The following is a 57,671-nucleotide window of genomic DNA, read 5'->3' as shown; positions in this document are numbered from 1 at the left end:
AAAATATCAAGTTGGGTAGTGCCGTTTCGGTATTGAGTTCGGCTGACCCTGTCAAATTGTTTCAGGATTTTGCAACAGTAGATCTGTTGTCCGACGGTCGGGCAGAGCTTATGGCCGGCAGAGGCTCGTTTATTGAGTCGTTTCCATTGTTTGGATATGATTTAAAGGATTATGCGGATTTGTTTGAGGAGAAACTGGAACTTCTACTTCGGCTGAATAAACAAAACCCGGTAACTTGGCGTGGAAATTTTAGGGCTCCTTTGATCAATCAGGAAATTTTTCCGCGACCAAAGAATGGATCTTTGCCAATCTGGATTGCAGTAGGAGGTACCACTTCATCAGTTATCCGTGCCGGAAAATTGGGTTTACCTGTCATGTTCGCGATTATTGGAGGGATGTATGAAAGTTTCGACCATTTGTTTGAAATGTATCGCCAAGCTTATGAAGACAATGGTCACGATATGTCAAAATTTCAAGTTGGTGTTCATATGCATGCCTTTTTTGGCGATAACAGTGCGCAGATTGCGGATTATTATTATCCGATCTACTCAGCACAGATGAATCGGATCGGAGCAAGCCGCGGATGGCCGCCCTATCAACGTACTCAATATGACTTTGGCAGATCGTCTCGGGGGCATCTTGTCGTTGGTGATGCTGAATATGCAGTTGACAAAATTTTAGAAATTCAGGAGAAATTTGGACTAACCCGTTTTTCAGCCCATATGGACGTCGGGGCACCCGGACATAAAGCAATGTTACGGTCCATTGAGATCTATGGCGAAAAAATTGCGCCTAAAATTAGAGCGGTACTTAATAAAGATAGCTAAAAGAGCGCATTATCATTTTTTTTAAGCAGAGATATTACCTACCTTTGTCAGGGAATTATTTTTGATAGTAAGATGCTTGGACTTAAGTTGTTGACAGATCCGCGATGGGCAAATATCGCTGAAGGAAATTTGGAAGAGATTTTGACAGATCATGCTTGGTGTGAACAGAAGGCCGCTTCAAATGCAATATCCTTGATCACCAATAACTCAGAGCATGAGGATTTGGTTCATGAATTGACAGCCATAGCCATCGAAGAAATGGAGCATTTTAAGATGGTTATCGACATCATCAAAGAGCGGGGCTATACATTGGGGCGTGAACGGAAAGATGACTATGTCGGTCAGCTGATGAAATTCTCCAAAAAAGATGGTAGCCGAAATATGGCTTTTATAGACAGACTATTATTTGCTGCAATGATCGAAGCACGTAGCTGTGAGCGATTTCGGGTTTTATCACAAAACATCAAGGACGAAGAACTAGCTAAGTTCTATTATGATCTGATGGTTTCCGAAGCGAATCATTATACGACATTTTTGAATTTTGCAAGGAAATATTCTGTAGATGTCGACGTAGAAAAACGTTGGAAAGAGTGGTTGGAATTTGAGGGCAAATTGATCCAGTCTTACGGAAATAAGGAAGCCATACATGGCTAAGGGATAGCGAATCTACCTATTTTAAAACACACATACATAACAGTTGTCCCGTTCTATTTTCTTTAGAACGGGATTTTTTGTCACTTAATTATTCTTATCTTTGTACCGTGATTGAAAAAAGTAAAATAATAGATATCAGGAGTTTGTCTTTGAGTCAGATTAAAGATCAACTGACCGCGTTGGGTGAGCAAGGCTTTCGTGCAAAGCAGATTTACGAATGGCTATGGGAGAAATCCTGTGTAGATTTTGATCAAATGAGTAATTTGAGCAAGCCCCTACGCGAAAAGCTGAAGGAAAATTTTACAATTAATGCTGTCAAAGTTAAGGAGTCGCAAATCAGTTCAGATAAGACGATAAAAAGCAGCTTTAGGCTTTATGATGGCAATATCATCGAAGGTGTACTTATACCTGCACCTGAACGTATGACAGCCTGTGTTAGCTCACAGGTTGGCTGTAGTCTGACCTGTAAATTTTGTGCGACGGGCTATATGGATCGAAAACGTAACCTCAATGCAGATGAAATTTATGATCAAGTGGTGCTAATCAGTAAACAGGCAGAGGAAAATTACAATCAGCCGCTAACGAATATTGTCTATATGGGCATGGGTGAACCATTGTTGAACTATGCCAATATGATGAAGTCTGTTGAACGTATTACAGCTCCAGATGGTCTTAATATGGCTGCCAAGCGAATTACCGTATCTACTGCTGGTATTGCGAAAATGATCAAAAAATTGGGTGATGATCAGGTACGTTTTAACCTTGCTCTTTCGTTGCATGCAGCCAATGATAAAAAGCGGAATGAGATTATGCCGATCAATGAGCAGAATTCCTTAGCCGCATTGGCGGAAGCGCTGAAATACTTTTATGCAAAGACAAAGAGCCCAATAACATTTGAATATATTGTGTTCAATAATTTCAATGATGAATTGGAGGATGCAAAGGAGCTTGCTAAATTTTGTAAGCATGTGCCTTGTAAAGTAAATTTGATTGAGTACAACCCAATTGCTCTTGCAGACTTCCTGAATGCGGAAGCTGATAAGATCGATGTATTTGCCAACTACCTCAAAAGCCAAGGAATCATTACCAATGTACGAAGAAGCCGGGGCAAAGATATTGATGCCGCTTGTGGACAATTGGCAATAAAAGATAAAGACAAGGAAACTTCGGAGGCCTAGTTTACAAGATTGTTGGTATCTTTAACTGAGGGAGTTACCTGCATGCAATTTGATCTACGAAATATTCTGGGCGATTTTGTAGCCATATTCTTTCCGAAGGAATGTGCGTGCTGCGGTTGTGCGCTTAAATATCCGGAAAAATATATCTGTATTGCCTGTGATTTCCATTTGCCTTACACCAATTTTCATACTTATCCGGATAACGATACTGCCAGGCAGCTTTGGGGGAAGGCTCCTATCGAAGAGGCTTGCTCTTTTATGCTCTTACAAAAGGGAAGCCGTGTGGAGCATTTAATTTATCAGATTAAATACAATAATCAACCCTTTTTGGCCGAATATTTTGGTTACCAGTATGGTCTCAAGCTGCTTGAATCGGAGCTATATCGGGGTTTATCAGCGATTGTTCCAATTCCCTTACACAGGAGTAAACTCAGGAAAAGAGGATATAACCAATCGGCTTATTTTGGACGAGGCTTGTCTCGGGCAATGCATATTCCTTTGCGGGAAGATGTTCTGAAACGTGAACGGGCGACCATGACTCAAACAGGTAAAGATCGCCTAGCACGCTATGAAAATGTGGAAGATGTATTTGTCTGTACACAGCTCTCACAACCGCTGGGGGAACATGTTTTACTTGTTGATGACGTGCTAACAACCGGTGCGACAATCGTTTCTGCTACACTTACGCTGCAGGAATCGTTAGGATGTAAGGTGTCGGTGGCAACTTTGGCTCGTGCCCAATAATTTGCCTTTGACAGCCCTTGATTAAGCGAGGGTCGATTCTAGGGCTATAAAAAGTAACCAATGATTCTTTGTACATGAAGAAAATCTTCTAAACTCTTCTGTTTACGTAGTTCAATAGATAAGCAAATCCCGCCATACCGATGCCCACGGAATCAGCGAATAAATCCCACCAATCACCACTACGGTAAGTAAAAATATAAAGCTGAAGTAATTCCGTTAAACCAGCAAATGAAAAGCCTAGGAAAGATACAACGAAAATCGGAATCCAACGTGTTGGTTTTCCTCTAAATTGTTGTATAACACCATTATATAGGAGTGTGCAGAAAACGAAAAACATACCTGCATGAACAAGTTTATCCATGCCGGGGTAACTAGGCACTGTATCAAAATTATTTCCGGGGAGCGTACATAAAATAATAACTATGATGGCCCAAATAAAACACCATTTATAGTCCAGTAGGATTTTAATCATGAGGATAAATATCCAAAAATTTCCTGACAGAAATGAAATTTAAATAATTTTAAAAAATTATTATACTGATTATCAGTGTGTTATTGCATTCGTCTTGTTTTGTATGGTACTATGTATTGCATGGTACCGTAAAATACATATATCTTTGTATTGTTATGATAGCTGAAAATACACAAATCCAAATGAGGAAGGGGATACTTGAATATTGTATCCTATCCATAATTTCTCGAGGAGAAATTTATGCCTCCGATATTATCAGCGAACTGAAGAAAGCTCAATTGTTGGTTGTGGAAGGAACCTTATATCCGCTTTTAACACGTCTAAAAAACAATGGCCTGTTAAGCTATATATGGAAGGAATCGACTTCAGGTCCGCCTAGAAAATATTACGAAATTACCCAAGAAGGGCTTGATGTCCTTTCCAAATTGGATGTTACCTGGAATGAATTGGTGTTTGCTGTAAACACGTCATTGGTAGGTAGAAACGATGATTCAACTAAACCAGTTAAAGACAATAGCGATGAATAAGACAATAATTATCAATATAAATAGCATCGTCTTCCATATTGAGGAGGATGCCTATGAGGTACTGCGGTCCTACATGATTGATATACAGAAGCATTTTGGTCAGTCGGAAGATAGCCGTGAGATTTTAGAAGATATTGAGAACCGTATTTCTGAGATGTTTACAGAGAAGATCCAGGCAGGAAGTAAAGAGGTTCTCAATATGGAAGATGTCAATGCCGTTATTGACCAGATGGGCAGGGTGAGTGACTTCGAATCGGAGGATCAGGACGATTATGCTTCTTTCCGCCGTGAGAGGAATTCTGATGGTTTTAAGGTCGGTAAAAAACTGATGCGTGATCCTGATGACCGGGTTTTTAGTGGAGTATGTAGCGGTTTGGGACATTTTTTTGGTATTGAGGCTAAATGGGTTAGACTGCTTTTTGCACTGTTTGTTATTATTGGTGGATCGGGCCTTTTGGTGTATGTGATCCTTTGGATTGTGATGCCGCCAGCGATTACTAGGGCAGATAAAATGGAAATGCGTGGTGAAGCACCGAACATTCAGAATTTTAAACGTTCTTTTGACGAGGAAATGAGTGGTGTGCGGGATACCTTTTCACGCGGACTGGATCGGACCGGTGATGGGGTGACCAAACTATTGCAAATAATCGTAAAAGCAATCGGTGTCTTTTTTGTTATCCTTGTTGGGGCAACGCTTATTGGATTGATTATCGGATTAATATTTTTTGCACTAGCAATTGTGAACGTGATTCCTGATGTAATGGATGACTCTGGTCCATTCTATTTAATGGAACCCAGTGATGTGCCATTTGCTTTGATTGCAGGCTTTTTGTCTATATTTATTCCTCTTGCAGGCTTATTTTACTTGCTTTTGCGTGTTCTCTTTGAAAAGAAGCCAATGAATAATTATCTGACAACAACGCTGTTCGTCGTATGGTTGGCGTCTATAGGAGCGATTATCTATTATTCGACTTCAGTGGTAAAAGAATTTAGAGAGTCGAGTACCATTGTCGAAGAAAAGCCTTTGCAAAAACAGGCTGTATACTTTTTAAGTGAAAATGACATCCGGGTAATCCGTTTAAAAAATGGTGTTAAAAGTGGATTAGGAATACAAAGCGATAACTTTTCGTCTTATCTGAAGCGCGATATCCGGATCCGTATCGAACGTATTGATTCCTTGCAGGAGCCTTATGTACGTTATGAATATTCCGCCAAAGGAAATACCTACAAAGCGGCCACAGACAGGGCCGCGAAAATCAATTACACGCTTAGACAGGATACAACTTCCCTAGTTTTTGATAACGCATTTCAGCTGAGTGAGGGAGAGCGCTATCGGGACCAAGAGGTAAATATTACATTGTTTTTGCCTGTAGGGACCAAACTGGTGATCAATGATAATCTGGAAGATAAGTTACGTGATATTTCATTTTACGATTGCCGCGATCGCTATAATAAGGATCTGAGTGACGTAAAGGATGTTGAATTTGTGGTGACTTCCCTCGGGGTGAAGTGCGCCTTGCCAGAAAAGAAATCCGCAGATGAAGATAGTGACGATTCAGATAGTAACCAGGTTGTGGTGGCTGATACATCTATTGTAATCCGTAGGGATACGATCATCAATGCGACAAAAGACGGTGTGACCGTTCAGATAAAAAAGAAATAAATCTTTAGAAGTCTTCCGCTCCGATAGAGCGGAAGACAAATTTTACAAGCCAAGACCATTATGAAATCTCATGAGCTTATTTCATCTGCAAAGTCAGATGAAAATTTGCCTCATAGGAGCTTCATTGCCATAAAAAATGATTATTCCAATGAAAAAGTGTTTTTACCTCTTACTGTTAAATTTCCTGATTGTTTCCTTTGTCCATGCACAGGTGAAGGTTACGGGGAAAGTGCAATCCGCGGATAATGTACCCTTGCCCTTGGCAACAGCCTATCTGATGAAAGTTAATTCCGCTGTTGTGCTAAAAGCTGCCGTGACGAATGAATCTGGAGAATACCAGTTTACGGGTGTGGGACCAGGAAGTTATCTCGTTGAGGCGAAGATGGTAGGGTATACCTCAAATCGAAGCGGCTCCTTTGATATTCATAATTCCGATCATTCGCTTGCGGTGATTCAGCTGAATGCTGATAACCGAAAATTGCAGGAAGTTACTGTGGAAGGCAAACGTCCTATGGTTGAAAGTAAACCAGGCAAGTTGATCCTAAATGTAGAGAACTCTCCCTTAGCGGCAGGTAACAACGCGTTGGATATTGTACAACGGGCGCCAGGAGTTAGTCTTGACAACAATAATAATTTACAACTGATGGGTCAATCGGGTGTAGCGGTCACCATTGATGGACGCCAGACCTACATGTCTGGTGAGCAATTGCTTAATTTTCTGAAAAGTACAGATGGGAATCAAATTAAGTCTGTCGAAGTCATTACAAGTAGATCCGCAAAAGATGATGCTGAAGGTGCTGTGGGAACGATCAATATTGTTCTCAAGAAGAATCGAATGGAGGGGTTTAATGGAACCTTTAACCTGACAGCTGGGCACGGTGAAAAATTCAGAGGAAATAGCTCCCTTTCGTTGAATTACAAAAAGAATAATACAACATTGTTTGGTTCGTATGCCTATTCAGATGAGAAAGCTTATCGAAAGCTTTTTATTGATCGTGTTATACAGAATGGTGGCAAGAAGAAATATTTCGAGCAAAAGTCAACATTGAATGAAGACGAACGCAATCATTCTTACCGGTTTGGTGTTGAACAAAAAACATCTTCAAGAAACACCATGACGCTACAATTCAATGGCTCGAATAATACGGAATATAATGATAATGATAGCAGGACTAATATAGGAAACGCTATATCGGTCTATGATACGATATTGATGTCATCTTCCTCTTTCAAAGAACTGTTTGACCGGTATTCGGCGAATCTGAACAATGAGTTTAGGATAGATTCAAATGGGCGAAAACTGACAGTTGATCTGGACTGGAGCAAATTTAGGAGCAGTAAACGTGTTACTTATCGCAATCAATATTTTGATCCATCTATGAAGCCAATTAGTCCATTGGAGAACGAACGTAGTGGAATGCCAATCGGAATTGACATCTATGTGGCTAAGTTTGATTATGAACATCCCTTGTCCAAGAAGTCAAAACTGGAGATGGGCGCTAAATATTCGAATGTAAAATCTGACAATGATCTGCTTTTCGAAAAGCTAGAAAAAGACTCCCAACAGAAAGACGCTTGGATAAATGATACAACCCGCACAAATCATTTTATTTATAAAGAGCAAATCGTGGCGGGCTATCTGGATTATAATACCAGTATCGGTAAGTGGAGCCTGAAAGCTGGTTTACGAGGGGAGTATACCATGTCGGACGGGAACTCTTTAACAAAGGGCAAGCGTGTGAAGCGTGACTATTTTCAACTTTTCCCCAACGCTAACCTGACCTATTCGCTCCACGAAAATCATATATTGTCATTAGGTTATGCTCGAAAAGTGACTCGTCCCAATTATCGACAGCTGAATCCATTTGATTATTATATTGACAAGTTGACTTTTGAACGTGGAAATCCTTATTTAAATCCGCAATTTTCCAATGAGTTCACTTTGAATTACACCCTATTGCAGCGTTATAACATAACACTTGGTGTCAATGATGTGAAAGATGCAATTGTAGAAAGTATGGGGCAGGATTCGGTTAAAGGTGAAACCTGGGTTATTCGGGAGAATTTAGGCCGAAATCTGACTTCTTATTTAAACCTTAATGTTCCTGTGACGGTATCGAAGATCTGGAGCATGAGCAATAACATCACTGGAATTTACTTTGATTTTGATGGTATGATTTCCGGTATTCCGGTCAAAAGGAAATCATTTCTTCTTCAGGCGAATTCTATGCACACCTTAAAGTTGAACAAGAGTCTGTCTGCCAATGTTAATCTGCGCTATTTTTCACCATTCAAGTATAGCGTGTATGATTTGGAAGGACGTTGGGATATGGAAGTGGGGGCGACCAAAACATTTAAGGACCAACGGAGTTCGTTGAAATTGGCTGTGAGCGACCTGTTCAATACCGGCAATCAAAATCTGGTTACTACTTTTGGTTCATTTGATTCCAAGATCAGGCAGTATCAAGATCGTAGAGTAGTACGATTAACTTATTCATACAAGTTTGGAAACCTTAAAAACAATTATCGTAAAAAAGACACGAGCAACGAAGAAAAAGACCGGGCTCAATAAAAATATATGTAAACAAAAAAGAGGGCAGTTCACTAAAATGACGCCCTCTTTTGGTTTATACTAACTACTAAAAAATATACTTTGTACTCAGGAAGTTTGATTCATTTTCGCTAACAATCTCATTTAAGAGTTTTTTATTTTCCTCGGTAAACTTAGCTGCCACCAAAGAGCGGATGGAGAATGAACGTAAAGCATCCACCACGGATAGTGTTCCTTCGGCGCTGTCTTTTCTTCCTGTGAATGGGAACGTATCTGGACCGCGCTGACATTGGCAATTGATGTTGACACGGCTTACCTGATTGACCAAAGGATCAATCAAGGAGGAGACTACAGCAGCGTTATTGCTGAAAATACTTACCTGTTGTCCATGTGATGAACCGATAAGGTATTCAATAGGCTCCTCTAGGTCATCAAAGGGCACGACCGGGATAACAGGTCCAAATTGTTCTTCTCTATAAAGCTTCATCTGCGAATTCACGGGATAGACAATAGCCGGATAAAAAAATGATTCGGCGACCTGTCCTCCGTTTTCGTTTATTACTTTTGCGCCATAGGCTTTCGCATCTTCGATACATTCCGTCAGATAAGCTGGCTTATTAACTTCTGGAAGTGGTGTTAAGGAAACTCCTTTTTCCCAAGGCATTCCATATTTAAGTTTGCCTACTTCGGCAGAGAGACGTTTTAAGAACTCTTGTGCTAGGCTGCGGTGTACATAGATTATTTTTAATGCTGTACAACGTTGCCCGTTGAAAGATAACGATCCTAATACAGTTTCGGAGACCGCCAGATTTAAATCGGCGTCTTTTGTAATAATTGCTGCATTTTTGGCATCTAAACCTAATATTGCACGCAATCTATTCACCTTTGGATGTAACTTTTTAAGTTCGTCAGCTACACGGCTGGAACCGATTAAGGTCAATACATTGATCTTGCCGGATTGCATCAAGCTAGGTACGATCTTGTTGCCTCGACCATAGATCGTATTAACTACACCTTTTGGAAAACTTGTTCTGAAAGCTTCTAATAAAGGGTAATGTAATAGCGTTCCATGTTTTGGTGGTTTGAACAGTAGCGTATTCCCCATGATCAATGCGGGGATCAATGTCGTAAACGTTTCGTTTAATGGGTAGTTGAATGGTCCCATACATAAGACAACACCTAAAGGTGATCTTCTGATCTGTGCAATGATACCTTGTTCAATTTGAAAACGTGATGAATCACGGTCGATATCTTTTAGTGCATCGATCGTTGCATAGATATATTCTACAGTACGGTCAAACTCCTTTACAGAGTCTGCATAAGATTTGCCGATTTCCCACATAATAAGCTTGACAACAATGTCCTTCTTGGCAATCATCTTTTGTGTGAAATTTTCAACACAGGTAATACGATCGGCAACACTCATTGTTGGCCACTCTCCACGTCCGTTGTCATATGCTTGTACAGCAGCGTCAAGGGCTTCGATGGACTCTTTTTCTGTACAAACAGGAAAGCTGCCGATGCGTTTGCGTTTCAAGCCATCCTTGGTCTTCACACAAATCGGTGAAAATACCTCGTTTACTTGACCCGTCCAAGAAATCATTTCTCCGTTGGAAAGGAACTCTCTTTGATCGACCTGTTCATCCAGTGTAAATTCTGCGGGAATGTCTTTCTCCTCGTAGAAGATACCTTCTAAGTTTAAGCTCATTGTTTTTTAAAAATGGTTTAGATTGATATTTGTAATGATATCGCTAATATACTATAAATTTTACAATATATGTTAATTTTTTATTAAAATAAGTTTAGGCACTAGCGTTTTCATTACAATCCATGCAATCAAGTAGGCGATCGCACAAAAAGAGAAGATGATGAAATATCCTGCTTCCTCGCCTTTAAAGCCCATAAAAATCATTTGTGTTTCCTTGGCATAATCGAATAACCATCCGGATGTTTTGTTGATAATAAAAGCGCCAACTCCACCCGCAAGTCCACCAATTCCGGTGACCGTTGCAATGGAACGTTTTGGAAAGGCATCTCCGATTGTCGAAAAAATATTAGCGGACCAAGATTGATGTGCTGCACCCGCAAAGCCGATCAGGATTACAGGTATCCAATAGGATATATGTCCTAACGGTTGTGCAAAAAGGACGACTAATGGGACAAAAGCGAATAAAAGCATGGCTTTCATGCGGCCTTCATAGGCATTCATGCCTTTCTTGTCGACAAAATAGGTCGGCAACCAGCCACCATAGATAGATAACATTGTGATCGCATATAGCACAAATATCGCCAACTGCCCTTCTGTATCGGACGATTTTATATCGTATACAGCAGAGAGGTAGGCCGGCATCCAAAATAGGAAAAACCACCAAACACCGTCTGTCATAAATTTCCCGAAGACAAAGGCCCAGGTTTGCTTGTATTTTAGGCATTCGGAAATTGTGGTTCTTGGTTGTTTTACTATTCCGGTTTGTTCTGTTTGATGTTCATGATCATCTTGATGAATGTAAGCCAATTCGGCTGCATTTACTTTCGGATTTTCGTGCGGCTTTTTATAGAGGAAGATCCAGAAACCCATCCAGACAAATCCTAGGGCGCCAATAATAATGAATGACATTTCCCAGCCCCAGTGAGCGGCGATGACAGGGATCGTCAAAGGAGCCGCTAAGGCGCCTATTGTTGCGCCTGAGTTGAAGATACTTGTCGCTAGGGCCCGATCTTTCTTTGGGAAGTATTCAGCGGTAGCTTTAATTGCCGCGGGAAAGTTTCCTGCCTCTCCAACAGCGAGTATAAAACGGGCAAAGATAAATAAGTTGACACTGACGCTAATGACAAGACCAGCATTGTTAACATGAGAAATCGCTTCTTTTGCGCCTTCAAAGCCTACAAACCATTCACCTGCGACAATGCCGGAGGTCGCGATGCCACAAAAGGCGTGCAATATGGCGCCGATAGACCAAACACCAATAGCCCATAAAAATCCCTTTTTTGTATCCATCCAATCTACAAAGCGACCTGCAAAAAGCATACTGATGGCATAAAAAATAGAAAATAAGGCGGTAATATTGCCGTAGTCTGTATTTGTCCAATGGAATTCGGGGCTAATAAAATCTTTCCAGGTCAAAGAGAGTACCTGACGGTCTAAATAATTGATCGTAGTAGCAAAAAATAGTAGGGAGCAGATTACCCAACGGTAGTTTCCCTTTTTCTCCGTATTCATCATAATAGGTTTATAATTTTTTTTAAAGTTTATCGTGCTTTCGACACAAACTCGAGCGCGAGTTTTGTGTTTTCAGCTAATTGACCGGTATTTTTTGGATCGATCAGTTTGCTGCCCATACCAACAGCACATACGCCGGATTTGAACCATGTTTTTAAATTTTCCATTTCGATTTCGACCCCACCTGTAGGCATGAACTTTTGGCCTTTAAAAAGATCACGTATAGCGGACATGAATGCTGGGCCCAAGATATTTGCCGGAAACAATTTGATAAGTGCAGCTTTTTGCTGTTGAGCCGTATAAATCTCCGTTGGTGTCATGCAACCTGGAATCCAAAGTTTATTTTGTTCATGTACGAGTGCTCCAACCGCAGGATTGACCAAGGGGGCAACAATAAAATCTGCACCGATTTGGAGAAATTGTTTTGCATCTTCGACGGATTTAATGGTACCTATACCCAGATATAGATCTGGCATCTCAAGATCCCTCACAGCGAGCAGGCCTTCGAAGACAGTTATTGCTTCAGGCCCACGGTTGGTAAATTCAAAGACGCGTATGCCCGCCTGATATAACGTACGGAGAATATGAATGCTCTCTTCTTTATCGTGATGGAAGAACAAAGGGAGCATCCCTTGTTCAATAATCTTTTCTAATACTTTCTCTTTCAAACTCATGCTATCATTCTATTTTTTATATCTTCAACAGTACTTGTTGTGGCATCGCTGGGAATAAATAGTTTGTCAAATGCTGCGAGCGTTGCAAACTCCAGTGTCTCTTTTGGCGAAAGGGTGGAATATAAGCCATAGATCAGGCCGGCCATAAAACAGTCTCCACTGCCCACTTTGTCCAAAATTTCTACCGCATTGTACTCCGTTGATTTAATTAAATTATGCTTATCAAATAAGGTTGTATAATATTTTATTCCTTTGGATTCATAGTCGAATCGGAAGGTATTGGCAACATACTGACACAACGGATTGTTCGCTATAATCTCCTTGCTCGTTTGCTCTGCTTGCCGTAATAACTCCTCTTTTTCGTATCCCGCTGACTGTGTGATGAACTTGCTGTCGAGCTGTGTACCAAGCATTTGATGTGCAGCCCAGATGTTGCCCATAATTAGATTGCAGTATTTTGCGATCTCTGGCATAATATCTTTGGGATCCTTACCATATTTCCAGAGTTTTGAACGGTAATTAAGGTCTAAAGACACAAAAATCTCTTTTTCTTGAGCCATTTTAACCGCTTCCAAGCAGAGGTCAGCGATGTTTGCACTGATTGCGGGGCAAATAGCAGAGAAATGAAACCATTTTACATCTGAAAACACCTCATTCCAGTCTATACTACCAACCTTGAGGCTGGTAAAAGAGGAGTTGGCACGGTCATAGATTACTCCAGCGTTTTTCAGGTCTTTCCCTTTAGGTAGGTAATAAATCCCTAGCCTATCTCCTGTCCACTGCATGGGAGAGGTGTCTATATTTTTTCGTTTTAAATAGCGATCAATCCCTTCACAAATTGCATTTTGGGGAATAGCTGATAGATAAGATGATGGCACACCCCAAAGTGCCAATGCCGTAGCCACATTTAATTCTGCACCTCCAATATAAAAAGGGAGTTGATGTTGTTCAATCCAATCCTGCTCGATGTCTGGACAGATTCGCAGCAGCAATTCTCCAAAGCTTAATACTTTACCTTGCATTTTCATTAAAATTCAAAATATTCTTTTGCGTTATTATAGCTGATATCCTGTACAATTTTTCCTACCCATTCGATATCATTCGGGATCTCACCATTTTCGATATCCTGCCCGAAGATGTTGCAGAGTAATCTTCTAAAATATTCATGCCGTGGAAAGGAAAGGAAGCTTCTAGAATCAGTCAACATACCAACAAATCGACTTAACAAGCCCATATTTGATAGCGCATTGATCTGCTTTGTCATGCCATCTTTTTGATCCAAAAACCACCAAGCCGATCCAAACTGCATTTTTCCTTTTATGGAACCATCATTGAAATTCCCGATCATTGTCGCAAAGAGTTCGTTGTCTGCTGGATTCAGATTATATAAAATTGTCTTGGTCAGCTTGTTTTCATTATCTAATTTATTCAAAAATTTTGACAAAGTGCGTCCTTGACTGAAATCACCTATCGAGTCCCAGCCTGTATCTGGGCCGATCAAACGGTGCATGCGGGCATTGTTGTTGCGCAGCGGACCAATATGATACTGTTGCACCCAGCCCTTCTCATAATCCCATTCGGCAAAATAGGTCAACATAGCCGATTTGAATTTGAGATTCTCGATAGGACTAATTTCTTTTTTACTTCTGATCTTATCGAATATATTTTTAATCTCCTGTTCCGTATAATCCTCTGCATAGATTTGCTCTAGCCCGTGGTCAGAAACCTTGCAGCCATTGGCAGCGAAGAAATCATGTCTCGATTTCAATGCATTTAGGTAGTCTTGAAAATCAATGATTTGCTGGTTGCTTACCCTTTCAAGTTCGTCAATATACTGATTGAGTGCTACGATGTGGTCAGCGTTCATCGCCTTATCTGGGCGGAATGCTGGAAGCATTTTGAATGATTCATTTTCTTGGGCAAACTGCTGGTGGTATTGGAGGCTATCAATAGGGTCATCGGTTGTGCAGACCACTTCTACATTCATCATTCGAAGCAGTCCCCGTACAGAATGGCTTTCCTGTTGTAGTTGTGTACTCGTGTCCGCATATATTCTGGCTGCGGTTTTAGGAGAAAGTAAATCTGTTATGCCGAAATAGCGCTGTAGCTCAAGGTGTGTCCAATGATGAAGCGGATTCCTTAATGTATAAGGAACAGTTTCTGCCCATTTGATAAATTTTTCCTCATCCGATGCCTCTCCCGTAATATAACGCTCATTGACACCATTTGCTCGCATGGCTCGCCACTTGTAATGGTCTCCGTGTAACCAGGCCTGGCTGATGTTGTCAAACTTAATATTATTGGCTATCTGCTCTGGAATCAGGTGGTTATGGTAATCAATAATGGGCAGGTTTTTTGAATAATTGTGGTACAGCTCTTCCGCTGTTTTGCTGTTCAATAAAAAATTCTTGTCTAAAAAAGCTTTCATATTATATAATTTATAAGCTTGTCTCCATTTACTACAATACCATTTTTACGATTACAAGAATTATAACTTTCGCTGTTTACACGAAAAGAGAGAAAATTGTAAAAGAGTTTAAAGTTTGGTCATCCGCATTTCAAACTGTTTAATTGGTCAATGAAATTACCAATATTAAAGCCTTAGTTAAAGAAAATTGATTAAAATAAATGCGCAAACGTTATCGGGAATAATGTTTGGAGGACCAATTATTTTAGATGTGCTACCGGATTTATTCGAAATCATGCAGAATGGTTATATTTGCTCATCAAATTTCTAAACATGGACATTCAATCGCTATATCAGATTTATAAACAGTATCCATCTATCACAACAGATACGCGTAAAATAGAGAAAGATAGTATATTCTTCGCACTGAAAGGGACAAATTTTAATGGAAATACCTTTGCGGAACAGGCGCTTGAAATCGGAGCCAGATATGTCGTCATTGATGAGGAAATTTATAAAAAAGGGGAACAGTATATCTTGGTTGACGATGTGTTAACGGCATTACAGAGTCTGGCAAATTATCATCGTAAACAGCTAAATATACCCATTATCGGTGTAACAGGAACCAATGGAAAGACGACGACAAAGGAATTATTATATTCGGTTGTCTCACAAAAATATAAGGCTTATGCGACAAAAGGAAATCTAAATAACCACATTGGCGTTCCTTTGACCCTATTGGCCATCGATGCGTCTATTGAAGTCGCCATTATAGAGATGGGCGCAAACCATTTGGGAGAAATCGCGTTTTTATGTGGAATCGCTGAGCCAACACATGGATTGATCTCCAATGTAGGAAAGGCACACCTAGAAGGTTTTGGTTCTTTTGAAGGAGTTAAGAAAACAAAAGGAGAGTTGTACGATTGGCTCCAGGATCATCAGGGTACGCTCTTTTTGCAAGCGGATAATCCACATTTAAGAGAAATGGCTGCTGTCCGTCAAATTGCTGAAACTGTGACTTATGGGTTTTCTGAGAATAATGATGTCATCGGTAAATTGCTGAAAGCAAATCCATTGTTACAGATTTCCTGGAGGACAAAAGAAGATGCGCAGACCTATGTGGTAAACACACAACTTACAGGTTCATACAATACAGAAAATTTTTTGGCGGCCATTGCAGTAGGCTTGCATTTTGATGTTTCTCCACAAGAGATCAATTTGGGCATTGAGGGCTATACACCAACCAACAATCGTTCTCAGATTATGAAGACAGCTCAAAATACAGTGATCTGTGATTATTATAATGCCAATGCAACGAGTATGGCTGCTGCCCTAGATAATATTCGGATTATTGAAGCCGATAAGAAGGCGGTTATCCTGGGAGATATGTTTGAACTTGGAGCAGAATCTTTTGAAGAGCATCGGAAAATCGTGGATAATGTAAAGAGTATGTTCGCTGATCGTAAGATTTTTGTCGGAAAGGCATTTTTTGAACATAGAAATGAGGATGCCGAGTTTTATGAAACGACCATAGAAGCGAAGGCAGCTTTGCAAGAAAAACCGGTTATCGGAGCTACAGTATTATTAAAAGCTTCCCGTGGTATGGCTTTTGAAAATCTAATAGACGTATTGTAGGTTCCTTTTGTTTTTCTTAGGGTCAACCAAGTATTAAAATTGGACTTTGTCCGACCTATTACTTCAATGTCCTCATGCTCAGTGTGCTTAAAAAGCGTGTGCTTAATGCGGGCTCTAGATGCTGTCAAGACGGATTTGGTAACAACTTAGACTGCGTAATTTCCTTAATTCCCTGGAGGATGAAATTTAACACGACTCAAGTTTTGTCATATGAGGATTAAATATTGACGAAAATGAGCAAAATAGTACTTCAGGCAAATGTAGCTCATTTGGAAAAATGTACCTTTGTATTGTATAAATGGACAAAAGACGTTTTTTTTTAGAAATAGCCTATTTTGGGCAATCTTATCATGGCTGGCAAGTTCAAAACAATGCGATTTCAGTACAGGAAGTCCTGAATGGTGCTTTAGGGACTTTGTTGCGGCAACCGATCGAGACTACCGGAGCAGGAAGAACGGATACGGGTGTACATGCGAAACAATTGTACGCTCATTTTGATGCTGTTCCTGTAGGGATACTAGCAAAACCAGAGCGATTTATTCATTCACTTAATGCCCTATTGCCTTTTGATGTTGCAGTTAAAAGATTGATTGAAGTTGCGGATGATGCGCATGCGCGATTCGATGCGACGCACAGATCCTATGAGTACCACCTTCATTTCCATAAGGATCCGTTTATTTATCCCTATTCCTGTTTCATGCGCGATCGCCCTGATGTCGATAAAATGAATGAAGCTGCCCAGTTTTTGTTGGGCAGGCAGGATTTTGAATGTTTTAGCAAGTCTCATACGCAAGTATTTACAAATATTTGTGATATTCGTAGAGCAGAATGGTTATGGCATAACGAGCAAGATCTGGTTTTTCATATTACTGCTGATCGTTTTTTGCGCAATATGGTTCGCGCCATTGTAGGCACTTCTTTGGAGATTGGGCTGAAGGGCAAGCCAGCTTCGTTTATGAAAGAAGTGATTGAGAGCAAAAGTCGCGGCAAGGCAGGTGTGTCTGTCCCTGCACATGGATTGTATTTAACAGAAGTAGCGTACCCTTATATCTAAAATAACGTGAGTCAAGATAAAATAACAGGTAAAACATACGACGTCAATTTGCTGCGAAGGATGGGACGCTATATGCGACCTTATCATGTTGCATTTTGGATATCGGTAGTTTTAACAATACTATTAGCGGCTGTAGCCCCTGCACTGCCTATGTTGATTCAGCATACACTGGACAATTATATCTTGAATTTTGACACGGGGGGGCTATCCTATATGCTGATTGCCATGCTGGCGTTAGTCATTGTGCAGACTTTAATCCGTTATTATCATACCTTGATGACAAATACGCTGGGGCAGTCTGTTATTAGAGATATTCGAATCCAGGTCTTTAATCATATCGTACAGTTGCGTCTTAAGTATTTTGATCGCACAGCTTTAGGAAAGTTGATTACACGGACGATATCCGATCTGGAAACACTTTCCAATATCTTCTCGGAGGGATTGATTCAGATTATTGGCGACCTATTGCAATTAGCGGTAATATTGGGAGTAATGTTCTATTCAGATTGGAAATTGACGTTGATCGTGCTTATTCCGATGCCTTTAATGATTGCTGCGACCTATGTATTTAAGGAAGCAATGAAAGCAGCTTTTATAGATGTCCGTAAGTGGGTGTCTAATTTGAATACATTTTTGCAAGAGCATATCACCGGAGTTGGGATTATCCAGTATTTTGCACGTGAAAAGCAGGAGATGGATAAATTTAAAGAAATCAATGCTCAGCATCGGAATGCGCATATTCGCACGAACTGGTACTTCTCTATTTTCTTCCCTGTTCTGGAAATCATTATGGCCATTTCACTTGGTCTGTTGGTCTGGTTTGGAGCCAAGCAGATTATGGGTGACGTGATTTCGCCGGGTGTGGTCGTAGCCTTTATCATGTATATTAATATGATCTTTAGACCAATTCGGGAGCTTATCGATAAGTTTAATACACTTCAAATGGGTATGGTTAGTGCTGAACGTATTTTTGAGGTGCTCGATACAGACGAGATGACGCCCAATTTGGGAACTCTGAAGCCTGACCATATCAAAGGAGAAATTGCTTTTAGGCATGTTTGGTTTGCCTATAACGATGAAAATTGGGTGTTACGAGATGTGAATTTTAGTGTACAACCCGGTGAAACATTGGCTTTGGTTGGAGCTACCGGCGCCGGAAAATCCTCGACTATTAATATCCTAAGCCGATTTTATGAAGTCAATAAAGGTGAAATCTTGTTAGATGGTGTAAATATTCGGGATTATGATCTTGATTATTTGCGAAATACCATTGCGACAGTGTTACAGGATGTGTTTCTTTTTTCAGATACTGTCATTAATAATATTACATTAGGTGACCCTTCAATTTCCAGAGAGCAGGTCATCGAGGCAGCGAAAGAAGTGGGCGCACATGATTTTATTATGCGGCTTCCGGGTGGATACGATTATGATGTCAGGGAGAGAGGGGCTACATTGTCAGCAGGGCAGGCACAATTAATTTCCTTTATTCGGGCATTGGTACATGATCCCAGAATTCTAGTCTTGGATGAAGCGACCTCTTCCGTCGATACTGAAACCGAAGAAATGATCCAAAGTGCGATTGACAATTTAATGCGGGGACGGACATCCATTGTCATTGCCCACCGCTTATCTACCATCCAAAAGGCTGACAAGATCATTGTATTGGATAAAGGTGAAATTAAAGAAATCGGAACACATCAAGAGCTTTTGTCTTTTGATGGTTACTATAAAAAGCTGTACGATCTACAGTTTCATTCTGCAGGAATTTAATCGTTATATAACACTCTCTTTGGGGATGGTTTCTTCGTCTTCGATATGTGTATTTGCTTTGATTTCTGATCCTCGGCCTACAAGTACATTGGCTCCAATGGAGACATTTGGACCAACGTTCACAAAGTCCTCAATGATGGTATTGCTTTCAATGACTGCCGAACCTGAGATGATACAATGATTGCCAATCTGTACATCTGGAGCTATTGTTGCTCCAGGAAGAATGATACAGCCTTCGCCAATTTCAGCTCTTTTGGAAACATAAGCTTTAGGATGTATTAAGGATTGAAAACTCCATGCTGGATTTTCAGCTACAATCCTTTCACGGAGTCCAGGGTTTTTAACGGCAACAAAAAAAATTTCTGCCGTATCTTTAACCTGATGTTGGAGCTCGACCTCATAGTCAAATACATCCTCTATCAATAGAGATTTATCAATAAGGCCACCGATTTCGATATCTAAATCCTCCGCAACATCTACCGCAGTTTTTGCATGTGCTGTTGCTCCATATATGTATAGCATGATCTTTTAATTTTGTGCAAAGATAATGCTTTCTGAAAATAACTCCATGAGGTAGCTCGCATCAATAATGGAATAGTGAATCGGTACCGGATTAGTAAACGGCATGGCGGATATTCTGCTGTAGCAAAAAAAGGAGTTTGGAGTAAATACAAATGACTTAAAGATCAAAGGACATGTTTTATAACCAAAAGTGCAACAAAATAGCCCTTTCGATTGTTCTGATTTCTAAATAGAAAGAAAGCTTATTATATTTGTTGATATTCAAAGATTAAAATATGATTCAACGTATCCAAACTGTTTATTTATTAGTAGCAGGATTAGTTATATTCGGCTTGTTTTTATTCCCTTATGTCAATTACAGTGATTTAGTCGGTTTGGGAAAGAATGTGAAGGTGACAGGTGTGTATGGTGTTGCTGCCGGACAGCCGGTACATGAAGGTGGTTTTGGTTATATTCTGCAGACCATCGTAACGTCCTTATTGGGGTTGCTGCCAATCTTCACGGTATTCAAATTTAAACAGCGTAAGGTACAGCTTCTGTTGATATGGGTGGAGATTGTGGCCATTATCCTTTTCGCGATTTGGTTATATTCTTCGGCAAGTAGTCATCTCGCTACTGTTAACCAATTTTTGGGAGCTGGTAATATTGGGGTAGGTTTCTTTTTGCTGCCGATTTCAATTATTTTCTGTGCGCTAGCATTAGGTGGAGTGCGACGGGATGAAAAGTTGATTCGTTCAGCTGATCGTTTGCGGGCTTAATTTGATTTCTATAGATTTTTAATAAATAGAAGCCACGTTTAGCGTGGCTTTTTAAATGGTATAATATATGAGTAATTTTTTTCGTTGTGCCACCTTGCTTTTCCTTTGCTTTGTAGGCGGCAGCATAAAGGCCCAGTCGACAGATTCATTGCTCGTGGTCGATGATATTCAGTTTGATGTAAAGGAATACCATATCGATAAAACTACAAATGAGCTTATTATTAATTTGTTCGCAATATCCTATAGTAAAGATCCTCGGGAGTTCAAAATGAATACATTCTCCACACAGATTTTAGACCAAAAGAAACAAGCTCACTTTTTCTCTTCGATTCAGATGGGAAATGTTCAGATTAGGTTTGAGGACAAACAGAACTATTTACATTACCTGCTTGAGGAGGATAAACCTGTAGATATTCAGGTGATTGTGAAAGACTGGAAGCAAACAGACAAACCTGTTGATATTAAGCTTGTTTTTGAGAGTAGTGAGGAGGAAGGTAAATTTTTGGATGTCCCTATCTTACTCAATAAATAGTTGACCGGAAAGCGGTAAAATAAAAAGCGCTGTGATCTATGAAGATTACAGCGCTTTTTTAGTCTTTAATAATTTGCCTAAACCTATCGGTTGTAGCGGATTTGTTGTTTGTCGAGCATGCCCATCTGATCTTTCATCATTTTGATCTGGTCCGCCAACAATTTATTCTTGTCTGCTTTTTTGGCTTCTTGAAGTAATTTTTCTGCTTCGCGCTTATTGCGTTTTGCCATGGCAACACCTGCTAAGCTCAATTTAGCCAATGCAATGTTGTGGTCCATGTGGAGCCCCAGTGCCAATGCTTTTTTGAAATATTTTTCGGATTGCATCGGAGCGCGTTGAGATTCAATCAATCCAATCAACATGTTGTAATAACCATGTTGTTGTGGGATTAATTGTTTTTCATAGTTCGTGATTTTCTTTAACCATTTTTCGGCGCTAACCATATCTTGTTTGCGCATATACCATTGCGCGATGAGCATGTATTCATGAAAAAATACAGTGACAAAACCTAGGATAGTGATCAAGATGCCTAGAATTCCCCATCCCCAATTTCCGGTCCAAAACAAGGCAACCGTTCCAATCAGCAATGCACTGCAAATGATAATTCTAACGAGATTTGACATAAATCTTTGTTTAAAAAATATTTGTGTTCAATTTAATTCTGCAAATATCCGTTAATTTCGTCGTTTAAGCAACTCGTTCAAGTGGTTATTTTGTAAAAATATGATTTTCGGATGAATTACGAATCCGGGCTATAGCCTAATGTCAAAGTGCTTAACACTCTTATAGCTGCTTTGTGAATAGATACAGTGAATAAATTTGTCATTACATACAACTTTATCTAAGTTTGGATTATGGAAAAGCTATATGATGATTCTTGGGCCCCGATATTGAAACCTTTGTTCAGTCAGCCCTATATGAAACAATTGTCTGCATTTGTACAACAAGAGCGTCAACGGACAAAGGTATTTCCGCCGGCTAATCTGGTAATGAACGCTTTTAAGCTCACTCCGCTCCCAAATGTTAAAGTTGTTATTTTGGGTCAGGATCCCTATCATAACGATGGTCAGGCGCATGGACTATCTTTTTCTGTTCCAGAAGGAATCGTGCCGCCACCTTCATTAAAAAATATATTTAAGGAGCTACAGGATGACATCGAAGGATTTGTGGAACCCGGTTCCGGGGATCTGACAGCCTGGGCTAAACAAGGGGTTTTGTTGCTCAATGCGACATTAACTGTGCAGGCGCATTTGGCGGGTTCTCATCAAAAAAGAGGTTGGGAAGTTTTTACCGATAGTATTATCCATGCTATTTCGCAACAGTGTGAACATGTGGTTTTTATGCTTTGGGGGAGTTATGCGCAAAAGAAGAGTGTATTAATTGATGCACGTAAACATCTTATTTTGACATCGGTACATCCATCTCCGCTTTCTGTTTATAGGGGATTTTTTGGGAGCAAACACTTTTCAAAGGCAAATAAATATTTGGTGGAACATGGTAGAGCTCCGATTGACTGGCGATTGTCTTAGTTGTGTGGTTGTTGTTAGAAAACATCATCCACACTTCAATGATACAGGATTAGGGTATCCAGTTTGGGAAAGAAGATAGCGAACTTATTACGCTCGGATGATGTTTTCAAAGATTTAATTTTAGTATTCCAAAGGAATGATCGGTTCCTTTTTGCTGGTTGACATGATCATCATTGTCTGGAATGTTTTCACAAATGGAATTTTGGCAATTTTTTCCATAATTACACCTTCATACGCTTTTATGTCTTTCACGTAGACCTTAAGTATAAAGTCGCAATTGCCTGTGACATGGTGACATTCGGTTACCTCGGGAATCATTTTTACAGCAGCAACAAACTCGGGAATAGCATTGTGGGTATGGAAGTCTAGTGAAATCTGTATAAAGGACTTGATCCCAAGACCTAATTTTTCTTCGTCAACAAAAGCATGGTAACTCTTGATGAAACCTGAATTTTCAAGTTTTCTTACACGTTCTAATGTTGGTGCGGGAGATAGTCCGATACTTGATGCTAATTGCAAATTGGTAATGCGGCCATTCTCTTGTAATAGCTTAAGAATTTTTAAATCTGTTTTGTCTGGTGCAAACGGCATATTTTAGAGTCTTAATAATCAATAGTATTTGTAAATATACAAAATTATATTTGGAAATTTAACAATATACAAAATTATTGGTGATTAATAGATTTTAGTTATAGATCCATATGTTAATTATAATTTTAATTGATTTAAAATCATTTGACTGTCATAATCGTTTGAAATGTGCGCATTTCAATGAAATGGAGTGATAAATGTCATTTTTTTATTAAAAATACCTGTTTGAGCGGATATAAAATGTATTTTATTGGCTTTGAAATTGTAACTTTGCAGTTCGATAGTTGCGGAGGTTAAACCCCTCCCGAATTAGTTAAACCGTGAGAGCGCAATATGAGTACTAAAGACGACGATTTATTAAAAGAGCTAGAGCTCGAAGAATATAAATACGGGTTCACGACAGATATCGAAATGGAAATCGCAGCCAAAGGCCTTACAGAGGAGACGGTTCGTTTTATTTCGGCAAAAAAGAATGAACCTGAGTGGTTATTGGAGTGGAGATTGAAAGCTTTTCGTCATTTTTTGACGTTAAAAATGCCTACTTGGCAAAATTTTAGAGCTCCAGAGATTGATTTTCAAGATCTATCTTATTATGCTGCCCCTAAAGCAAAACCGCAATTAAATTCCATGGATGAGGTTGATCCTGAGTTGATTGCCACTTTCGAAAAGTTAGGTATCCCTTTGGATGAGCAAAAGATTTTGGCAGGAGTGGTCGCGGTCGATGCTGTTTTTGATTCTGTATCAGTAAAAACAACATTTCGCGAGAAGCTGAAAGAGCAAGGGGTGATTTTCTGTTCATTTGGCGAGGCGGTTCAAGAACATCCCGATTTAGTAAAGAAATATTTGGGAACTGTAGTTCCCCAAACAGATAATATTTACGCTGCATTAAACTCGGCCGTTTTTTCGGATGGATCATTTGTTTATGTTCCAAAAGGAGTGAAATGTCCAATGGAACTTTCTACTTACTTCCGTATTAATGCACAGAATACAGGCCAATTCGAACGTACATTGATTGTTGCCGATGAGGGTGCGTATGTGTCTTATTTGGAGGGGTGTACCGCACCGATGCGTGATGAAAATCAACTGCACGCTGCCGTTGTAGAATTGATTGCTGAACGCGATGCAGAAATTAAATATTCTACCGTACAGAACTGGTACCCTGGTGACAAAGACGGTAAAGGGGGGATTTTTAACTTCGTAACGAAACGTGGTATCTGTAAAGGTGATAATAGTAAAATTTCTTGGACGCAGGTCGAAACTGGATCTGCAATTACTTGGAAGTATCCGGGAGTAATCCTAAAAGGCGATAATTCGATCGGTGAGTTTTATTCCGTAGCGATGACTCGTAATTTTCAGGTTGCAGATACAGGAACGAAAATGATCCACTTAGGCAAGAATACAAAATCTAAAATTGTTTCCAAAGGTATTTCTGCTGGAAAAAGCCATAATAGTTATAGAGGCTTGGTAAAAATCGGTCCGAATGCGGATAACTCACGAAATTTTACACAATGTGATTCTTTGTTGATCGGGGATAAATGCGGAGCACATACATTCCCATATATCGAAAACCGTAATAAAACTGCAAAATTAGAGCACGAGGCAACTACGTCAAAAATTGGTGAAGACCAAGTCTTTTATTTAAACCAACGTGGTATAGATTCTGAAAAGGCAGTTGGATTAATTGTTAATGGTTATGCCAAAGAAGTGTTGAATCAACTGCCAATGGAATTTGCTGTTGAAGCGCAGAAATTATTGGCGATTTCTTTAGAAGGTTCAGTAGGATAGATAAAAAATAATTGAACAAGCTAGCTAATACTAGCGTATTGTTCAATACTCAATACGAATAAAATGTTAAGCATTAAAAATTTACATGCGTCTGTAGAAGACAAACAGATATTAAAGGGATTAAACCTAGAGGTTAAAGCTGGAGAAGTCCATGCGATTATGGGGCCTAACGGAGCTGGAAAAAGTACTTTAGGTAATGTATTGGCAGGACGTGAATCGTATGAAGTCAGCGAAGGTTCTGCTTTATTGGACGGAGTTGATTTATTGGATCTTTCTCCCGAGGACCGTGCCCGTGAGGGGTTGTTTCTTGCATTCCAATACCCTGTTGAAATTCCGGGAGTATCAAATATCAATTTCCTAAAAACAGCGGTAAATGATATCCGTGAGTATAAAGGTTTGCCTCCAATGGAAGCCAAAGAGTTCTTACAAATGGTAAAAGACAAGCAAAAGCTGGTTGAATTTTCAGCCAACTTAGCTAACCGTTCTTTAAATGAAGGATTCTCTGGTGGTGAGAAAAAGCGTAATGAGATTTTTCAATTGGCAATGTTGAACCCCAAATTGTCCATTTTGGATGAAACAGATTCGGGTTTGGATATCGATGCACTTCGTATTGTTGCAAATGGTGTGAACCAGTTACGTTCTAAAGACAACGCTTTTGTTGTTATCACACACTACCAACGTTTATTGGATTATATCGTTCCAGATTTTGTTCACGTATTGTACAATGGTCGTATCGTGAAATCAGGCCCTAAAGAATTGGCTTTGGAGCTAGAAGAAAAAGGATACGATTGGTTAAAAGAATATGATACACAAAACGCCTAATCTTTACACCGATAAAAATAGGAGTAAAAGAGAATTTCGGCGATTTGATTAAAAAATAACATGAGTACATTAGTTTCAGAATCATTACTTCAACAAGTGTTGGGAGCTTTTAAAGAGCAACGTGTTTCAGACGAGCCAACTTTCTTTACAGAGGCACGTCAGCAAGCATTCGAACGTTTTGAAGCCGTAGGCTTTCCCACAGTTAAGAATGAAGAATGGAAATATACAAACATCCACAGTATTGTCAATAAGCCTTATGCGCTTGATGTAGATGTGGATATCGAGGGCTTGGATTTTAGTGCGGGAGAGATCCCGAATTTAGATGCGTACCGTATTATTCTGGTTAATGGCCAGTATGTATTGGCTGTAAGTGAGCTGGAAAAAGTAAAAGGACTTGAGGTTATTCCGATGGATGACGCTGTTACTGAACCTGCATTTCAAGCACATTTTGCTAAATATGCTGATAAGTCTGATAATATCATGGTAGCGCTTAATACAGCTGCTTTTACCAACGGTGTATTTATCCATTTGAAGAAAGGTGTTGTACTTGATAAGCCTATACAGATTATTCATGTAGCGACAGGAAAAGAAGATTTCTTTGCGCAAACACGGAATTTGGTTGTTGTTGAGGCGAACGCTGAACTTGAGTTGATCGAAAGCTTTATCACTGCAGATGGTGCCGCAAGCAATGTGAACAATAAAGTTTCAGAGATTGTCGTAAAAGAGAATGCCAAAGTTCAACATTACTATCTTCAAGTTGCCCAATCTGTAAGTCGGTACTTTAATCATACGGAAGTATATCAAGAGAAATACAGTCTTTATAATAACTACAATTGTAATTTCCCCGGTGCATCTTTTATCCGTAATAATATTAATGTGCGTCTGGATGCAGAAAATGTAGAAAGTCATTTGTACGGTATTAACCTGACCGCGGGAGATCAATTGGTCGATAATCACACTGTCGTAGATCATCTTAAACCACATTGTGAATCATACGAATGGTATAAAAATATAACACAAGATAAATCTACAGCTGTTTTCAACGGAAAAATCTTTGTTCGGGAGGATGCACAAAAAACCAATGCTTTCCAACAGAACAATAATATGTTGATGTCAGATAGTTCAGCGGTTTATACAAAGCCCCAACTGGAGATTTTTGCAGATGATGTGAAATGTTCACATGGATGTACGATCGGTCAGTTTGATAATGAAGCTTTGTTTTATTTGAGAGCACGCGGAATTGGTGAGGAGTCAGCACGTATTCTTCTCGTACATGCATTTGCATTTGACGTAACAACTCGTTTTTCAAATGAGGTTGTTCGGAGATATGTCGAAGAATTGGTTGAAGAAAGCCTAAGAACAAACTAAACAAATCACACAAACTATACACATATAAGGCGTTTACCAAGTTGGTAAACGCCTTATTTTTTATAAAGTATTTTCAAGGACCTTGAGCACGATTTTAACAAGCTGATTTTCCTAATTTGTGTTTTTAGTATTTTTCTTCTATTTTTGATTTGCTATGTACATGTCTTTATATACAACTTACGCTTATAAACCTTGGGTTTTATAGCTCATTTACGTTTTTAAAATCTTAATAGAACGCATCCGCTCACGAAACGAACGGCTTGTTTAATACTGAGATATCAAAAAGTCAGCTTTAACTGATTTGATATTCAGGAAAGAACTGCCTTCTTTTTCCTTCGTTGGTTCGGCAGGCGTAATAAACGTCTTATTTTAATGTGTTGGTCATTCTTGATCATACACCTGTTGTATTTTATATAAAATTTTATGGAAAAAAATAACTGGTTTCGTACCTATAGTTATATATGGACTGGGCAATTTATCTCTTTGCTGTCTAGTTCAGCTGTCAACTTTTCCATCATGATATGGTTGAGTTTGACGCACAAGTCTGCTGAAGTATTGGCTTTTGCTGCTATTGCAGGTTTATTGCCACAAGCGATCATCGGGCCCTTTGCTGGTGTCTATATTGATCGATGGGATAGAAAGAAAGTCATGATCTTTGCGGATGGCTTTATCGCGTTCTGTACATTAGGAATGACCTTTGTACTCAAAAGCGATGGTACCAATATGTTTTTGATATATCTGTTAATGGCCTGTCGTTCGATCGGCTCCGCATTTCACTCGCCAGCCATGCAGGCGATTGCGCCACTTCTCGTTCCGGAAGACAAATTATTACGCGTATCGGGTATTAATCAGATGTTACAATCAGTAAGTAGCATTGCCGGTCCTGCATTGGGAACTTTGGCTATTAGCTATTTTCCTATTTCGACTGTCTTATATCTGGATGTTATTGGCGCTGTAGTCGCGATCACCTCACTACTCTTTGTGACTATACCCCACCTGTCCCGTTCTAATGTGAAACCTTCTATTTCTGCTGTTTTGGATGATCTAAAACAGGGGATGAGCACTATTTATCATAATAGAGGACTAAGAATATTATTCCTATATGCCATGGTGGCGACTTTTTGTATTATGCCTGTTGCCATTATGTTCCCCTTGTTGACCATCGGTCATTATGGCGGCGGTAAGTGGGAGATGAGTATTATTGAGATTGTGTGGGGAGTAGGTATGCTCGTTGGAGGCAGTTTTTTGGGACTTGCTAAAGTATCCCTATCAAAAGTAGTATTAGTGAACAGTATGCATATTGTACTGGGGATAACCTTTGCGCTATCGGGTTGGTTTCCCTCGACCTGGTTTATGCCGTTTGTTATGATGACAGGCTTGGGCGGAGTCTCCATGTCTATTTTCTCGGCATCATTCATGACAATTATTCAAGAGCAGGTTCCAGTAGAAATGTTGGGGCGTGTTTTCTCGCTTTATTTTAGCATTGCCATTTTACCAAGCATGATAGGACTTCTTTTTACAGGCTTTATCGCAGATGCAATCGGTGTATCGACAGCTTTTATTATTGCAGGTCTTATTGTCGTGCTGGTTGGGCTATTGTCTTTTTTTAATACGTCAATTATGAGTTTAGGGCGCACGGAAAAGTAAGTTGAGCACAAATAAAAAACGCTTCCAAATTTTGGAAGCGTTTTTTATTTGGAGCGAAAGACGAGATTCGAACTCGCGACCCCAACCTTGGCAAGGTTGTGCTCTACCAACTGAGCTACTTTCGCGTTGATGCTACAAAAGTAAGGCATTTCTTATTATTCTGCAAGAGAAAAAGTAAAAAAAATCTTAACTTAAATCAATTGCATCGACACAGTTAATTCCATCTATAGCTGCCGAAATAATACCTCCAGCATAGCCGGCTCCCTCTCCGCAAGGGTAAAGTCCTTTGACCTGAGGGTGTTGCAGGTTTTCTTTGTTTCGAGGTATGCGTATGGGGGAAGATGTTCTCGATTCTACCCCAACTAAAATCGCTTCATTTGTATAATATCCTTTCATCTTTTTTCCAAATATTGGAAGCGCACCGCGTAGGGCTTCGTGCACAAAAGTTGGTAGAACCTCGCTCAGATCTGCTGAAGATGTACCGGGTTTGTAGGAATTCTCAGGTAGGTGCATCGAGACCCGTCCCTCAACGAAGTCAACCATGCGTTGTGCGGGTGCAACAAGACTTCCTCCACCAACCTCGAAAGCTTTGCGTTCAATTTGCTTTTGAAAATTCAGTAAAGCAAAGGGATCATTTAGTGCATTAGGTATATCTTCGAGGTTGATCTGGATGACGGTGCCTGAATTGGCATGTGGATTATTCCGTTTGGAAGGGGACCATCCGTTGACGACGATTTCACCATGGTCTGTTGCACAAGGAGCGATAACACCACCTGGGCACATACAGAATGAGAATACACCACGATCATTAACCTGTTCGACTAGACTATAATAGGCTGGTGGTAAATGCTCGCTTCTGACCTGGCAATGGTATTGTGCCTGATCAATAATAGCCTGTGGGTGTTCTATGCGGACGCCTAGCGCAAAGGCTTTTGCTTCGATCAGCCAGTTGTTGCGATAAAAAAGTTCAAAAATATCCCTAGCGGAGTGACCAGTAGCCACGATAACATGATCAGCTTTGATTTCCTCTCCACTGGCTAATTTTACACCACGAACCTGACCAAAGGATTCCAATATATCCTCTACACGTTGGTCGAAAAGAAATTCGCCACCAAATTCGATCACACTCTCCCGCATCGCTTCAATAATATGAGGGAGCTTGTTTGTACCGATATGGGGGCGGGCATTCACTAAGATGTCTGTTGTCGCTCCATGAGATACAAAAAGTTTGAGCACTTTGTCTACGTCTCCCCTTTTATTGGAGCGTGTATAAAGCTTCCCGTCTGAGTAAGTACCTGCACCACCTTCTCCAAAACAGTAATTGGATTCAGGGTTTACAATACCTTCGCGGTTTAACTTCGCAAGATCACGTCTCCGGTCCTGTACTTTTTTGCCTCTTTCGATGACAATTGGTTTGAGCCCACGTTCGATACAGCGAATTGCCGCAAATAGACCAGCGGGACCTGCACCAACGATAATGACCGGTTTTCCATTTTGGACAGATTTAAAATGATTTTCATAAATTTCCGGTAGTGGGAACTCGTCTATATAATAAATGACCCTCGCTCGATAGACCACCTGCTTACTGCGGGCATCAATAGAACGTTTACGTATTTTATAACCTTTGACCTGTTGAGGTTTGAGACGTAGGGCTTTTACACCTTGTTGTAGAATATATTGCTCATCTTCGATTTTTTCGGGAAGGATAGCAATCTCAATTTCTTTTTGCATAAGATAAAGGGCTGGGTTTTTATCCCAAAACCGCGACAAAGTTACGGAATATTGGCTGTTTGCCGATTTGGAAATAAAAATATTCTTATCTTAGTAAGAGCTTGGTATATGCTTTGATAGTGTAACCGTATAATTTGAATAGTATTTAATTCTTTGAACAATGAAAATGAAAAGATTTTTAGTAGCCCTATGCGGTTTATTTGCATTGGTATCATTAAACTCATGTGGTTACAATACGATGGTTTCTCAAGATGAAAACGTCAAAGGGAAATGGGCACAGGTTGAAAATGCTTACCAGCGCCGTGCTGATTTGGTGCCAAACTTGGTGAATACCGTCAAAGGGGCAGCAAAACATGAGGAGAGCACATTGACGGCGGTGGTTGAAGCGAGAGCTAAGGCAACATCTGTTACTATTAATGCAGATGATTTGTCAGAAGAAAACATCGCGAAGTTTCAAAAAGTGCAAGATCAGTTTAGTGGCTCTTTGAGTCGTCTTTTAGCTTCAGTAGAGGCGTATCCAGACTTGAAGGCAAATCAAAACTTCTTGGAGTTACAGGCTCAATTGGAAGGTACAGAAAACCGTATCTCGACTGAACGCAGAGCTTATAACGAGGCTGTGCAGCAATTTAATACGACTGTACGTAGCTTCCCAAATAATTTAATGGCTGGTATGTTTGGATTTAAAGCCAAGGGAACGTTTACTGCTGCTCCTGGCTCAGACAAAGCACCGACCGTATCATTCTAATAATACCTTTATTAGAAATATATGATATAATGGATGATGCGGCTTGCGTATGGGCCCTTCATCCATTTTTTATACCGAATGTTTTATAAGTGTTTGCCGGAAGACGTCGTCAGACAGACGAATGCGCTAATGCAAACATAAATGAAGATATATATATATGGCTTTAAATGCTGAGGAACAAGAAAGGGTCGTCCATGCCATCAACCTGGCTGAAAACGAGACATCGGGAGAAATCCGTGTTGTGATAGAAAATCATTGTCCTGATGAAGTTCATGATCGTGCAACGTACTATTTTTCCAAATTGGGCATGCACAAAACCGTGCTAAAAAATGGCGTGCTTATTTATATCGCATTGGAGGATCGTAAATTTTCTATCATTGGTGATCAAGGGATCAATCAACGGGTGGAAAGCGACTTTTGGAATTGCACCAAAGATCTTATGGTCGACGAATTCCGTATGGATAAAATTGTTGAAGGTCTAGTGAAAGGAATTGAACATGCGGGCAAACAACTAGCGAAATTCTTTCCTAGGGAACATGATGATATCAATGAACTTCCAAATGATATTGTTTTCGGTGATCGCTAGTCAATAAAAAATAAAACTTATGTCGAAATTATTTTCTCGGGTTCGGATTCCAGTCATGATAACGGTGCTGTGGGCGCTGACTTTTATGACTGCAATGGGACAGGATTTTCCAGAGACACCTAATAAGCTTGTCAACGATTATACAAATACATTGACGGCTAGTCAAAAACAGCAATTAGAGCAAAAGCTGTTGGCATTTGAAGATTCTACATCAACGCAGATTGCAGTCGTTGTCATGAACTCCACTGGAGGTTATGATATTTCTGATTATGCGGTCCGTTTGGCGAAAAAGTGGGGTGTTGGTAATAAGAAGTACAATAATGGTATTTTATTATTGGCAGCATTGGGCGACCGCGCTGTTACCATTCAAACAGGTTATGGGATTGAAGGAGCTGTTCCAGATGCAATAGCCTATCGTATTATTGAGAATGATATTAAGCCAGCATTTCGTCAGGGTGATTATTATGGTGGAGTTGACAAAGCGACGAATTCCCTGATTTCGTACGCAAAAGGAGAATATAAAGCTGACCCTAAACAACCTAGCGGTGGCGGGTCGGGATCCATTATATTTGTCATCATTGTAGTAATATTTCTTGTCGTCATGTTTTCAAATCGAGGCGGCGGTGGAAAAGGCGGCGGTCGTGTGATGAATGGTCGTGGCTCTTCCGATATTTTCTGGTGGACCTTGCTTAACGGTCTTGGTGGTGGCGGTCGTGGCGGTGACGGTGGATTCGGTGGCGGATCGGGAGGTGGGTTCGGTGGCTTTGGCGGCGGCGATTTCGGCGGCGGTGGTGCTTCAGGACGTTGGTAACAACTTTGCTAAATAATGTTAAATAGCGTGCCAGTACACAGGAAATGTTTTACATTTATGGGAAGTATATAATTATGAAAAAGGGAATATTAATGGGTTTAAGCTTTTTACCAGCCTTATTGATGGCGCAAGAAAGCTACACGGTAACAGGAAAAGTGAATGGAGCTTCTGACAAAGCCAAGGTATTTATGCAATACGCTAATAATGGTACCCGTCAGTTAGACTCAGCTGCTGTCCTTAAAGGTGAATTTAAATTCAACGGTCAGGTAGCTTCTCCAACTAAAGGCGTAATGATTTACTCTCCTGAAGGGCTTTCTTTCGGAGAACTAAGAGGCGCTCAAAAACAGCCTGAAACAGCACAATTGTATTTGTCCAAAGGCGTGATCAAAGTTGACGCATCTAAAGGTTTTAAAGATGCTACGATTACAGGTACAGCTATCAATGATGATTTTACTCAATACAAAACTTTTGTGAAACCTCATACAGATGCATACGAGGCATTAAACCAACAATATTTTGCAGCATCTGAAGCTCAAAAACAAGATCCAAAATTTATTGAGGGATTGCAAAAGCAAGCTGGGGAGATTTCTCAAAAGATGGAAAAAGCTGACGCTGAATTTATCAATAAAAATCCAAAAAGCTGGTATACATTGGATCTATTAGCAGAAAATGTAAGCGGCGAAAATGTGAATGAATATGTGGCTTCATTTGATAAACTGTCTCCGGAATTAAAAAATTCTGAGAAAGGGAAGGAATTGGCAGAGCGCATCCAAAAGTTAAAAGCGGTTGCCATAGGCTCTATAGCTCCTGACTTTACCCTACCTGATACAACTGGCAATAATGTTTCTTTATCTTCGTTGAGAGGAAAATATGTCTTGTTGGATTTCTGGGCAAGCTGGTGTGGCCCTTGTCGTCATGAAAACCCGAATGTTGTTGCAGCATTCAATAAGTTTAAAGATAAAGGATTTACAGTTTTTGGTGTTTCCTTGGACAATCCGGGTAAGAAAGATGCTTGGATGAAAGCGATCCATGACGATAATTTGCAGCAATGGCCGCATGTTTCCGATTTACAAGGTTGGAAATCTGCTCCTGTTAAATTATATGAAGTTCGTGGAATTCCGCAAAACTTCTTAATTGATCCTTCAGGCAAAATTGTTGCTTCAAATCTAAGAGGCGAAGCATTAGAAGCTAAATTGGCAGAATTGTTAAAATAGTCTGTTCTTACAGTCTAAGACTGCGCTATACAAAAACACTTATTTAAAATCTTTTATATAAGAGAGATTTTGAATAAGTGTTTTTTGTTAAGGAGTAGCCTACATATCTTTTCTTTATCTTTGCTTAGAAGATTAACTTGGTTTTCCTCCTTTAGGATGTAGGGATCATATGGGGGCTTTGAAAGGATCTGATCCAGCAAAAAACAAGAGGGATGATTTTTGGCGATTGTCAATTTATATCCGACAGGCAATCGAATTTGAGTAATCTGTAGGGATGAAATCAAGCAGAATATAACCTTGACCAGTGAGGATAATTGCTGGGGTTTTTCTTAAGTAAGTAACTGGGAGGCGTAGTACATTGAGAAAATAATAAAATGAGAAAGAAACTGATTGTGGTGATGGCTTTGGCTATATGTGCCGTTGCCTGTAATTCGAAGAAAGAAAATGGTGTCCCAGTGGTTAACTTAGAGGCGCTTAATGCAATTCCTTTGGATCATGCTATTGATACGCTGGCAAAAGGAACAGCGTTTATAGATGTAACATTACCACCCAATGCACGGATAGATGAGTTATCGCAACAGGAACTAGGCCTTTTGAAGGCTGCCGCCTATCGTTTCTATCATCATGTAACATTAACAGACAACCAGTATAAAGTTAATCTCAAAGATCCAAAGTCCTTGCATATTTCCGATCAGGTTGTTAAAGCCTATGAACAAGCAATTGCAAATACCAATCATTTTGCCGATTCAATGGCTAAGGTGGGACAGGCGATCCAGCTGCCTGTCGTTAATGAAGAATATCTAAATAATTTGCTGAAGTAGCCGTTTCAAAAGAAGATAAAAAAAGATATTGAGGCAGAGTACTAAGAAATCATAAAAAACGGTGTGTCCGAGCTTATTGGACACACCGTTTTTCTTTAGTTTTTTTTGTATCTCCTAAAGTTGGTTTTAAGATATTCAACTTTCTAGAGGAAGTACTTCTAGTTTTTGGGCAACTATGTTTTCTTATATGCCAATTTGGAAGCCTGTCTTTTTATAAAGAAAGTATCTCAATGATACGAAGCAGATCTTCGTTAAGTTTAACGTTATGTTTAATAGCGCTCTTGAAAGGAGTAAATCTAACGTCACTACAGATCAGCCCAGCCATTTCGCCTCTACGGCCGGCAACAAGCGCTTCTACCGCCGCAACGCCAAGTCTGCTTGCCAATACACGGTCCATACATGTAGGGCTACCACCACGTTGGATGTGACCTAAAATAGAAAGGCGTACATCATAATGCGGGAAATTTTCTTTTATCTTTTCCGAAACGACCATCCCGCCTTCTTTGTCCCCTTCAGCAACGATGATAATACGTGAGGATTTATTTTTACGGCTCTTATCCAGCCTTTTCATGATTGCGTCGTAATCAACCTCAAACTCTGGAACCAATACAGCTTCAGCACCGGTACTTATTCCTGAACGGATGGCGATCAAGCCCGAATCGCGTCCCATAACCTCAATAACAAAAACACGATCATGGGATTCTGCGGTATCACGGATCTTATCTACGGCCTGAATAACAGTGTTTATTGCGGTATCATAACCAATGGTAAAATCAGTCCCGGCCAGGTCATTATCGATTGTTCCCGGTAGGCCGATGATTGGAAAGTCAAATTCATCGATGAATTTTGAAGCGCCTGTAAACGTTCCGTCACCACCGATCACAACCATTGCATCAATTCCATGACTGCGTAAATTATCATAAGCTTGTTTACGTCCTTCAATAGTTTTGAAAGCTTCACTGCGGGCAGTTTTTAGGATTGTTCCACCACGTTGTATGATATTAGCTACGGATTTGGCATCCATGGGGATAATCTCTCCATTTACCAAACCATCATAGCCCCTGCGCACACCAAATACTTCAAGATTGTTAAAGATACCAGCTCTTACGACTGCGCGGATACCGGCATTCATTCCTGGAGCATCTCCTCCAGATGTCAAAACAGCAATTTTTTTAATGTTACTCATACGTACTCAAACTTAGCTATTTTTACGCTTATATACAATTATATTTCTGTTATAAAAAGTTCGAAATCGCTTAAATGCAATTAAATAATAGCCCTCTACTGTGCAATTAATCTAAGCGAGCAGCAAACTTCATGTAAACTTCACAATAGTCCTTTTAAGATTAAAAAACTATTATTTTGTTAACGAGTAGACTTATTTCTTAGCTTTAAAAGCATCAATTCCACTTTGTAAGAAAGCCTTGTATTGTTCAATATTATAGTTTGCACCAGTTTGGGGTACTAGTACCTTTCCAGAGGCGTCAACAATAACATATAAAGGCTGGGAATTGCTATTGAAAGAAGATGCTTGAAAATCACTGTTTTTATTACCGATTGTTTTGATTTTCTTGCCACTATATTTGGAAACAAATTGTTCATTTGCAGGTAATTCTGTTTTATCATCGACGAACAGTTCAGCCATAATAAATTCTTCCTTTAATAATTTTGCTACAGCGGGGTCTGTCCATACATTTGCTTCCATTTTTCGGCAATTGACACAGTTCCATCCCGTAAAATCGATTAATACAGGCTTATTCACTTCTTTTGCGGTTTCCAAAGCTTGATCATAATCGTAGTATGGGTCAAACCCTTTTGGGGTACCACGCTCATGGAAGATCTCCGCATATTTTTTTACTTTACCATCACTGTGAGCCGGTGCACTTGCTACTCCAGCCGAAAGGTCGAAGTCCTGTGTCGCAGAAGGTGGTAAAAAAGCAGAGATTGATTTCAATGGTGCCCCCCAAAGACCAGGGACCATATAGACCACAAAGGAGAATACGACGATTGCAAGTATAGTGCGTGGTACAGAAAGGAATTTTAGTTCACTATCATGCGAAAATTTGATCTTCCCAATAAGATATAAGCCCATGAGACCAAATATGGCAATCCACAAGGATAGGAATACCTCACGATCCAGCCAATTCCAGTGATAAGCCAGATCTACATTGGACAAAAACTTTAAGGCTAAGGCGAGCTCTAAAAATCCAAGAACTACTTTTACCGAATTGAGCCATCCTCCCGATTTGGGCAATGATTTTAACATCGAAGGAAACATGGCGAATAGGCCGAAAGGAATCGCTAATGCAATGGAAAAACCCAACATACCGACTGCAGGACCTAGACGTTCGCCTTTGGAAGCAGCTTCAACGAGTAAGGTGCCGATGATCGGACCTGTACACGAAAAAGATACAAGCGATAGGCTAAATGCCATGAAGAAAAGTCCTATAAGCCCCCCTTTATCTGATTTGGCATCCATTTTATTGACAAAAGAACTTGGTAAGGTGATTTCGAAAGCGCCAAAAAACGATGCCGCAAAAACGACAAGCAATAGAAAAAACAGGAAATTGAAGATCCCATTGGTCGATAAGGCATTAAGTGCATCAGAGCCGAAAGCAATTGTGATAATCATTCCGAGCGCCACATAGATCACAATTATAAAGAGACCATAGAGCAGCGCTTTACTAATACCGCTTGCGCGAGTCCCAGATTGTTTTGTGAAGTAGCTGACTGTTAATGGTAGCATTGGGAATATACATGGCATCAAAAGTGCGGCAAAACCACCAATTAATCCAGCGATAAAAATATTCCAAAGTGACTTTTTCCCAGTATCCGAGTTATCAGAAGAAACATTTGTCGTTGCCTTATTCAATTTGCTGCTATCTTGACTCAGGGTTGTGTCCGGGGCGTCCGAAAAAGCTAAGTCCTCCGGCACGGCCTCCGCAACGGGAGTTGTGTCAGGCGAAGATTCAAATTGAAGCCCTTCGGTACTCGTTAAACTATCTTGTTCGAAGGCAAATGCCGTCGTTGTAAGCGAAAGACTAAAAAAAGCAATTAAAAGTAGAAAAAATGTGTTTTTTAACATGCGTATCTGTTTCTGATGTCAGCTTCAAAAATAAAAAAAGGCGATGAGAATCGCCTTATTATTTTATCCGTGTATGATCATTTTTACTATTTGATTGTCACAGCAAAAGCATATTCGTCAGGAGGGAGACATTGTGATGCATCACAAGCTTGCCATTCAACGGTACCTTTTACTGTCGCAGTACCTTTGTTCAGCTTTACTTTTTGTTGAAAGATCACTTCATTTGTAAAGTAACCAACGTCCATTTTAAATACCTCTTCGTGTTTAACTTTTGGTTTTGGCTCAGCTGTTTTACCAACTAATGCGTAGTCGGCAGCTTTTGCAAAATTAAAGGAAGTTGGAATAGGCCCACCATCTTTTACATTTTGAGAATAAATGTGCCAACCATTTTGGATGGTTCCTTTGACATAGACAATCGCCTCTTTGCTGTTCAGTTTCTTGCTGGCTACAGTCCATTTTACAGGTTTGTGAATCTGAGCGAAGGCTCCAGTAACTGCGAAAATTACTGCAGTTATTAACAATACTAATTTTTTCATTTTCCTAAACAATTATTGCAGTTCGTGATACACCTTTGATACTTACGATTGGTAAAGGTTTAATTTCTCTGCGTTACAAATTTAACATATTCTAAAATGGATTATCTGAATTTAGTGTAAAGATTAGGATATAAGGTGGCTTATCTCTTTGATCTCGAATTGTTGCAGTTTGCCGTCAATAAGTACTTGGAGCCGGCCATCAATCTCCACTGCCTTAATGATCCCTGTCTTTTTCTCGCCTGCAATTAAAAATTGTCGTTTCTGGTCTCTCCAAAATAGGGACTCATTATAACGGTTCAATATAGACTGCCAAGATTGGGTGAAGAGGTTGTTGTATTCCTTTTGGATACTTTCAAAAAGCTCAGTGGCGAGATCCCTTATGACATAATCGGCTCTGTTTGTAAGAACAGCCAACGAAGTAATTGTTGTTGCTGTGTCAAAATTGACCTGATTGATATTGATGCCGATTCCGACAATAGATGCTTCAATTTTATTTCCCTTTAATTTATTTTCAATAAGGATACCTGCTATTTTTTTGTTGCCGACATAAATATCATTGGGCCATTTTACAGCTATATCTTGCTCAGTTTTGCATTTAAGCCACTTAACTACCGCGATTGCAATGGTTGCTGAGAGCGCAAATTGTTGGGCAATTGGCAAGAAATACGGTTTTAAGAGAATTGATGTCGTCAGATTTTTCCCTGGTTCGCTGACCCAGACGCTTCCACGCTGCCCTTTTCCCTGAAACTGTTCTTCTGCTAAAATGGCAGTGCCTTCTGCGAGTGGCGTGAATTTTGACATTAATTCTCGTAAATAATCATTTGTAGAGGCAACTTTGTCAAGATATATTGTATTTTGACCAATGATAAGTCCCGAAATATTGTTATTTTGCAAACTGAAAGTATTAAATAAATATTAAGTCAAAACTATCATATTTTTTAATGAGTAAAAATAAAAGTTCAGAATTGTCGCAACGTCTATCAGAAATTATCGTTCACGGTATGCAGGAAAAGAAAGCAAACGAGATCGTTCGCTTGGATTTAAGAGATCTTCACAGTTCTGTTTCTGATTATTTTGTGATTTGTCATGCCGACTCCAACATTCAGGTAAACGCAATTGCCAAAAGTGTTGAGGAGGAAGTCTATAAGGCTTTTGGTCAAGAACCCCAATATAAAGAAGGACAATCAAACGGAGAATGGTTGATTTTGGATTTTGTCGACGTGGTTGTGCATATCTTTAAGACCGAAAAAAGAGCGCATTACGGTATTGAAGATCTGTGGGGAGATGCACAGATTCAACATTTCCAGAGTGCTTAATACCCCGCCTCAATACATTAATTTACACAGAAAATATAATTATACGATATAATGAAAAAAATCCCAAGTAGTAAGGTAAGCCCAAAACCGCCAAAATTCAATTTTGTGTGGCTAATGATTGCCATGTTTTTAGGTTTTTTTGCCTTACAATATGTTTTTGGAGAAAACCCGGCTAAAGAAATTAGCTATAGTGATTTTGAAACACGCATGTTAAAGACCGGCGCTGTTGAGCGTCTGGAAGCATATAAGAAAAATGATCTTGTCGAGGTAGAAGTCTATCTAAAAAAGGGTTGGAAAGACAATCCCGCTTTTAAGGACGTAGCCAAGAGTAATGATCCCATTCCAAGCCTTGCAGGTCAAGAGGAAACAGGTCCACAGTATATCTTTAAAGATGCCTCAGCAGAGGTTCTGGAGAAAAAGTTAGCGGCATCGCAGGCCGAACTGGCTCCGGGAACACCTAAGGTACAATTAAAGTATGCCGATCGCTCTAATCCTTGGGCGAGCTGGTTTGTGACATTTATGTTGCCATTGTTGGTATTGGCAGCGATCTGGATTTTCTTAATGCGCCGCATGGGCGGTGGAGCTGGAGGTGGCGGCGGAGCAATATTTAATATTGGCAAATCCAAAGCGCAGTTATTCGATAAAGAATCACAAATCAATATTACCTTTAATGATGTGGCTGGTTTAGAGGAAGCGAAACAAGAGGTAATGGAAATTGTGGATTTCTTGAAAAACCCGCGCAAATACACGAATCTAGGAGGTAAAATTCCAAAAGGAGCATTGCTTGTAGGCCCTCCGGGAACAGGTAAAACCTTATTGGCAAAAGCTGTTGCTGGTGAAGCACAGGTGCCCTTTTTCTCCCTATCTGGTTCAGATTTCGTAGAGATGTTTGTCGGTGTGGGTGCTTCACGTGTCCGTGACTTGTTCAAACAAGCCAAGGAGAAAGCTCCATGTATTATTTTTATTGATGAGATTGATGCGATCGGTCGTGCCCGTGGTAAAAACTCAATGATGGGTGGTAATGACGAACGTGAAAATACATTGAACCAGTTGTTGGTGGAAATGGATGGTTTCGGTACGGATTCAGGTGTTATTATTTTAGCTGCAACAAACCGTATTGATGTGTTGGATAGTGCATTGTTGCGTCCAGGACGTTTCGACCGTCAGATTTCTATTGATAAACCAGATTTGATCGGTCGTGAGCATATTTTTAAAGTGCACTTAAAACCGTTAAAGTTATCTGCAGAGGTAGATGCCAAAAAATTATCCGCACAGACACCAGGTTTTGCGGGAGCAGAGATCGCCAACGTATGTAATGAAGCTGCGTTGATCGCTGCACGCAAAAACAAACCTGAGATAGATATGCAAGATTTTCAAGATGCCGTGGATCGTGTGATCGGTGGTCTTGAGAAGAAAAATAAAATCATTTCTCCCGAAGAGAAACGTATTGTTGCTTATCACGAAGCAGGGCATGCTATCGCGGGCTGGTATCTGGAACATGCAGATCCTTTGGTGAAGGTTTCTATTGTTCCCCGCGGAGTAGCGGCTTTAGGATATGCACAATATCTCCCTCGAGAGCAGTTCTTATATACAACTGAACAGCTGATTGACAGCTTGTGCATGACTATGGGGGGGCGTGTAGCTGAAGATATTACTTTCGGAAGAATTTCTACAGGTGCTCAAAATGATCTGGAACGTATCACGCAACTTTCTTATGCAATGATTGCCATCTACGGTATGAACGATAAAGTTGGAAATGTATCTTTCCGTGACAGCTCAGAAGCTTCTTTTCAAAAACCATACTCTGACAAAACGGCAGAATTGATTGATGCCGAAGTTCGTAATCTGATTACAGACGTTTATGCGCGTACAAAACAACTTTTGTTGGATAAACGTGAAGGCTTAATCAAAATTGCGGAGAAGCTGTTGGAAAAAGAAATCCTTTTCCAATCTGATCTTGAAGAAATTTTAGGTAAACGTCCTTTCGAGACCAAGACAACTTATGATGAGTTTGTCAATGGAGCTGACGGTGGCGGTGTTCCTCAGACCGATTTACCATTGGACGTTCACCCCGATGAGGCGACTTCAAAAGAACAACGATTGGATAACTCGTCTAATAGTTTAAACTAATTTAGATTTTACAGCGCTAGACCAACTCTAGCGCTGTATTTATATTACTATTGAGCCATGAACGTAAAGAACGCGACAGCGAAGGAGGTAATGTTAAAACGTATACGCCAAGCATTACTTCAAAAAAATGATAATCCACATCCTAATTTCAAAGAAACGCCCCTTTACAAAGACGAGGATGAATTGGTGGATCTTGTTTTTGTTCGTGAACTAACAGCTGCTGGTGGCAAGTTTCTTTATTGCGATGGTGAGATTGGTCTGATCGAGAATTTGATTGCTTTAACCGAGCTTAACAATATTAAAAATATCTATGCCTGGGAGCAGGGGATTCAAAACCTCCTGAGCCCCTATGGTTTCCCCTTTTTCAAAACGGAGAAGGACTTTGAATCTGCCAATGCGAGTATTACATCATGTGAGGCATTGATCGCACGTAATGGGAGTATTATGGTCAGCAATGCCAATGCCTCCGGGCGCCGGTTGAGTATCTATCCACCGATTCACATCGTTGTTGCTAAAGCTTCTCAATTAGTTTGGGACGTGAAAGATGCCTTGATATACATCCAAAAACGTTATGGACAGGAAATTCCGACTATGATATCAACTATTACAGGACCTTCGCGAACAGCAGATATTGAGAAGCGATTGGTTCTGGGGGCTCACGGTCCCAAAGAACTCTATGTTTTACTTTTAGAAGACCGTTTCTAGGCATGCTTACTTTATACTTACAACAAGCTCCCGTAGCGAGTATTATTTTCTTTTTTACGCTTGTCACGAGTATCTATACCTTTTCTCATGAACAGCTTTATGGCAAATTAATGCTCCATCCATACAGCATCGCCCGTAAACAGCGCGTGTATACGATATTGACCAGTGGTTTTATCCATAAAGACTGGGGGCACCTCTTGTTCAATATGATCACGTTTTATTATTTCGCTTTTCGATTGGAAATGATATTGGCACAGGCCAGCCCTTATGGACACCTCTTTTTTGCCGTCATTTATTTCGGTAGTTTGGTGTTGAGTGACATTCCAACGATTGTTCAGCAAAAAAATAATTATGGCTATTACAGCTTAGGAGCATCCGGTGCTATCTGTGCGGTATTATTTAGCTATATCCTCTTTGATCCAAGGACAAAAATAGGGGTGATGTTTATCATTGGTGTGCCGGCTTATTTATTTGCATTTTTGTTTTTGGGGTATTGTATTTGGGCCTCCAAAAAGGGACAGGACGGAATTAACCATGATGCGCATTTTTTTGGAGCATTGTCCGGATTGATCTTGACAATAATTTGTTTCCCCTGGGTAATAAAACACTGTCTGGCACAGTTCTAAAATTTTCCACCCCAGGTCTCCCGATCCAGACTTCTGTACTGAATTGCCTCCGCGAGATGATGATTCTCGATTGTAGGGCTATTTTCCATATCTGCAATGGTGCGGGCAACTTTTAATATCCGGTCATAAGCCCTGGCGGAGAGGCTTAGCCGGTCAATAGCTGTCTTTAATAATTTCTTTTGAGGTTCGCCGATCTGACAGATTTCTCTGGTCAACTTGCTACTCATGTGTGCATTACAATGAACGTTTGGGTAGGATTCAAATCGTTGTTTTTGAATCTCTCTCGTCTTGATGACACGATTGCGGACCGCCAGGCTGTTTTCCGAGGGGTGAGAGGCAGTCAATTCGTCGAATTGTACAGGTGTAACTTCAACATGCAGATCGATGCGATCCAACAAAGGGCCAGATATTTTACTTAAATAACGTTGAACAGTGTGACTGCCGCAGATGCATTCCTTTTCGGGGTGATTAAAATATCCGCAAGGGCAAGGGTTCATCGCGGCAACCAACATAAAGCTTGCCGGATAGTCTATGGTTAATTTGGCGCGAGATATGGTGATACTCCGTGATTCGAGCGGTTGTCGCATAACCTCAAGGACAGTTCGTTTAAATTCGGGAAGCTCATCCAGAAATAGTACACCATGATGCGATAGTGAAATTTCTCCGGGTTGGGGATTAGAACCCCCGCCTACCATGGCAACATCAGAAATGGTATGGTGAGGAGCACGAAAAGGTCGGACAGTTAATAAAGCCTCTTTGGCTTTGAGATTTCCCGAAACAGAGTGAATTTTGGTTGTTTCGAGTGATTCGGTCATATTGAGCGGAGGTAGCACCGTTGGTAATCTTTTTGCTAACATGGTCTTACCAGCGCCTGGAGGGCCTATTAAAATGACATTGTGCCCTCCAGCAGCAGCGATTTCTAATGCTCTTTTGATATTTTCCTGTCCCCCAACATCTGCAAAATCAACGTCATACTTATTTGCTTCTGCTTGAAAAAAAGATTGGATATCAACAGTGGTTGGCGGGATCTTTTTCGAACCATTGAGAAATTGGACCACTTCTGTAAGATTTTCGACAGCAATTATATCGATACCGGTAACAATAGCCGCTTCCTGTGCATTTTGTTTGGGAAGTATAATACCTTTAAAGCCATCTTTAAGCGCCTGTAAGGCAATAGGTAATACGCCTCGAATAGGCTTTATGCTACCGTCTAGGGATAATTCGCCTAGGATCAGATAATATTCTAATAACTCCGTTGTAAGCTGTCCTGAGGAAGCAAGTATGCCAATAGCGATCGATAAATCGTAGCTGGAACCTTCTTTTCTGATATCAGCCGGTGCCAAGTTGACTACAATTTTCTGCCTTGGCATGTGAAGTTGACAGGAAGTAATGGCACTTTCAATACGTCGGAGGCTTTCTTTGACAGCATTGTCAGGAAGTCCGACTATATAATAATGCAGGCCCGTAGAAACTACGACCTCAACTGTTATGGTACATGCCTCAATACCATAGACGGCACTACAATAGGTTTTGTTCAACATAAGTTTTATAATCGGTTGATTTAAAGATACTAAATATTAAATCATAAATAATAACCCTTTGCGGAATTATTGTGAACCGATAGAAAATTGTTGGAAAATGACTATATTGTAATTATATAGATTCTAGTAAATAATGGATAAATGCGGTATTTGGCAAACGATTTGCTTTAATAATTGTATTATTATCGAAGACTAGATTCATCGTATAATAGAATTAGAACTTTAAAACGAAAAAGAAATGAATGACACAAGTAAAGTAGCTTTGGCGTTGTTGGCAGGTCTTGCTGCAGGTGCAGCTTTAGGAGTTTTATTTGCTCCGGACAAAGGATCAGATACAAGAGATAAGATCAATGATTCATTAAGCGATTTGAGTGATGCTATTCGTGAGAGAGCTGAAGAACAATTCGATCAATTGAATGAGTTTAAGGAAAAAATTGTCTCCACCCTAAAAGGTAAATTAAACCAGGCCGAGGAAATTGTAGACGATGACATCATCGAGCATGCATAAGAAGCAAATTGTCCCGCAGGACAGTTTTGGGAGATACATAGAATTATAGGCTATTTCAAAAGGCTGAATATAAATATTCTATAGAAGTTCGTATAGACTTTTGAGATAGCCTAAATAAAATTAAGATGCATGGAAGAAGAAAAATTTTCACTTAGTGGTACTTTTCAAAAAACAAAAGAGTACATAGATTCCCAGTTTAAGCTCGTTAAATTGAAAACAATCGAGCGATCATCGCGGTTGATCGCGAGTTTGGTGGTGGACGCGACTAAATTGATATTCACTTTGTTTGTTGTCTTTTTCCTGTGTTTGGCTTTGGGATTTTGGCTAGGTGAGCTATTGGGAAGTTATTCATTGGGATTTCTGGCGACAGCAGGCATTTTTATGGTTATTATCGTCATCATACGAATTTTCGAACCTGCATTGGAATCTAAGTTTATGGATCTTTCCATCCGCCGCTTCCTGGCCAAGTGGAATGATGAGATTGAAGAAGAGGAAGAAGAGTTGAGAAAAAACGAAAAATTTGATAGAGAAGGGGCTACAAATGAACAATAAGCAGACAAAAATACGCAATTTGCAGGAGCTTAAAACTGAAATCGCTCGTTTAAAGGAACTTAAAAACGAACAAGAGGCTTATTTGAAAACACAATTTACGTTGTTCAACAACAAGATCGAAGCCCCAATTCGATTTTTCAATTCTTTGAAAAACAATATTCCGGGAGTGAACCTTGTTCAGCAATTATTCGCAAAAAGCAGTAACCCAGATTCAGATTGGTTGACCAAAACCTTACGTATAGGTGTTCCTTTTGTGATGAATAAGCTGTTCTTGAAAAATTCAGGCGTATTAAAAAAGGCCTTGATGTTGCTATTATCTGAACGTGCCGTCGGCCAGATCAATCAGGATAAAATCAGTGGATTAATTGGTAAACTCAGTAATTTTATCCGTCCCAAAAAGAAGAAAAAGAAAAATTCACAAATTGAAGGGGAGGCTCCTCTAAAAGATGAAGTCAATGAATATGGAATTCCTTCCTATAGTGAAACCTATTAGGAAGTTGTTTCTTCTTTTTTCAAAAAATCTTCATAAGCTAATTTAATGCCTTCGCGAAGATTAATTTTGTGTTTCCAGCCTAAAGCATGTAATTTGGATACATCCATCAATTTTCGTGGTGTTCCGTCAGGCTTGCTTGTGTCAAAAGAAATCTTCCCCTGATATCCGACCACCTCTTTAATGAGTTCAGCTAGGTCCTTTATGCTTAAATCTTCACCGATGCCGATATTGACGAACTGTTTCTCATTATAGTTATTCATCAAAAATACGCAAGCATCGGCTAAGTCATCTGAGAAAAGAAATTCCCTTAACGGTGTGCCCGTTCCCCAGATAATTACTTCATCCAGGCCGTTTACCTTTGCCTCATGAAATCTTCGGATTAAGGCCGGTAAAACATGTGAATTTTGTGGATGATAGTTATCATTGATCCCATAGAGATTAGTTGGCATCACAGAAATATAGTTACAGCCATATTGATCGCGGAAAGCTTCGGTCATTTTAATGCCAGCTATTTTGGCAATGGCATAAGGCTCGTTGGTAGGTTCCAAAGTACCTGTCAACAATAAGTCTTCGTTTAAAGGTTGTGGTGCCATTTTCGGATAGATGCAGCTTGAACCTAAAAACATCAACTTCTTAACCTCATTGTCGTAAGAGGATTTAATAACGTTATTCTGTATCGCCATATTTTCGTAGATAAAATCAGCGCGATAAGTATTGTTCGCCATAATTCCACCAACTTTAGCAGCAGCTAAAAAGACATAATCAGGTTTTTCCTCTTTAAAAAAGTCAGCAACTGCTTGTTGGTTACGCAGATCTAGTTCTTGGGACGTCCGGGTCACAATGTTATTATATCCAAGTTCTATTAATTTGCGATATATTGCCGATCCGACCATTCCTCGATGGCCTGCTACATAAATTTTAGCGTCTTTTTCCACGATAAGTTATTGATTCCTGCAAATATAAGGTTATTTTTGCGGGATATTAATAAAAAAATGGGAAAGGATAAACTACGTAAATTTGCCGAAGTAGCGACTTTTGAGAATGTCATCCAGCTTGATGCCGGCAAAGAATATAAAGGAAAATGGGCTGAGAAGCAATTTGGAAATACAAATCCGGTTGTTTTAGAATTGGCCTGTGGTAAAGGAGAATATACCGTTAATTTGGCGCGATTATTCCCAGGAAAGAACTTTATCGGTATTGATTTTAAAGGTAACCGAATCTGGCGGGGTGCTAAAACGGCATTGGAAGATGGCATTAAAAATGTTGCTTTTTTGCGGATACAGATTGAAACGATTCTTGAGCATTTTGCCGAAAATGAAATTGATGAAATTTGGATTACCTTTCCAGATCCACAACCTCAGGACAGTCGTGAAAAGAAACGTTTGACAGGCCCTAAATTTTTAGAGCGCTATAAGATTGTTATGAAGCCAGGTGGTATGATGAACCTGAAGACAGATAATGATGGCTTCTATGCATACACCCTCGAGCAAATAGAATTACAGAACTTGAAGAAATATAAAGAGACAACAGATCTGTATCGTTCGGACTTGGTCGACGATGTTTTATCAATCAAAACGTACTACGAGAAAAAGTATCTGGCCGACGATAAGAATATCAATTATGTGAAATGGAGCTTTGAGCAACGTTAACTTCAGTGTTTACATTATACAGGGAAGCCCAAGCGAAAGTTTGGGCTTTCTTGCGTTTACTACTAGGTTTTTATACTCTCCATTCCGCTACATTGATCAGTGATTATTAGAAACAAGTCGGCTGTTTCTAAACTGTTTTTACCTTTGCAACCACGGTTTTTAAAGCATAGGATTATTATCCGCTACAGATCAGCTACTTCTAGTGGAAAAATTCCTCCCTCCTAAATTGAGTCTTCCTGCTTCAGCTTTGGCTAACATTCTATTTTGTGCTTGCGTTCTGGTGGTGCATAAGAGGATTGAACGGTAGGTTTATTGTTTCGGTTCAGTATTTTAAATAATTTCGATTTATTTCGTTTTTTGAGGAATATTAATTATTTTCGATACTATTATAATAAATAACCAAGGTGAAGACTTGCATTTTTTTAAACCTAATGCGTGAAACTCCTATCCATAAGGGAATCTTCTGCATTTTTATAATGATGTAAATCGGACAATATGTTTCTTAAAGGAAATTGTATTCGAAACAATTGTTAACAGAAAGAAAACATTAAGTTAAAACAAACTTTTTGTTAAGAATATACTTTTGTCCCAAATTGCAAATTAACAATTTACACTAATATCTATGTTTAGTATTAACCCTATCCAAATTAATCTAAGGCACTCATCCTCGAAAGTGCTATTTGCAGCGCTGATAGTTGCCTGCAATCTGGATGTAGCTACGGCGGCTGTTCCAATGGAAAACAGTAGCGGAGCCACACACATTTTTAATCAGGGGAAGATTAGAATTAAAGGAAAAGTTGTAGATAGCAAGACACAGGAGCCCTTGGCATCGGTATCTATCCTTGCAGGCGGGGTAGCCAAGGGAACGACTGATCGAACAGGTCATTTTGAAATAGAGGTTGAAGCCGGTACTTCGATCCGTTTCCAGTTGATCGGCTATGAAGGGCAAACGAAGAGCTTTACAACAGCACAGTCAAATGCTCAAATCATGTTAAATGTAACTTCTGAGGCATTGAATGAGGTGGTTGTTACGGCGCTAGGTATTCAGCGTGAGGAGAAAGCACTTGGTTACTCCATTAGTACCGTGAAGGGGGAGGAATTGACCAATGCGATTTCAAATAACTGGACAGATGCGTTGACAGGTAAGGTGGCTGGTTTGAATTTGGTGAAATCGGGTGCTGGGCCATTGGGCTCGAATAAAGTTATCCTGCGTGGCGAAACATCCATGACAGGGGACAATGATGCGCTTATTATTGTGGATGGGATTATCATGGGAGGTGGGACTAAAATGACAGGGAACGGGAATTCGGCCTATTTGGATGGTGATTCACCCGTAGATTTTGGCTCTTCTTTGGCTGATATTAATCCTGAAGATATTGAGTCAGTTTCTGTTCTTAAGGGGCCTGGGGCTGCGGCATTATATGGGTATAGAGGATCCCGTGGTGCAGTCATTATTACTACCAAAAAAGGGAAGAGTATACAAAATAGAATAGGGGTTACTGTCAATTCAAATACTGCAATCGGGACAATTAATCGATGGCCTGATTATCAGTATGAATATGGGCAAGGTGCTATAGGACAGGACTTGTACTACTCCTATGGTCAATCGGAAGATGGTGCAAGTACGTTGAGCACCTCATCTGCTTGGGGACCTAAATTTGATGGTCAATACTATTACCAATATGATCCCGCTAATTATAGACAAACACCTGCCGAACGTACACTTTGGCGACCTTATGAAAACAATCGCAAGGACCTATTTCAAACGGAGCTGACTTCGACAAATTCCATTAGTGTTTCTGGATCTACAGATAAGACGACAGCACGCTTTTCTTATACCAATGTAACCAATAAGTGGATTATTCCCAATATGGGCTATAATAGGCACACAATTGCCACGCAATTTAGCAGTAAGATCACCGATAAATTGACTTTATCCACAAAAATTAATTTTAATAATAGAGGTTCTGACAATTTGCCTAATAGCGGTTATAATAATCAAAGCTATATGTATTTTGTTCGGGGGATTGTTCCGAATATAGATGCGGCTTGGTTGGATCAGAATTGGCTTCCGGGCAAGGAGGGCATTGAGCAAATGACACCATTTTCCAATTTACTGGATAATCCGAGAACGATTTCTTATGATATGGTCAATGCACAGAATAAAAATAACCTGATTGGAAATGTGCAGTTAGATTATAAGTTTACCAATGAACTAAGTTTGATGCTCCGTACAGGGATTGATATGGGGTATGACAAGCGTAAGCAGTCAAGACCTTTTGATACTTATAAATACGCGTTTGGTTACTATCGTGAACAATCTATTTATGCCGAGGAACGAAATTCAGATTTTTTATTACAATACAATAACCAACGTTCGGAAAACCATCGTTTTGGTGTTTCAGCTGGTGGAGCCTTATTAAACAACAAATACATTAAAGATGATGCGTCAGCAAATAGTCTGATTTATCCGAATCAGTATAAATTTGCAAATGCCAGAGAAAGGGTGCTATATGATCCGTATAGAGCGGAGTACGCTATTCATAGTGTCTATGGTTTGGCAAATTATAGTTATAAAGAAAGATATTTTATTGACGTTACAGGTCGAGTAGATTGGGCGAGTACATTGGCTTCTCCTAAAAGAAATGAAGTTAAGCCTTTCTTTTACCCATCGGTTAATACAAGCTTTATCCTAAGTCAAATCTTTGAATTGCCGAAATCAATCAACTATTGGAAATTACGGGCCTCTATTGCTGGAGTTGGAGGAGGAGGAACCAAACCCTTTAATAACTTTTATGGATATAGCAGTGTGATCGGATTTAACGGTGGATTATCTAATCCTTCGACAGTTCCTGACGAAAATTTGCAAGCCGAAAATACTTTGTCTTATGAATTAGGGACAGACTTTCGGATGTTTAAAGACCGAATAAAACTGGATCTGACGGTGTACCGTACATTGATGGATAAGCAGTTAATTGAAACACCTGTAGATCCTTCCAGTGGTTATAGACGAAAGTTTACCAATGGTGGAGAAGTTAAAACTCAAGGAATTGAGATTGCTTTATCGGGAGATATTTTGAAAAGTCAAAACAAGTTAAACTGGAATATGTATGGAAATTTTACCCATTATGATTCGGAAGTCGTTTCTATACCGGCTTCGCTTGAAGGGAGACTTATTCTTTCTACATTGTTTGGTAGCCGTGGTACTATAGAGGCTATACCAGGGCGTAGATTTGGTGATATATGGGGATTAGGTTATGAAAGAAATCCCGATGGAAAGATTATCTACGCTGATGGTATACCTGTATTGGCACAGGAGAGCCGTTATATTGGTAACCCTAATCCGACCACGAAATTTGGTTGGGGGAATGAATTCAAGTACAAAGGTTTCCGCTTTAATTTCCTATTTGACGGACAGTTTGGCGGGGTAGGTTATTCGTTAACGCATGCCGTTCTGATGGAAGAGGGAAAATTAAAGAAGACTCTTCCGGGGCGTTATACCGGTATTATTGGCGATGGCGTTGTGCTGAATCCAGATGGAAGTTATAGCAAAAATACGGTCGTTGCAACAGCTGGAGATTATTATGCAAGACATTTTAATCGTGACAATCTTGAATCAAATACGTTTTCTACTGATTTTATCAAACTGCGGGAGGTTAGACTGGATTATTCATTGCCGAAATCTTTTTTAAGCCGTTACAAAATTGAAAAGGCATCTATTGGGTTATATGGACGGGATCTTTTTGTATTTACTAAATGGCCAGCTTTTGATCCAGAATTTGCTTCTTTGACCGGTAGTGGAATTGAGAAAGGAGCTGAAATTGCTCAGTTTCCTTCGACGCGAACAATGGGTGTTAATCTATCATTTTCATTTTAATTATTGACGCTATGAAAAAATATATCCGTATAACATTTTTACTCATTCTCGGGAGTATAGTATTCCAGAGTTGTACTAAAGATTTTGTAGAAAAGAATACCGATCCTAATAAAGTTTCTGCCGTAGCACCGCAAAGCTTGATTGCACCGGCTTTAGTAAATGTGTTGAGTACTAATCTATCTCGTAATTTAAGAATCAATAACGAATTGATGCAGGTTACAGTCACAATAAATGATAATCTGGAAATTCAGCGCTATGAGATAAGGCCATCAGAATCGGAGTCTAGCTGGTCTGGCTGGTATGTGCAACTGACGAATATTAGAGATATATATCAGAGAGCTAATGATGCAAAACAGGTCGGTTATCAGACTTATATGGGCATTTCGTTGGTCTTAGATGCATGGTTAAGTTCGCTGATCACGGACATGTATGGTGATGTGCCGTATTTCGATAGTAATAAAGGTTTTTCCGATGGTAATCTCACCCCCAAATTTGATAAACAGGAGGATATTTATAAGGATATTTTCCGAAAACTAGAGGAAGCGAATGCCTTATTGAAAGAAAATGTCTTGGTAGAGTCGGCCAATAACGCGATGGATCCAATTTATAATTCAGATCCGGTAAAATGGCGAAAATTTGGCAACTCGTTGTATTTGCGCTTGTTATTGCGGGTTGCACATAAAACAGAAACGAATGCTGTTGCCAAGATTAAGGAAATATTAGAGACTAATGTAGCGGAATATCCGATTATGCAAAGTAATGCCGAGACAGCAGCTTTGTATTATACCAATGTACAGCCTTATATGAATCCCAATTATAATGTGCGCGATATTGATTTTAATGGCACTAGGGGGTATTCTGAATTTTTTATTAACAATTTGATGGACCTTGGCGATCCTCGTTTGAAGCTTTGGGCTACGGAGGCTACCCTAGGTGTCTATGGCGGTATGCAGTCTGGTTATGCTCGCGGAAATGTTCCTGAGCGTCAATCTACGCTCCTTGCAGCACTAAAGTCAGATGCGCACATGGGTAATATCATGAATTATGCTGAATTGCAATTTATCATAGCAGAATGTGCTTTGCGGAAATATATTGAGCTTGATGCCTCCGAAGCATATACTAAGGGAATTAACGGGGCAATGGAATATTGGGGGACTACTGTTCCACAGGGCTATTTGGCAAATCCAAAAGTGATCTTTTCGGCTGAGGATTCCGAAACTCAAAAGCTAAAAAAGGTGCATCTGCAAAAGTATTTTGCAATGATGTTTACGGATTTCCAACAGTGGTATGAATATCGTCGAACACAGTTGCTGGATCTGTACAAAGGGCCAGGTTTATTAAACAATGGAAAGATGCCGGTCAGATTAAATTACCCAATTATTGTCCAATCGCTTAATAGGGAAAATTACCAAGATGCGGTCAGTCGCATGGGCGGAGATGGAATAAATGAAAAAATGTGGTGGCAACCTACAATCAACTAGTTCATGAAAAAGTTAAAGTTAGTAATATGGACTGCGTTGGCGATGTCAACGCTCCTAACAGGCTGTAAAGAAGATATCAATGAGTCAATCGGAGAATTAAATCCTGAAATATCATTGTATACATTGCGTAGCCTCTATAAAAATACGGATCTACAACTCAACGAATCAAGTGCGCTTGGCGCAAAGTATGTGAAGGCGCTTGTGGTTTCACGCGCTGAGAATAAGAATTTGCCCGAAAATACAATCGCTGTTCAGAATATCTGGCGCAATCAGCGTAGAGGAATATTAGTAGAGGTTACTGATGCCTCGAGTTTCAAATTTGGTGACTCTGTTCAGATCAATATCGATGGTACAAAATTGGTCAAAAAATCTGGCTTAATGGTTTTATCGTCCGTTAAAAATCAACAGGTCAATGTCTTTGCGTCAAATAAAAACGTTGCTCCATTAGCGGTTTCGGTTGCAAATCTTAAAGCGAAATTCGATGAGTTTGAATCAACTTACATTGATGTAACTGCTGATGTAGAGCCAGAGCCTGCAACCGGAACAGCACTAAAAGGCGATAAGATCTTGATGGATGGAGATAAAAATGAGATAACCTTGCATACCGAGGACAATGCAACATTTGCGGGACAGTCTATTGCTCCCAGCGCCTCTTTCAGAGGAATAGCATTCAGAGAGGGGGATAAATTGCAAATCCGAATGCAGGACTACTCCGACATGGCTTATGCAAGTGGTAAACTATATGCTGGATGGCCGGAGACTTTTGATGCTGTAGACGCGAGTGTGAAAGGAAGTTACGATATGGGCGAAAAGAACGACGTCTCTTTCCCAACTGGGCAATGGAAGTTATATCAGGCAATATTGGGTACTACTGCTGGTCGTGACCGTATTGTTTCTGGTAAAAATGCGATACGCATGCAACAGAATTTAAGTGTGGATGGTCATGTGCAGATGAATTTTGATGTACCAAATGGCGCTTCAAAAGTGACGCTTTGGTATGGCTCATATTATACGGATCGGTCATGCACGTTTAAGTTGGAATATTCTACGGATCAGGGTGCAACATGGAAGCAAACAGGTGAATCCATCGCAGATGCACATCCAACTTCGCAGAGCATGAATTCAAAACAGGCTGTATTTTTAATGAATATTCAAGGGGCTGTCCGTTTCAGGATTACCAAGCTTGGATTGGGAACCAGCAACAATGTCATTAATAATGGAAGGCTCGGCCTGGATGATATTGCGATCTATAAGAGTTATTAGATTGAACGATTGATGATGTAAACGTCCTGTGTAGTTAACACTCCACAGGGCGTTTTGTTGTTGGTATATATTTTTTAAACTCCTCGAAAAAAATGTTATCTTCATCATAACTATAAACGAAGACTTATGAACTTAACAGACTTAGTTACAGGCGGAATTGGCTCTAAAGCAATAGAAGCCATTTCTAAAATGACAGGTGTCAGTGAATCCAAGGCAAAATGGATTGTTGCGGCAGCTGTTCCTTTAATGATTGCGGCATTGAATTACAATGCAAAAAACAAAGGTCAAGCAGAAAATATTGATAAAGCGATCGACCAACATAGTGGTGGCGGTATCTTCGATAAGATAGGTGATTTATTTGGTCAGGGTGGATCTGATGACGGGAATAAGATTGTCAACCATATGTTTGGGCAAAATACAGAGGTGGTGACACAGAATATTGCCGATAAAGCTGGTATCAGTTCAGCGCAGGTAACTGGTGTTTTGGCGACACTGGCGCCTATTGTCATGAGTTATCTAGGACAACAAAAACAGGCATCCAGCGGTGGTGGTATTGGTGACCTGATCGGATCTGTTTTAGGCGGCGGTGGGCAGCAAAGTGCCGGCGGTGGTATGCTAGGGGGGATCCTTGGTTCATTTTTGGGTGGCGGACAGGAAGAACCTGCACAAGAAACACAACAGGCTTCCACAGGTGCTAGTATGACCGATATGTTGGGCGGCTTGGCCGGCAGCTTTTTTGACAAAAGTAACGATGGCCAATCCAAAGGAAATATCCTGGACTCCATAGCGGGAATGTTTGCGAAGTAAAGTAATCTTAAAACATAAAAAAAGTCGGTAATTTGATCAGTTACCGACTTTTTTTATGTTGTATTGAATTAATCTTCTACCTTCACTTTAGGCGGAAAATTCTTATGTTTTCTTTTGCTGATTTTGTCTACATTAACAGGTTGAGGAACCTTGACATAGTATCCTGTTCCGTCATATTCCCGTTTATTCGGACTTTCTTTGCAGGCGACAGAGCAACAGCCTTCCATTTCCCATCCGCATTCGTCACACTGGGTGAAATGCTCATTACATACGGGGTTGGCACAGTTGATCATCTTGGTCGTCTGTTTACCACAATTGAAACAGGTTGATACCACGGATGGGTTGACCGAATTAACATCTACTGTGACACGGTTGTCAAAGACATAACACTGTCCTTCAAAATCTTTACCACCGGCCTCTTTACCATATTTAATAATTCCGCCATGCAATTGGTAGACATCCTCAAACCCTTCTTTTAATAGTAAGGCCGAAGCTTTCTCACACTTGATCCCACCAGTACAGTAGGTCAATATTTTTTTGCCCTTATATTGCTCTAATTCCTTGATTTTTTCCGGAAATTCGCGGAAGTTATCAATGTCCAAAGTCACCGCATTTTTAAAACGGCCGACATTATGCTCGTAGTTCGAACGCACGTCCAATACAACCACATCTTCCTGATCCTTCATTGCTAAGAAATCTTTTGGCTCCAGATGCACACCTGTTTGGCGGTTTGGATCGATTTCTTTCGGGTCTCTTAATCCAGAGTGCACGATTTCAGCTTTGTAGCGGCAGTGCATTTTGATAAAAGAAGGCTCTTCAACATTATCGATCTTAAATTCGGTTTTGTTGAAACGGCCATCCGCGTAAACTGCATCCATATATTGTTGGCATGCTTCAGTCGTACCCGAAACGGTACCATTAAGACCTTCGTCCGCAACAATAATACGGCCTACTAGGCCAAGTGATTTACAGAATTCAAGGTGGTCAGCCGCAAACTGTTCGGCATTTTCGATAGGGCTGTAACAATAGTACAGCAATGTTTGATATTGTGTCATGATATTCATTGATACCGCTGCAAACGGCGTTTAATGCAAAAATAAATTCCCTGCAAAGCTACGAAAAATAATAAACGGAAGGAAATGACCTTCGTCACCTTTTCTTCAAAGGTTCCAAAAGGTACTCCAGACCGTTTAGCTTGATCTCATAGAGCGTGGCCAGTTGCTGACCTAATTTGCCTTTAGGGAACCCTTTTTGATTATACCAGACCAAATAAGGCTCTGGGAGATTGCATAACGTGTAACCTTGATATTTACCAAAAGGCATTTTAACCGTTACAAGTTCAGTAAGGATTTCGGGATTTAGCATTAGTCTTGGGGTTTTCCGTAATTAATGCGGTACCAGATCGCTTTTAATGCGATGATTCCATGATTGAATAGGTTGGGAATAGTACCATAATAGTGTTTGAAGATAGCGAAGCGCTCTTTTAGTGACTCTTTATGTTTCTGTTTTGACATCCCGCCCACGAGGTAGCGGGCTACATATTGATGGGCATTAACAGACTTATTTGCTTTTTTAGCACAGCGAATGACCCAATCTATATCCGCGCAGAGTTTGTAATTGAGGTCGTAGGGTTCTGCAATAGTCCGTTTGATATAGATGGCCTGATGACAGATGTTCATCCCATAGCGAAAGCTCTTCCAGTCAAAATTTGCCGGTACTTTATGTCTTCGCTCACCAATAATCGCCCTGTTGTCATCTACCAATATAGTTTCACCATATAGGATATCAGCATCATCACTGAGTCGCGCTAGGTTTTCAATGCTATTCAGGTCGTATATTTCGTCACCGGAATTCAAAAAGAGAACATAATCACCTGTAGCCAAGGCAAGGCCTTTGTTCATCGCGTCATAGATTCCCTTATCTTTTTCAGATAATAAAACGGCAATTTTATGCTGATATTTTTGAATAACGGCTAAGGTGCCATCCGAGGATTCCCCGTCAATGACAATATATTCGATATTGTCGTAAGTCTGATTAACAACAGATTTGATGGTATGCTCAATATCCCGTACATTATTGTACACGACCGTGATGATTGAAAATTTTGGATGAGCAGCCATAGCTATTTGTTGAGTTCGTTAATTTTTTTCTTGAGAAATCGGATGCCTCGATTGAACCAAGAGCCTTTTCGATGTGCGTAGAAATATTTGATAGCTTCATAACTCTGTGTATTCTCCGCTATTTCGGTAGGGAAAGCATGTACA

General features: G+C 40.0%; 54 protein-coding genes and 1 tRNA gene (2 of these 55 running past the window's edge). 34 read left to right on the top strand and 21 right to left on the bottom strand.

Going from position 1 to position 57,671, the window contains the following annotated elements:
- From ABDW32_RS11525 to ABDW32_RS11510, 4 genes are all read left to right on the top strand, one after another.
- Positions 1–827, top strand: the 3' portion of a protein-coding gene (locus tag ABDW32_RS11525; RefSeq protein ID WP_343562499.1) for an Atu2307/SP_0267 family LLM class monooxygenase. The gene continues 214 nt to the left of window position 1, outside the view; 827 of the gene's 1,041 nt are visible here — the last part of the coding sequence; its start codon lies beyond the left edge, outside the window; it ends in the stop codon at positions 825–827.
- 72 nt (positions 828–899) lie between these two features.
- Complete coding sequence (locus ABDW32_RS11520; protein WP_077437286.1) at positions 900–1,481, top strand: tRNA-(ms[2]io[6]A)-hydroxylase; 582 nt, start codon at positions 900–902, stop codon at positions 1,479–1,481.
- Between the two features lie 110 nt (positions 1,482–1,591).
- Positions 1,592–2,659, top strand: coding sequence for a 23S rRNA (adenine(2503)-C(2))-methyltransferase RlmN (gene rlmN / locus ABDW32_RS11515; RefSeq protein ID WP_077437387.1), 1,068 nt, complete (start codon positions 1,592–1,594; stop codon positions 2,657–2,659).
- A 42-nt stretch (positions 2,660–2,701) separates the two neighbouring features.
- Positions 2,702–3,403, top strand: a complete 702-nt coding sequence (locus ABDW32_RS11510) for a phosphoribosyltransferase family protein (RefSeq protein ID WP_343562498.1) — start codon at positions 2,702–2,704, stop codon at positions 3,401–3,403.
- A gap of 88 nt (positions 3,404–3,491) precedes the next feature.
- Here ABDW32_RS11510 and ABDW32_RS11505 read toward each other — a convergent pair whose 3' ends face one another.
- Entirely contained in the window at positions 3,492–3,875 is a 384-nt protein-coding gene (locus ABDW32_RS11505; protein ID WP_343562497.1) for a VanZ family protein, read from the bottom strand.
- Between the two features lie 155 nt (positions 3,876–4,030).
- Between ABDW32_RS11505 and ABDW32_RS11500 the strand changes: the two genes are divergently transcribed.
- The 3 genes from ABDW32_RS11500 (at position 4,031) to ABDW32_RS11490 (ending at position 8,637) form a co-directional block, all read left to right on the top strand.
- Positions 4,031–4,402 (top strand): PadR family transcriptional regulator, encoded by a 372-nt coding sequence (locus tag ABDW32_RS11500; RefSeq protein WP_343562496.1) that lies wholly within the window; start codon positions 4,031–4,033, stop codon positions 4,400–4,402.
- The gene (locus ABDW32_RS11495; RefSeq protein WP_343562495.1) at positions 4,395–6,065 is read left to right on the top strand and encodes a PspC domain-containing protein; all 1,671 of its coding nucleotides are present in this window, start codon (positions 4,395–4,397) and stop codon (positions 6,063–6,065) included. Before ABDW32_RS11500 ends, ABDW32_RS11495 begins: the two co-directional genes overlap by 8 nt.
- Positions 6,066–6,213: 148 nt before the next feature.
- On the top strand, positions 6,214–8,637 hold the full coding sequence (locus tag ABDW32_RS11490) for a TonB-dependent receptor (RefSeq protein WP_343562494.1): 2,424 nt from the start codon (positions 6,214–6,216) through the stop codon (positions 8,635–8,637).
- 67 nt (positions 8,638–8,704) lie between these two features.
- Here the strand turns inward: ABDW32_RS11490 and ABDW32_RS11485 are convergent, their stop codons facing one another.
- The 5 genes from ABDW32_RS11485 to uxaC form a co-directional block, all read right to left on the bottom strand.
- Complete coding sequence (locus ABDW32_RS11485) at positions 8,705–10,324, bottom strand: NADP-dependent glyceraldehyde-3-phosphate dehydrogenase (RefSeq protein ID WP_343562493.1); 1,620 nt, start codon at positions 10,322–10,324, stop codon at positions 8,705–8,707.
- Positions 10,325–10,396: 72 nt separating this feature from the next.
- Positions 10,397–11,836, bottom strand: a complete 1,440-nt coding sequence (locus tag ABDW32_RS11480) for an MFS transporter (RefSeq protein ID WP_343562651.1) — start codon at positions 11,834–11,836, stop codon at positions 10,397–10,399.
- Between the two features lie 29 nt (positions 11,837–11,865).
- Entirely contained in the window at positions 11,866–12,510 is a 645-nt protein-coding gene (locus ABDW32_RS11475; protein ID WP_343562491.1) for a bifunctional 4-hydroxy-2-oxoglutarate aldolase/2-dehydro-3-deoxy-phosphogluconate aldolase, read from the bottom strand.
- Positions 12,507–13,538 (bottom strand): sugar kinase, encoded by a 1,032-nt coding sequence (locus ABDW32_RS11470; protein WP_343562489.1) that lies wholly within the window; start codon positions 13,536–13,538, stop codon positions 12,507–12,509. Before ABDW32_RS11470 ends, ABDW32_RS11475 begins: the two co-directional genes overlap by 4 nt.
- The gene (gene uxaC, locus ABDW32_RS11465) at positions 13,538–14,938 is read right to left on the bottom strand and encodes a glucuronate isomerase (RefSeq protein WP_343562487.1); all 1,401 of its coding nucleotides are present in this window, start codon (positions 14,936–14,938) and stop codon (positions 13,538–13,540) included. The genes ABDW32_RS11470 and uxaC overlap by 1 nt, the downstream gene beginning before the upstream one ends.
- Positions 14,939–15,250: 312 nt before the next feature.
- Between uxaC and murF the strand changes: the two genes are divergently transcribed.
- From murF to ABDW32_RS11450, 3 genes are all read left to right on the top strand, one after another.
- On the top strand, positions 15,251–16,552 hold the full coding sequence (gene murF, locus ABDW32_RS11460) for a UDP-N-acetylmuramoyl-tripeptide--D-alanyl-D-alanine ligase (RefSeq protein ID WP_343562485.1): 1,302 nt from the start codon (positions 15,251–15,253) through the stop codon (positions 16,550–16,552).
- 298 nt (positions 16,553–16,850) lie between these two features.
- Complete coding sequence (truA, locus tag ABDW32_RS11455; protein WP_343562483.1) at positions 16,851–17,606, top strand: tRNA pseudouridine(38-40) synthase TruA; 756 nt, start codon at positions 16,851–16,853, stop codon at positions 17,604–17,606.
- A 6-nt stretch (positions 17,607–17,612) separates the two neighbouring features.
- Entirely contained in the window at positions 17,613–19,376 is a 1,764-nt protein-coding gene (locus tag ABDW32_RS11450; RefSeq protein ID WP_343562481.1) for an ABC transporter ATP-binding protein, read from the top strand.
- A 3-nt stretch (positions 19,377–19,379) separates the two neighbouring features.
- On the opposite strand, the gene ABDW32_RS11445 is transcribed toward ABDW32_RS11450, so the two are convergent.
- Positions 19,380–19,898, bottom strand: a complete 519-nt coding sequence (locus tag ABDW32_RS11445) for a hypothetical protein (RefSeq protein WP_343562479.1) — start codon at positions 19,896–19,898, stop codon at positions 19,380–19,382.
- A gap of 275 nt (positions 19,899–20,173) precedes the next feature.
- On the opposite strand from ABDW32_RS11445, the gene ABDW32_RS11440 reads away from it, so the two are divergent.
- Positions 20,174–20,656 (top strand): DUF4293 domain-containing protein, encoded by a 483-nt coding sequence (locus ABDW32_RS11440; protein ID WP_343562477.1) that lies wholly within the window; start codon positions 20,174–20,176, stop codon positions 20,654–20,656.
- Between the two features lie 67 nt (positions 20,657–20,723).
- Complete coding sequence (locus ABDW32_RS11435; protein WP_343562475.1) at positions 20,724–21,188, top strand: hypothetical protein; 465 nt, start codon at positions 20,724–20,726, stop codon at positions 21,186–21,188.
- Between the two features lie 83 nt (positions 21,189–21,271).
- On the opposite strand, the gene ABDW32_RS11430 is transcribed toward ABDW32_RS11435, so the two are convergent.
- The gene (locus ABDW32_RS11430; protein WP_343562473.1) at positions 21,272–21,811 is read right to left on the bottom strand and encodes a DUF2892 domain-containing protein; all 540 of its coding nucleotides are present in this window, start codon (positions 21,809–21,811) and stop codon (positions 21,272–21,274) included.
- 231 nt (positions 21,812–22,042) lie between these two features.
- Between ABDW32_RS11430 and ung the strand changes: the two genes are divergently transcribed.
- Positions 22,043–22,717 carry a uracil-DNA glycosylase gene (gene ung / locus ABDW32_RS11425; protein ID WP_343562471.1) on the top strand — a complete coding sequence of 225 codons (675 nt, stop codon included), beginning with the start codon at positions 22,043–22,045 and terminating at the stop codon, positions 22,715–22,717.
- Between the two features lie 120 nt (positions 22,718–22,837).
- Here ung and ABDW32_RS11420 read toward each other — a convergent pair whose 3' ends face one another.
- Positions 22,838–23,308, bottom strand: coding sequence for an Lrp/AsnC family transcriptional regulator (locus ABDW32_RS11420; RefSeq protein WP_028071042.1), 471 nt, complete (start codon positions 23,306–23,308; stop codon positions 22,838–22,840).
- A gap of 333 nt (positions 23,309–23,641) precedes the next feature.
- On the opposite strand from ABDW32_RS11420, the gene sufB reads away from it, so the two are divergent.
- From sufB to ABDW32_RS11400, 4 genes are all read left to right on the top strand, one after another.
- Entirely contained in the window at positions 23,642–25,093 is a 1,452-nt protein-coding gene (sufB, locus tag ABDW32_RS11415; RefSeq protein ID WP_343562469.1) for a Fe-S cluster assembly protein SufB, read from the top strand.
- Positions 25,094–25,156: 63 nt separating this feature from the next.
- Positions 25,157–25,915, top strand: coding sequence for a Fe-S cluster assembly ATPase SufC (sufC, locus tag ABDW32_RS11410; protein WP_077437267.1), 759 nt, complete (start codon positions 25,157–25,159; stop codon positions 25,913–25,915).
- A 60-nt stretch (positions 25,916–25,975) separates the two neighbouring features.
- Positions 25,976–27,283, top strand: a complete 1,308-nt coding sequence (gene sufD, locus ABDW32_RS11405) for a Fe-S cluster assembly protein SufD (RefSeq protein ID WP_343562466.1) — start codon at positions 25,976–25,978, stop codon at positions 27,281–27,283.
- 423 nt (positions 27,284–27,706) lie between these two features.
- Positions 27,707–28,930: an MFS transporter gene (locus ABDW32_RS11400; RefSeq protein WP_343562464.1), complete on the top strand. Its 1,224-nt coding sequence runs from the start codon at positions 27,707–27,709 to the stop codon at positions 28,928–28,930.
- Between the two features lie 49 nt (positions 28,931–28,979).
- On the opposite strand, the gene ABDW32_RS11395 is transcribed toward ABDW32_RS11400, so the two are convergent.
- Positions 28,980–29,055 (bottom strand) — tRNA-Gly (locus tag ABDW32_RS11395).
- A 61-nt stretch (positions 29,056–29,116) separates the two neighbouring features.
- The gene (locus ABDW32_RS11390; protein WP_343562462.1) at positions 29,117–30,661 is read right to left on the bottom strand and encodes an FAD-dependent protein; all 1,545 of its coding nucleotides are present in this window, start codon (positions 30,659–30,661) and stop codon (positions 29,117–29,119) included.
- A gap of 166 nt (positions 30,662–30,827) precedes the next feature.
- On the opposite strand from ABDW32_RS11390, the gene ABDW32_RS11385 reads away from it, so the two are divergent.
- From ABDW32_RS11385 to ABDW32_RS11365, 5 genes are all read left to right on the top strand, one after another.
- Positions 30,828–31,406 carry a LemA family protein gene (locus tag ABDW32_RS11385; protein WP_077437384.1) on the top strand — a complete coding sequence of 193 codons (579 nt, stop codon included), beginning with the start codon at positions 30,828–30,830 and terminating at the stop codon, positions 31,404–31,406.
- Between the two features lie 157 nt (positions 31,407–31,563).
- Positions 31,564–31,992 (top strand): TPM domain-containing protein, encoded by a 429-nt coding sequence (locus tag ABDW32_RS11380; protein ID WP_343562460.1) that lies wholly within the window; start codon positions 31,564–31,566, stop codon positions 31,990–31,992.
- Positions 31,993–32,077: 85 nt separating this feature from the next.
- A complete protein-coding gene (locus ABDW32_RS11375) occupies positions 32,078–32,803 on the top strand; it encodes a TPM domain-containing protein (RefSeq protein WP_343562648.1) in 726 nt (241 codons plus the stop codon).
- A 74-nt stretch (positions 32,804–32,877) separates the two neighbouring features.
- Complete coding sequence (locus ABDW32_RS11370) at positions 32,878–34,017, top strand: TlpA disulfide reductase family protein (protein WP_343562458.1); 1,140 nt, start codon at positions 32,878–32,880, stop codon at positions 34,015–34,017.
- 374 nt (positions 34,018–34,391) lie between these two features.
- Positions 34,392–34,838: a hypothetical protein gene (locus tag ABDW32_RS11365; RefSeq protein WP_343562456.1), complete on the top strand. Its 447-nt coding sequence runs from the start codon at positions 34,392–34,394 to the stop codon at positions 34,836–34,838.
- A 211-nt stretch (positions 34,839–35,049) separates the two neighbouring features.
- On the opposite strand, the gene pfkA is transcribed toward ABDW32_RS11365, so the two are convergent.
- From pfkA to ABDW32_RS11345, 4 genes are all read right to left on the bottom strand, one after another.
- A complete protein-coding gene (pfkA, locus tag ABDW32_RS11360; protein ID WP_343562454.1) occupies positions 35,050–36,024 on the bottom strand; it encodes a 6-phosphofructokinase in 975 nt (324 codons plus the stop codon).
- 192 nt (positions 36,025–36,216) lie between these two features.
- Positions 36,217–37,923, bottom strand: a complete 1,707-nt coding sequence (locus ABDW32_RS11355) for a cytochrome c biogenesis protein CcdA (RefSeq protein WP_343562452.1) — start codon at positions 37,921–37,923, stop codon at positions 36,217–36,219.
- An 86-nt stretch (positions 37,924–38,009) separates the two neighbouring features.
- Positions 38,010–38,459: a protein-disulfide reductase DsbD domain-containing protein gene (locus tag ABDW32_RS11350; RefSeq protein WP_343562450.1), complete on the bottom strand. Its 450-nt coding sequence runs from the start codon at positions 38,457–38,459 to the stop codon at positions 38,010–38,012.
- 123 nt (positions 38,460–38,582) lie between these two features.
- Positions 38,583–39,353, bottom strand: coding sequence for a biotin--[acetyl-CoA-carboxylase] ligase (locus ABDW32_RS11345; RefSeq protein ID WP_343562448.1), 771 nt, complete (start codon positions 39,351–39,353; stop codon positions 38,583–38,585).
- 47 nt (positions 39,354–39,400) lie between these two features.
- Here ABDW32_RS11345 and rsfS point away from each other — a divergent pair, with 47 nt between their 5' ends.
- From rsfS to ABDW32_RS11325, 4 genes are read left to right on the top strand one after another with little or no spacing between them, the layout of a single operon-like run.
- Positions 39,401–39,775, top strand: a complete 375-nt coding sequence (gene rsfS / locus ABDW32_RS11340) for a ribosome silencing factor (RefSeq protein WP_077437259.1) — start codon at positions 39,401–39,403, stop codon at positions 39,773–39,775.
- 51 nt (positions 39,776–39,826) lie between these two features.
- Positions 39,827–41,905, top strand: a complete 2,079-nt coding sequence (ftsH, locus tag ABDW32_RS11335; RefSeq protein WP_343562446.1) for an ATP-dependent zinc metalloprotease FtsH — start codon at positions 39,827–39,829, stop codon at positions 41,903–41,905.
- 57 nt (positions 41,906–41,962) lie between these two features.
- Positions 41,963–42,610, top strand: coding sequence for a lactate utilization protein (locus ABDW32_RS11330; RefSeq protein WP_343562443.1), 648 nt, complete (start codon positions 41,963–41,965; stop codon positions 42,608–42,610).
- A 2-nt stretch (positions 42,611–42,612) separates the two neighbouring features.
- On the top strand, positions 42,613–43,236 hold the full coding sequence (locus tag ABDW32_RS11325; protein ID WP_343562441.1) for a rhomboid family intramembrane serine protease: 624 nt from the start codon (positions 42,613–42,615) through the stop codon (positions 43,234–43,236).
- Here the strand turns inward: ABDW32_RS11325 and ABDW32_RS11320 are convergent.
- A complete protein-coding gene (locus tag ABDW32_RS11320; protein WP_343562439.1) occupies positions 43,233–44,777 on the bottom strand; it encodes a YifB family Mg chelatase-like AAA ATPase in 1,545 nt (514 codons plus the stop codon). The genes ABDW32_RS11325 and ABDW32_RS11320 overlap by 4 nt on opposite strands.
- Before the next feature lie 238 nt (positions 44,778–45,015).
- On the opposite strand from ABDW32_RS11320, the gene ABDW32_RS11315 reads away from it, so the two are divergent.
- The 3 genes from ABDW32_RS11315 (at position 45,016) to ABDW32_RS11305 (ending at position 46,330) form a co-directional block, all read left to right on the top strand.
- On the top strand, positions 45,016–45,285 hold the full coding sequence (locus ABDW32_RS11315) for a YtxH domain-containing protein (protein ID WP_104383581.1): 270 nt from the start codon (positions 45,016–45,018) through the stop codon (positions 45,283–45,285).
- A gap of 129 nt (positions 45,286–45,414) precedes the next feature.
- Positions 45,415–45,837: a hypothetical protein gene (locus tag ABDW32_RS11310; protein ID WP_343562435.1), complete on the top strand. Its 423-nt coding sequence runs from the start codon at positions 45,415–45,417 to the stop codon at positions 45,835–45,837.
- On the top strand, positions 45,827–46,330 hold the full coding sequence (locus ABDW32_RS11305) for a hypothetical protein (RefSeq protein ID WP_343562433.1): 504 nt from the start codon (positions 45,827–45,829) through the stop codon (positions 46,328–46,330). The genes ABDW32_RS11310 and ABDW32_RS11305 overlap by 11 nt, the downstream gene beginning before the upstream one ends.
- On the opposite strand, the gene ABDW32_RS11300 is transcribed toward ABDW32_RS11305, so the two are convergent.
- Positions 46,327–47,265, bottom strand: coding sequence for a GDP-L-fucose synthase (locus ABDW32_RS11300; protein ID WP_343562431.1), 939 nt, complete (start codon positions 47,263–47,265; stop codon positions 46,327–46,329). The two genes, ABDW32_RS11305 and ABDW32_RS11300, sit on opposite strands and share 4 nt — an antisense overlap.
- A gap of 57 nt (positions 47,266–47,322) precedes the next feature.
- On the opposite strand from ABDW32_RS11300, the gene trmB reads away from it, so the two are divergent.
- The 5 genes from trmB to ABDW32_RS11275 all read left to right on the top strand — a co-directional run bounded on the left by trmB (position 47,323) and on the right by ABDW32_RS11275 (position 55,407).
- Positions 47,323–47,979, top strand: coding sequence for a tRNA (guanosine(46)-N7)-methyltransferase TrmB (trmB, locus tag ABDW32_RS11295; RefSeq protein WP_343562429.1), 657 nt, complete (start codon positions 47,323–47,325; stop codon positions 47,977–47,979).
- Between the two features lie 622 nt (positions 47,980–48,601).
- Positions 48,602–51,856, top strand: coding sequence for a SusC/RagA family TonB-linked outer membrane protein (locus ABDW32_RS11290; protein ID WP_343562427.1), 3,255 nt, complete (start codon positions 48,602–48,604; stop codon positions 51,854–51,856).
- Positions 51,857–51,867: 11 nt separating this feature from the next.
- Positions 51,868–53,337 carry a SusD/RagB family nutrient-binding outer membrane lipoprotein gene (locus ABDW32_RS11285; protein WP_343562425.1) on the top strand — a complete coding sequence of 490 codons (1,470 nt, stop codon included), beginning with the start codon at positions 51,868–51,870 and terminating at the stop codon, positions 53,335–53,337.
- 3 nt (positions 53,338–53,340) lie between these two features.
- Complete coding sequence (locus ABDW32_RS11280) at positions 53,341–54,600, top strand: DUF5689 domain-containing protein (protein ID WP_343562423.1); 1,260 nt, start codon at positions 53,341–53,343, stop codon at positions 54,598–54,600.
- A gap of 126 nt (positions 54,601–54,726) precedes the next feature.
- The gene (locus ABDW32_RS11275) at positions 54,727–55,407 is read left to right on the top strand and encodes a DUF937 domain-containing protein (protein ID WP_343562421.1); all 681 of its coding nucleotides are present in this window, start codon (positions 54,727–54,729) and stop codon (positions 55,405–55,407) included.
- Between the two features lie 68 nt (positions 55,408–55,475).
- Here the strand turns inward: ABDW32_RS11275 and ABDW32_RS11270 are convergent, their stop codons facing one another.
- The 4 genes from ABDW32_RS11270 to ABDW32_RS11255 all read right to left on the bottom strand — a co-directional run.
- On the bottom strand, positions 55,476–56,462 hold the full coding sequence (locus tag ABDW32_RS11270) for a rhodanese-related sulfurtransferase (RefSeq protein ID WP_343562419.1): 987 nt from the start codon (positions 56,460–56,462) through the stop codon (positions 55,476–55,478).
- Positions 56,463–56,556: 94 nt separating this feature from the next.
- Complete coding sequence (locus tag ABDW32_RS11265; protein WP_046673143.1) at positions 56,557–56,772, bottom strand: DUF3820 family protein; 216 nt, start codon at positions 56,770–56,772, stop codon at positions 56,557–56,559.
- Positions 56,772–57,527, bottom strand: coding sequence for a glycosyltransferase family 2 protein (locus ABDW32_RS11260; RefSeq protein WP_343562415.1), 756 nt, complete (start codon positions 57,525–57,527; stop codon positions 56,772–56,774). The genes ABDW32_RS11265 and ABDW32_RS11260 overlap by 1 nt, the downstream gene beginning before the upstream one ends.
- Before the next feature lie 2 nt (positions 57,528–57,529).
- Positions 57,530–57,671, bottom strand: partial view of a glycosyltransferase gene (locus tag ABDW32_RS11255; protein ID WP_343562413.1) — the 3' portion only. The gene runs 773 nt beyond the window's last position; 142 of the gene's 915 nt are visible here — the last part of the coding sequence; its start codon lies beyond the right edge, outside the window; it ends in the stop codon at positions 57,530–57,532.

This window comes from Sphingobacterium sp. (genome assembly GCF_039596235.1).
Lineage (GTDB): Bacteria > Bacteroidota > Bacteroidia > Sphingobacteriales > Sphingobacteriaceae > Sphingobacterium.
Note: the sequence above shows the minus strand (reverse complement) of the source record. Positions and strands in the feature narration are given on the sequence as shown.

What these genes read in the sequence shown, in the direction of transcription:
- ABDW32_RS11520 (WP_077437286.1), top strand. Translation starts at nt 900, where the DNA reads ATGCTTGGACTTAAGTTGTTGACAGATCCGCGATGGGCAAATATCGCT.
- ABDW32_RS11510 (WP_343562498.1), top strand. Translation starts at nt 2,702, where the DNA reads ATGCAATTTGATCTACGAAATATTCTGGGCGATTTTGTAGCCATATTC.
- ABDW32_RS11505 (WP_343562497.1), bottom strand. Translation starts at nt 3,875, where the DNA reads ATGATTAAAATCCTACTGGACTATAAATGGTGTTTTATTTGGGCCATC.
- ABDW32_RS11500 (WP_343562496.1), top strand. Translation starts at nt 4,031, where the DNA reads ATGATAGCTGAAAATACACAAATCCAAATGAGGAAGGGGATACTTGAA.
- ABDW32_RS11495 (WP_343562495.1), top strand. Translation starts at nt 4,395, where the DNA reads ATGAATAAGACAATAATTATCAATATAAATAGCATCGTCTTCCATATT.
- ABDW32_RS11490 (WP_343562494.1), top strand. Translation starts at nt 6,214, where the DNA reads ATGAAAAAGTGTTTTTACCTCTTACTGTTAAATTTCCTGATTGTTTCC.
- ABDW32_RS11485 (WP_343562493.1), bottom strand. Translation starts at nt 10,324, where the DNA reads ATGAGCTTAAACTTAGAAGGTATCTTCTACGAGGAGAAAGACATTCCC.
- ABDW32_RS11480 (WP_343562651.1), bottom strand. Translation starts at nt 11,836, where the DNA reads ATGAATACGGAGAAAAAGGGAAACTACCGTTGGGTAATCTGCTCCCTA.
- ABDW32_RS11475 (WP_343562491.1), bottom strand. Translation starts at nt 12,510, where the DNA reads ATGAGTTTGAAAGAGAAAGTATTAGAAAAGATTATTGAACAAGGGATG.
- ABDW32_RS11470 (WP_343562489.1), bottom strand. Translation starts at nt 13,538, where the DNA reads ATGAAAATGCAAGGTAAAGTATTAAGCTTTGGAGAATTGCTGCTGCGA.
- uxaC (WP_343562487.1), bottom strand. Translation starts at nt 14,938, where the DNA reads ATGAAAGCTTTTTTAGACAAGAATTTTTTATTGAACAGCAAAACAGCG.
- murF (WP_343562485.1), top strand. Translation starts at nt 15,251, where the DNA reads ATGGACATTCAATCGCTATATCAGATTTATAAACAGTATCCATCTATC.
- truA (WP_343562483.1), top strand. Translation starts at nt 16,851, where the DNA reads ATGGACAAAAGACGTTTTTTTTTAGAAATAGCCTATTTTGGGCAATCT.
- ABDW32_RS11445 (WP_343562479.1), bottom strand. Translation starts at nt 19,898, where the DNA reads ATGCTATACATATATGGAGCAACAGCACATGCAAAAACTGCGGTAGAT.
- ABDW32_RS11440 (WP_343562477.1), top strand. Translation starts at nt 20,174, where the DNA reads ATGATTCAACGTATCCAAACTGTTTATTTATTAGTAGCAGGATTAGTT.
- ABDW32_RS11435 (WP_343562475.1), top strand. Translation starts at nt 20,724, where the DNA reads ATGAGTAATTTTTTTCGTTGTGCCACCTTGCTTTTCCTTTGCTTTGTA.
- ABDW32_RS11430 (WP_343562473.1), bottom strand. Translation starts at nt 21,811, where the DNA reads ATGTCAAATCTCGTTAGAATTATCATTTGCAGTGCATTGCTGATTGGA.
- ung (WP_343562471.1), top strand. Translation starts at nt 22,043, where the DNA reads ATGGAAAAGCTATATGATGATTCTTGGGCCCCGATATTGAAACCTTTG.
- ABDW32_RS11420 (WP_028071042.1), bottom strand. Translation starts at nt 23,308, where the DNA reads ATGCCGTTTGCACCAGACAAAACAGATTTAAAAATTCTTAAGCTATTA.
- sufB (WP_343562469.1), top strand. Translation starts at nt 23,642, where the DNA reads ATGAGTACTAAAGACGACGATTTATTAAAAGAGCTAGAGCTCGAAGAA.
- sufC (WP_077437267.1), top strand. Translation starts at nt 25,157, where the DNA reads ATGTTAAGCATTAAAAATTTACATGCGTCTGTAGAAGACAAACAGATA.
- sufD (WP_343562466.1), top strand. Translation starts at nt 25,976, where the DNA reads ATGAGTACATTAGTTTCAGAATCATTACTTCAACAAGTGTTGGGAGCT.
- ABDW32_RS11400 (WP_343562464.1), top strand. Translation starts at nt 27,707, where the DNA reads ATGGAAAAAAATAACTGGTTTCGTACCTATAGTTATATATGGACTGGG.
- ABDW32_RS11390 (WP_343562462.1), bottom strand. Translation starts at nt 30,661, where the DNA reads ATGCAAAAAGAAATTGAGATTGCTATCCTTCCCGAAAAAATCGAAGAT.
- ABDW32_RS11385 (WP_077437384.1), top strand. Translation starts at nt 30,828, where the DNA reads ATGAAAAGATTTTTAGTAGCCCTATGCGGTTTATTTGCATTGGTATCA.
- ABDW32_RS11380 (WP_343562460.1), top strand. Translation starts at nt 31,564, where the DNA reads ATGGCTTTAAATGCTGAGGAACAAGAAAGGGTCGTCCATGCCATCAAC.
- ABDW32_RS11375 (WP_343562648.1), top strand. Translation starts at nt 32,078, where the DNA reads ATGACTGCAATGGGACAGGATTTTCCAGAGACACCTAATAAGCTTGTC.
- ABDW32_RS11370 (WP_343562458.1), top strand. Translation starts at nt 32,878, where the DNA reads ATGAAAAAGGGAATATTAATGGGTTTAAGCTTTTTACCAGCCTTATTG.
- ABDW32_RS11365 (WP_343562456.1), top strand. Translation starts at nt 34,392, where the DNA reads ATGAGAAAGAAACTGATTGTGGTGATGGCTTTGGCTATATGTGCCGTT.
- pfkA (WP_343562454.1), bottom strand. Translation starts at nt 36,024, where the DNA reads ATGAGTAACATTAAAAAAATTGCTGTTTTGACATCTGGAGGAGATGCT.
- ABDW32_RS11355 (WP_343562452.1), bottom strand. Translation starts at nt 37,923, where the DNA reads ATGTTAAAAAACACATTTTTTCTACTTTTAATTGCTTTTTTTAGTCTT.
- ABDW32_RS11350 (WP_343562450.1), bottom strand. Translation starts at nt 38,459, where the DNA reads ATGAAAAAATTAGTATTGTTAATAACTGCAGTAATTTTCGCAGTTACT.
- rsfS (WP_077437259.1), top strand. Translation starts at nt 39,401, where the DNA reads ATGAGTAAAAATAAAAGTTCAGAATTGTCGCAACGTCTATCAGAAATT.
- ftsH (WP_343562446.1), top strand. Translation starts at nt 39,827, where the DNA reads ATGAAAAAAATCCCAAGTAGTAAGGTAAGCCCAAAACCGCCAAAATTC.
- ABDW32_RS11330 (WP_343562443.1), top strand. Translation starts at nt 41,963, where the DNA reads ATGAACGTAAAGAACGCGACAGCGAAGGAGGTAATGTTAAAACGTATA.
- ABDW32_RS11325 (WP_343562441.1), top strand. Translation starts at nt 42,613, where the DNA reads ATGCTTACTTTATACTTACAACAAGCTCCCGTAGCGAGTATTATTTTC.
- ABDW32_RS11320 (WP_343562439.1), bottom strand. Translation starts at nt 44,777, where the DNA reads ATGTTGAACAAAACCTATTGTAGTGCCGTCTATGGTATTGAGGCATGT.
- ABDW32_RS11315 (WP_104383581.1), top strand. Translation starts at nt 45,016, where the DNA reads ATGAATGACACAAGTAAAGTAGCTTTGGCGTTGTTGGCAGGTCTTGCT.
- ABDW32_RS11310 (WP_343562435.1), top strand. Translation starts at nt 45,415, where the DNA reads ATGGAAGAAGAAAAATTTTCACTTAGTGGTACTTTTCAAAAAACAAAA.
- ABDW32_RS11305 (WP_343562433.1), top strand. Translation starts at nt 45,827, where the DNA reads ATGAACAATAAGCAGACAAAAATACGCAATTTGCAGGAGCTTAAAACT.
- trmB (WP_343562429.1), top strand. Translation starts at nt 47,323, where the DNA reads ATGGGAAAGGATAAACTACGTAAATTTGCCGAAGTAGCGACTTTTGAG.
- ABDW32_RS11290 (WP_343562427.1), top strand. Translation starts at nt 48,602, where the DNA reads ATGTTTAGTATTAACCCTATCCAAATTAATCTAAGGCACTCATCCTCG.
- ABDW32_RS11285 (WP_343562425.1), top strand. Translation starts at nt 51,868, where the DNA reads ATGAAAAAATATATCCGTATAACATTTTTACTCATTCTCGGGAGTATA.
- ABDW32_RS11280 (WP_343562423.1), top strand. Translation starts at nt 53,341, where the DNA reads ATGAAAAAGTTAAAGTTAGTAATATGGACTGCGTTGGCGATGTCAACG.
- ABDW32_RS11275 (WP_343562421.1), top strand. Translation starts at nt 54,727, where the DNA reads ATGAACTTAACAGACTTAGTTACAGGCGGAATTGGCTCTAAAGCAATA.
- ABDW32_RS11270 (WP_343562419.1), bottom strand. Translation starts at nt 56,462, where the DNA reads ATGACACAATATCAAACATTGCTGTACTATTGTTACAGCCCTATCGAA.
- ABDW32_RS11265 (WP_046673143.1), bottom strand. Translation starts at nt 56,772, where the DNA reads ATGCTAAATCCCGAAATCCTTACTGAACTTGTAACGGTTAAAATGCCT.
- ABDW32_RS11260 (WP_343562415.1), bottom strand. Translation starts at nt 57,527, where the DNA reads ATGGCTGCTCATCCAAAATTTTCAATCATCACGGTCGTGTACAATAAT.